The organism is Acuticoccus sediminis (assembly GCF_003258595.1).
Classification (GTDB): domain Bacteria; phylum Pseudomonadota; class Alphaproteobacteria; order Rhizobiales; family Amorphaceae; genus Acuticoccus; species Acuticoccus sediminis.
On the sequence record NZ_QHHQ01000003.1, the window covers coordinates 340,922 to 393,948 of the forward strand.

Sequence of the window (53,027 nt, forward strand, 5' to 3'; positions counted from 1 at the left end):
GTGCGGCGCGACCGCCTAAACGGTCTGCGCCGCTCGGCGCCGCCGGCCGATCAGCAGCATCACGATGGGGACGATCCAGAGGGCGATCGTCACCACGCCGAGCCCGCCCGCGATGGGCCGCTCGAAGAAGGCGAGCATCGAGCCGTCCGCCTTGATCAGGGAGGTGATGAAGTTCTGCTCCAGCATCGGCCCCAGCACGAGACCGAGAATCGCAGGCGCGACCGGGAAGCCGTTCTCCTCCATGAAGAAGCCGAGGACGCCGAGGCACAGCGCGACGACGACGCCGTACATGCTGTTGGTGATGGCGAAGGCGCCGACCACGCAGAACATCAGGATGAGCGGCATCAGGATCTGCTGCGGAACGCGCAGCGCCTGCTTGGAGAGCTTGATTGCCATCCATCCGAACGGCAGCAGGATGAGGTTGGCGAGGAAGAAGACGATGAAGACCGCGTGGATCAGCTCGGGCTTGTGGATGAAGATCGTCGGTCCCGGATTCATCCCCTTCACGTAGAGGACGCCGATCACCACCGCGGTGATCGAATCACCCGGGATGCCGAACACCAGCGCCGGGATCCACGCCCCCGACAGCGCGCCGTTGTTCGAGGCGCCGGCCTCCGCGAGCCCCTCCTCGTGCCCGGTGCCGAACTTCTCCGGCGTCCGCGAGAATCGCTTCGACACGGCGTAGGAGATCCAAGCCGCGATGTCGGCGCCTGCACCCGGAAGCGCCCCGATCGCGGTCCCCAGGATGGAGCCGCGCAGCCCCTGCTTCCAGTAGCGCCGGATGTTGGCGCCCTGCCCGCGCAGGACCCCGGTGAGCGCTTCGCTCCCCGGCTTCAGCGGCGGCGCGCGCGACACCACGGCGCGCATCACCTCCGACACGGCGAAGAGGCCGATCATCGCCGGGATGAAGGGAACGCCCGTCAGAAGCTCGTAGTCGCCGAAGGTGAAGCGCGGCTGCCCGGCCGGGTTGTCGATACCGATGGTCGCGATCAGGAGGCCGATGAAGAGCGAGATCAGCCCCTTCATGGGCGAGGCGGGAGAGATGAACACCGCGCACGAGAGGCCGAGGCAGACGAGCCAGAAGTACTCGAACGAGGAGAAGGAGAGCGCGAACTCGGCGAGCGCGGGCGCCGCCAGCACCAGCACCGTTGTGCCGAAGAGGCCGCCCATCGCCGAGAAGACGAGGCTCGTCCCGAGCGCCCTCTCCGCCTGCCCCTTGCGCGTCATCGCGAACGCCTCGTCGGCGTAGGCGGCGGAGGCCGGGGTGCCGGGGATCCGAAGGAGGCAGCCGGGAATGTCGCCCGAGAAGATCGCCATCGCCGTCGCGGTCACGATCGCGGCGATGGCCGGTACCGGGTCCATGAAGAAGGTGACCGGTACCAGGAGCGCGGTCGCCATGGTGGCGGTCAGTCCCGGGATCGAGCCGACGAAGAGACCGAATGCCGCCGACGCAGCGATGACGAGAAGGACGTATGGGTCGAAGACCAGGAGGAACGCGGTGGAAAGGTCGCCCATGTCCTACCACAAACTTGAGAGCAGGCCGCGCGGCAGCGGCACGCGCAGCAGATTGCCGAACGCCCACGCGACGACGTACGTCGCGACGGGCGAGACGAGGAGCGCCACGAACACGTTGGTGCGGAACGTCACCAGCAGCGCGAACATCAGTCCGGTGCCGGCGATGAGGAAGCCGAGCTTGTCCGCCACCATCACGAAGATGACGATGAGGACGACGACCAGGGCGAGGCGCAGCCACGAGCCGGGCGAGCGCCCCCACCCCTCCGCGGCGAGCGTGAAGCCGTTGCCGCGGGTGACACCCGTGATCGCCATCACAGCGCCGAGCCCCATGAGGCAGATGCCGATCGCCACCGGGAACGTTGCCGCCCCGTAGGACTGGTTCGGCAGGTTCGGCAGCGACCACGCGCTCCACGACACGGCGAGGCCGAGAATGACGACGAGCACGCCGATTACTGCGTCACCGACGCGCATCGTCAGGCCCTCCGAGCCAAGGCCCGTCCTACTGGACGAGCCCGGCTTCCTTCATGACCTTGCCGAAGTCCTCGTCGGACTTGCCCATGAAGTCGGTCGCCTCGTCGCCCGACAACCACATCAGGCCGAAGCCGCGGTCCTTCATGAAGGACTGGAACTCGTCGCTCTTGTAGGCGGTCTCGATGGCGCTCTCGAGCTTGGCCGCGACGTCCTCCGGCAGCCCCTTCGGCGCCACCAGCGCACGCCACGCGGCGACGGTCCAGTCGGACCCGTCCGCCTCGGCGAGGGTCGGTGTGTCCGGGAAGATCGGCTGACGCTCGGCGCCCATCGTGGCCAGCGGCTTCACCTTCCCGGCCTCGATCAGCGCGCGGCCCTCGGGCAGCGACGCGGTGACGATGTCGACGCCGCCGGCGACCATGTCGGTGAGGCCCGGCGCGGCGCCCTGGCTCGGCACCCAGGTCACCTTGTTGGGGTCGACGCCTTCCGACATCAGCCAGCCCGCGAGGCCGACGTGCCAGATGCCGCCCTGCCCCGTCCCGGACGCCTTGAGGGTCCCGGCCGGCTCGTTCTTGATCGCAGTCAGAAGATCTTCCAGCGACCCGTAGCCGGAATCGGCCGCGACCATCACGCCGCCCGGATCGGCGTTCACCAGCGCCAGGACGTCATAGTCTTTGTAGGTGAGCGGGGTGAGGCCCTGGTGGTGCATCATGGTGATCTCGACGGTCATCACGCCGAGCGTGTACCCGTCCGGACGGGCCGAGGAGATCGCCGTGTGGCCGACGACGCCGGAGCCGCCCGTGCGGTTCACCACGTTGACCGGCTGGCCGAGCTCCTTCTCCAGGAGCGTCGCGAAGATGCGGCCGACCGCGTCCGTGCCGCCACCCGCGCCCCAGGGCACGACGAGCTGGATCGGACGGTCGGGGTATTCGGCGTAGGCCGGGGCGCTCGCAGCGCCGGCGAGCATCATCGCAGAGAAGGCGAGCGCCTTCACAAAACCGCGTCTTTCCACGGTATCCTCCCAAAAATACAGGCGATCATTCGGTGCCGCCGTTCAACGGGAAGACAACCACGACAACGGTCGCGACGCAAGATTGCCGAACCGGCTCAATATATTCGCTGAGACCCTCAGTTACGCATTCGCTTTGGTAGCGACCGAATCGATTCACCCGACGCCGGCGCCGCTCGGACCAGCGCGCACCTCGGCCAGCGCGTTTCCCGGTTCGCAATCGCCGAACAGTCACGACATCACGGCGCCAACATGTGGCGCGACGCGGCGGAGCGTCGGGGAAGACAGCGCGAATTGCCGCGCCCACGAGGAACGGCAACGCAGCGAGAGCCTCCGGAACGAGAATCGGCATGCGCCGGAGGTCCCCGCATCCGCTTCCCGGGCGCGAGGAACGGCTCCATCGACGGTGCGCACAAGGCCGGCCGGGTGTCCGGCCCGCCGGGCCTCGCCCGCGGCGTCACCTCGACCGGGCGTCCTCGCCCCGGCGGAGCGGCGGCGGCTCGTCGTCAGCCCGTGGCCTGCGCCGGCGGCCCGCCCTGCTGTTCGGCTGCGACGAGCGCCTCGGCGAGCCGCGTGGCGGCGACGGTGTCGAGCTTGCCGGTCCCCAGCAGCGGGATCTTCTCGACGTGGAAGATCCGCGCCGGGAGATACCGCTCCGGCAGCGCGACGCGCTGCAGCTCGGCCTGCAGACCCTCGCGCTGCACGTCCGGGCTTTCCGTCAGGAGGACGATGATCTCGCCCTTCTTGCCGCCCGCAACGGCGGTGGCGGCGTGCTGGAACTCCGGCCACACGGCGCCCGCGAGGTTCTCCACCGTCACCAGCGAGGTCATCTCGCCGCCGAGCTTGGCGAATCGCTTCAGCCGGCCGCGCACCGCGAGAAAACCGCTCTCGAAGGCCACGACGTCGCCGGTGTCGTGCCAGCCGTCGGGCGGCGGCACGATCGCACCGCCCTGGCCGATGTAGCCCTTCATGACGTTCGGCCCGCGCACGTGGAGCCGCCACCCGTCGTCGAGGCCCGGCACCGGCTCGAGCCGCGCCTCAAGCGCGGGAACCATGCGCCCCACCGTGCCGTCGCGGATCTCGTCCGGGTGGTTGACCGCGATGACGGGGCTCGTCTCCGTCACCCCGTAGCCCTCCACCACCTCGAAGCCGAAGCGCGAGCGCACCAGCGTGCGCGTCTCGACCCGGACGCGCTCGGCGCCGCAGACGGCGAACTGCAGCGTCGAGAGGCTGCCGTCCGCACCGACGCGGGCGTACTGGCGCAGGAACGTGTCCGTGGTGAGGAGGACGTTGGCCTGCGTCTCGGCGATGCGCTGCGTCACCTCCTTGATGCGCAGCGGTGACGGATGGAGCACGAGCTTCATGCCGAACGACAGCGGCAGGATCATTCCCGGCCCGAGGCCGAGGGAGTGGAACACCGGCATCGGATTGAAGAACACCCTCACCCGGTCGAGCGGCAGGTGCTGGTGGACCTGGCCGCAGTTGGACAGGAGGTTGCGATGGCTGAGCACCACCCCCTTCGGCTGCCCCTCCGAGCCGGACGTGAAGATGATCGCCGCCGTATCGTCGGGCGACGGGCGCGGCAGGAGGCCGAGCGGGTGGGCGACGGCGGCGAAGGCCTTGTCGCGCCAGCCGACGGACTTGCGCATCTCCTCAAGCTTCAGGACCGGGACCACCGTCGCGAGCCCCTCGGCCAGCGCCTCAAGGTCCGCCACGGCCAGGAAGCGGTCCGCGGTGATCACCGCCGCGGCTCCCGACGAGCCGACGGCGTGGCGCAGCACCGCCTCCCCCGCGGTGAAGTTCAGCATCGCCGGGCGCAGGCCCGCCGCCAGCGCGGCATAGTAGGCGATGGCGGCCGCAACGCTGGACGGCAGCATGATCGCGACCGTGTCGGCGTCCGGGGGCAGCGAGCGCTTCAGGACGCGGGAGAAGGCCGCCGCCGCGCGCACCAGATCGCGGTAGGTCATCGGCCGGCGATCGGCGTCCTCCAGCGCGACCGCCCTTGGGCCGGCCTTCGACAGGGTGTCACGCAGCGCGCACAGGACGCTGCGCGAGCCGATTTCCTCGATGGCGGCGAAGTCCTTCGCCGTCCCCTGTGCCGGAACGTGGATCGTCCCGTCGGCGAGGACGTGGCCACCGGGGGGAAGGCTCACGCGCGGAACTCTTTGCGGTCGGTGCCCTGGTAGAGCGCCGCCACCTGCGCCCCCATCGATTCGGCGTGCGCGGCGAGCGCCGCCTCGTCGAGGTCGGCGACCGGCTGCGGCTCGAGCGCGAAGTGACCATACGTGTCCGTCCCGCGCACCAGCATCGCCCGGTCCTCCGCCTTGGTCTGGGCGAGGCGGGTCGGGATGTAGCGCAGCGCGAAGCCGATGCGCCGGTCCGACGTGGTGTTGGCCTTGGACCCGTGCACCAGAAGGACGTGGTGGAGGCTCATCTCGCCGGCCCTGAGGGGCACCGCGACACCCTCGGTCTCGGGCACTTCCACGGCGATCTCCTGCCCGCGCGAGAGGAGGTTGTCCTCCGCGAAGGTGTCCTTGTGGGGTAGCTGCAACTGCTGATGGCTCCTCGGCCAGAAGGTCATGGCGCCCGATTCCACCGGGGCGTCGGCGAGCGCGACCCATGCGGTGACGACGTCTGACCCGTCGAGCCCCCAATATGTCGCGTCCTGGTGCCAGGAGACGTACGCGGTCGTGTGCGGTTCCTTGATGAAGAAGGACGAGCCCCAGAGAAGGATGTCCGGCCCGAGGATCGATTCCACCGCGTCGAGGATCCTCGGATGGTGGGCGATCTCGTTCGCCCAGGTGAAGAGGAGATGGCTCTTGTGACGCATGTTGCCGGCGATGGGGCCGCCGCTCGCCGCCTCGAACGCCTCGAGCCGGGCGCGATAGGCGGCCGCCTCCTCGCGGCTCATGACCGGAACCGGGAAGACGTAGCCGTCCCGCCGGTATTGTTCGACCTCGGCCTCGGTCAGTCCCGTGTGTGCCTTACCCATGGTTTCCCCCAGTGCTCATTTTTGCCACCCATGGTGGCCCTCGGACCGGGCAGGTTCAAGGCGGAGATACGCGCGTTCAGCGCACGCGCGTTCACATGCGCTTGGGCGCTTCCGCCGGAGGCCAGGTGTTGGAGACGGGGAGAGCGCGATGCGCCACGAACTGGGTCGGCGTCAGCAAGGCCGGCAGGGTGCGGCGGCCCGAGCGCCAACGTGGGGGGCGCAAGTTACGCCGGCCCGATGTGCCGGGCCGGCCGACGGTGGGCCGGGAGGGTTGGACGGTGTCGGGGCGCGGCACACGGGCAAGGCCGCCACCCGGCACCGGCCCCGCCGGGCCCCGGCGTCCGTTACTCGGCCGTGTCCGCCGATTCGGCGTTGAGCAGCATGTAGCGCTCCTCGCCGATCTTGCCGAGAAGGTCGAGCTGGGTCTCGAGGAAGTCGATGTGACCCTCTTCGTCCGCGAGGAGCGCGTCGAACAGCTCCTTGGAGACGTAGTCACGCTCCTGGTGGCAGATCTCGCGCGATTCGGCGTAGGTCTTCTGCGCCTCGTACTCGCCGGCGAGGTCCGCCTCGAGGACCTCCTTGACGTTGGTGCCGATGCGCAGGGGCGCGACCGTCTGCAGGTTCGGGTGCCCTTCGAGGAAGATGATGCGGTCGATCAGCTTGTCCGCGTGTTGCATCTCCTCGATCGATTCGGCCCGCTCCTTCTTGGCGAGCTTGGTCAGGCCCCAGTCGTCCAGCAGCCGGTAGTGCAGCCAGTATTGATTGACCGCGCCCAGCTCCAGAAACAGGGCCTGGTTCAATCGCTCGAGGACCCGTTCGCTACCCTTCATCACCACTCCTTGCAGTCGGCGCCATCGGTCCGGTCCGTGGGCCGGGCCGTTCATCCAATTGTCATATTTCAACGCTGGAACAAGTTTAAGTCCAGCCACTCAAAGTTTCTGATTTCAGCGCGGGGGTGCCGCCGGGGACCTCATGCGGTCCCGCCGAGCGGGATCGCCTCGTCGCGGCCGGCGAGCGGCATGAGGACGGCAGCGCCGGTCACCGCATCGGCGAGCATGTCGTCGACGATGCGGCAGACGGTCGGGAAGCAGCAGCAGCACCGGCCGCGCTTGTTGAGGACGCGGTAGATGCAGTGCGGCTCGAGCGCCTGGGTGGGATCGTCCGCCATGATCTGACGGATCACCGCCTGGACCTCGGCGCGCTTGATGACGTTGCAGTGGCACACGATCATGCCGCTCTCCCCATCGATGGACACACCTGGTGGGTTGGGCCACGCCCGTCCCGACTGCCGCACACCGGCGGCCCGGACCGTCCGGCAGCCGACGCTCGCCCGCCGGCGCGGCGGCATCGCACCTCGCGACGGACCCTATCGTTGTCGCTCCCCGACCCGAAGATCAAGCGCCAAATCTAATATCGTCAATATTTCTTCTATCACCGATCCTGAGAAATCTGCTGATCTGCGGTGCTCGGCGATCGTATCTCACCGCGATATTTGTGTCGTCTTTCGTTCATCTTGTCACGAATGTCGGAGGCGTCTGTCGGGTCCCGGACAATTCGGGCCGCTCGCCCCGCACGGTCCGGGGCTTTGCCGCTGGCCCGGCGCTTGCGGTGGAGCGCTCGCCGGATGCCGGCGGGAATGACGCCGGCCGGTCCCTCACCTGTCGCCAAGGAGCCATGCCCATGCTCGCTCTCACTTCGGCCCGTGCCGCCGCCGCAGCCCTGCTCACCTCCGCCCTCCTCTTCGGAGCGCCCGGGCGGGCGGCGGCCGACGAGGTGATCGCCGCGGTCGCCGCCAACTTCACGGACGCGACGCGCGAGATCGCCGCCGCCTTCCAGGAGGCGACGGGGCACACCGTGTCGCCAAGCTTCGCCTCAAGCGGCAAGCTCTTCGCACAGATCAGCCACGGCGCGCCGTTCCAGGTGTTCCTGTCGGCCGACACCGAGAAGCCGGAACGCGCCGTGGCCGACGGCCTCGCCGTTGCCGGCACGCGCTTCCCCTATGCGAGCGGCCGGCTCGTCCTGTGGAGCGCGGCGTCCGGTGCCTTCGATGACGGCGCGGCCTACCTCGCTGCGGGTAACTTCGCGCACGTCGCGATCGCGAATCCGAAGACGGCGCCCTACGGCGCGGCGGCGCTCGAGGTGCTGGAGAAGCTCGGCGTCGCCACTGCGGTCGCCGCCAAGTTGGTGACGGGCGACAACATCACCCAGGCCTTCCAGTTCATCGCGACCGGGAACGCCGAGGCGGGTTTCGTCGCCGCGTCGCAGGTGATCGCGTGGGACGGCGCCAAGGGGACCTTGTGGGAGATCCCGGCCGAGCTCTACTCGCCGATCCTGCAGGAGGCGGTGCTCCTGAAGCCGGGCGAGGCCAGCGAAGCGGCACGCGCCTTCCTCGCCTTCCTTTCGAGCGATGCCGCACGTGAGATCATCGCCCGGCACGGCTACGGCCTCCCGTCGGGGCCGGAGGACGTCGCGCTCCTGACGGCCCACGAGTAGCGCCGTGGCGTTCGACTGGACCCCGGTGTTCCTGAGCGCGAAGCTCGCCGGGGTGACGACGGTGCTCCTGCTTCTCGTCGGCACGCCGATCGCCTGGGCGCTGTCGCGGATGCGGCACTGGGCGAAGGGGCCGTTGACGGCGATCGTCGCCCTGCCCCTCGTGCTGCCGCCGACGGTGCTGGGCTTCTACCTCCTCATCGTTCTCAGCCCCACCGGACCGGTGGGGCAGGCGATGCGGGCGGCGGGTCTCGGCACCTTGCCGTTCACCTTCGCCGGCCTCGTCGTGGCGTCGGTGCTCTACTCGCTGCCGTTCGCCGTGCAGCCGCTTCAGAATGCGTTCGAGGCGATCGGCGAGCGGCCGATGGAGGCGGCCGCCACGCTGCGGGCGGGCCCGTTCGACCGCTTCCTCACGGTGGCGGTGCCGCTCGCACGGGCGGGCTTTCTCACCGCCGCGGTGCTGACATTCGCCCACACGGTCGGCGAGTTCGGCGTGGTGCTGATGATCGGCGGCAACATCGCCGGGGAGACCAAGGTCATGTCGGTCGCGATCTACGATCATGTCGAGACGATGGACTATGCCGGCGCGCACCGCTTGTCGGCCGGGATGCTTGCCTTCGCATTCGCTGTCCTCATCGCACTCCACGCCCTCAACCGCCGCGACGTCGATCGCGGCCGCTGACCTCACCCGCCCCCCTCAGGAGCGCCGCAGATGACCATCGAAGCCATGTTCCGCCGTACGCTCGGCGCCTTCGATCTCGACGTCTCGCTCGCCCTGCCGGGGACGGGGGTGACGGCGCTGTTCGGCCACTCGGGGTCGGGCAAGACGACGACGCTGCGATGCGTCGCCGGACTGGAACGGGCCGCGGGGCGCCTGTGCGTCAACGGGGCGGTGTGGCAGGACGGACGGCGGTTCGTGCCGGTCCATCGCCGCCCGCTCGCGTACGTCTTCCAGGAGGCGAGCCTCTTCCCTCACCTCTCGGTCCGCGCCAACCTCGCCTATGGCGAAAGGCGCGTCCCCGGGTGCGACCGGCGCATCTGGTTCGAGCAGGCGGTGACGTGGCTGGGGCTCGGGCATCTCCTCGACCGCGCACCCGGCAAGCTCTCGGGCGGAGAGCGTCAGCGGGTCGCGATCGCACGGGCATTGTTGACGAGCCCGCGCCTCCTCCTGATGGACGAACCGCTGTCGGCGCTCGACCACCAGAGCCGCCGGGACATCCTTCCCTACCTCGAGCACCTGCGGGACACGCTGTCGATCCCGATCCTCTACGTCACGCACGCGCCGGACGAGGTGGCGCGGCTCGCGAGCCATCTGGTGGTGCTCGACAACGGCCGCGTGGCCGCCAGCGGCCCGCTGACCGCGACGATGGCCGCGGTCGGTCTGAAGACCCCGGAATCGGACTCCGGAGTGGCGTTCGAGGCGACGGTAGTCGAGCGGGAGGCGCGGTGGGCGCTGATGCGGGCCGCCTTTCCGGGCGGCAGCATGTGGGTGCGGGACGACGGGCGGCCGCTCGGTGCGCGCATCCGGCTGCGGGTGCTGGCGCGCGACGTCTCGCTGGCGCTGGAGCGGGCGGTCGACGGCAGCATCCTCAATGTGCTCCCGGCGCGAGTGCTGGATTGCGCCCCGGGCGATCATCCGTCGGTGGTGATGGCGCGGATCGCCCTCGGCGGATCGCCCGAGCGCCTGCGCGGCGGCGGCAACGCGGACCGGGGCACGACGCTGCCGGCGATGGACGGGGAGACACCGCTGGTGTCGCGCCTCACTGCCCGCTCGATGGAGACGCTGGCGCTCGGCCCCGGCACTCCCGTCTGGGCGCAGATCAAGTCCGCCGCAGTGATCGGCTGACCGGCCGGCGTCTCGCATCTTGCCGGGATGGGCTGCTGGCTGCGTCAGCACACGGCCGGGCCCGGATCAGGCCCCGCGTGGCGGTCCGAGCCCGTCGCGGTACTGGACTCAGTGCCCGGCGCGGCGGGCGTCGTGGGGGTTGCCCGGCAGGTTGCGCATCCAGTCGGCGAGCTTTGCCATGTTGGTATAGATCTCGATGCGCGCGACGTCGTCGGCGATCGCGACCGAGAGAGCGGTGCGCATGCACGACAGCCACGCGTCGCGCTCCGCCTCGCCGATGGGAAAGCCGACGTGGCGGGAGCGCAGGCGCGGGTGGCCCTTTTCGGGGGAGTAGAGCCTGGGGCCGCCCGTCCACTCGGTGAGGTAGCGCTTCAGGATCGCCTTGATCGGCCCGAGGTCGTCCGGGTGCATGGCGCGGATCGTCGCCGCCTCCGGCACGGTGTCCATCTGGGCGTAGAAGGTGTCGACCAGATGGTCGATCGCGTTCGCACCGCCCAGTCTCTCGTAGAGGGTAAGCTCCGCCAGAGTGACGTCGTCCGCTACGCTCATGTCTCGATCGCCTCTTCACGCATCGCCGGCACCTTGTCCGCGTCGAGGCGGAAGACCCCCCGCCCGCCGGCCAGGGCACGATATGTGTCACCGGCATGGAGGGAAAGCCAGTCGAACCAGCCCTGCGGTGACAGGGCGGCCGGCCGTTCCGAGATCTCGGTCACGGATCCGTCCGGCGCGAAACGTACGTGGACGATGGTCCTGCCGGAAACTGCATCGGGGACGGTATCGATCGTGTTGTCGGCCATTGCGCCCTCCCTCAGAAGCCTGATGCGAAGCCGAGGATCTCGATGCGGATGTCCTCGGTGCCTAGGACCGTCGCCTGACAGGCGAGGCGCGACTTGGAGCCGACGCCGACGATCGTGTCGAGCTTCTCGTTCTCCTCGCGGGTCACTCTGGAGACGCCCTTGCGGCCCTCCTGGACGAAGATGTGGCACGAGCCGCACTTGGCGTTGCCGTTGCACTTGTGCGGAAACTCCGGATCGTTCTCGAGAAGTGCCGCGAGGATCGATATGCCCTCGGCGGCTTCGATGGTCTTGCCGGACGGCATGATGGTGATGGTCGTCATGGTTGGGCTCCTGCGGGTCAGTAGATGGCGGCGCCCGCGCCGACGTTGACCGAGGAGTCCTTCATCGTCTCCACGATGAAGGCGATCTCCGCGGCGTCGAGGTGGGCGTGGAAGGGAAGCGCGATGGCCCGGTCGGCGACCTTCTCGGTGACGTAGAGGTCGCCGCGGTTCCAGCCGAGGTCGCGGTAGTGGCGCTGGAGGTGGAGCGGGCTCGAATAGGCCGCCGCCTCGACCTCCTCGGTGGCGAGGTCCTCGATGATCGCGTCGCGGCCCGACTTCGGGAAGCGCGTGCCGAGGTGCACCAGATAGAGGAACCAGTGCACCTCCGTGACATCGGGGGCGATGTAGGGCGGCTTGATGCCCTCGAAGGAGCGCATCACGCCGAGGTAGTCGTCCTCCACGCGCTTGCGGGCCGTGAGGATCTCCGGCAGTCGCCGCAACTGCGCGAGGCCGAGGGCGGCGGTGAGGTCGCTCATCATGGCATGGAGCGGCGGAGTGGCGCCGGCAACGACGGAGGTGCGCTCGCCGAGGCTTCGGGCGCGGTGGCGGCGGAGCGTCACGGCGATGTCGACGTCGTCGGTGACGACCATGCCGCCTTCGCCGCAGGTGACCGCGGCGGGCTGGGCGAAGTCGAACACCGACGCGGCGCCGAACGTGCCGACGAGGCGACCCTTGTAGCGCGAGCCGATCGCCTCGGTGGAATCCTCGATCAGCGCGAGACCGTGCGCGGCGGCGAGACCGGCGAGGTCATCCCACGCCGCCGGATGGCCGTTGGTGTTGCCGGCCACGATGGCGCGGGTCTTCCCGGTAATCTTCGGCTCGACCTTGTTCGGGGCGAGCGTGCCGGACCAGTAGTCGATGTCGGCGAAGACGGGCGTCGCGCCGACGAGTCGGACCGCGTGGACCGCCTCGCGCCAGGAGAATGACGAGGCGATCACCTCGTCGCCGGGACCGATCCCGCAGGCGTCGAGGACCAGCCGCAGGCCGATGGTGCCGCTCGGCACGGCGATGGCGTAACGGCGGCCGAGCATCTCCGCGAAAGCGGTCTCGAAGGCGTCCACCACGGACCCGGCGGAAATGCGCGGCGAACGGATGACCGCCTCGACCGCTTCGAGCTCGGCGGCGGTGACATCCGGGTCGGAGAGGAGGATGCGGCCCTCCGCCTCGACGAGGGGGGCCGCCTCGTCCGGCTCGACGAGCGTCAGGTGGGCGGCACGGCCATCGCCCGCGCCGCTCATGCCGGCACCCGGCGCAGGGCGAGGGCGAGGCCGTGGGCCTCGGCCGGATCGGCGGTGATGCGCACGCAGTGATCGGTCATGTCGACCAGGTGGAGGTCGAACGCCCCGACCGTCAGGAACGGGTCTTCCACGAGGTCGGAGGCATCGCAGCGGGTGAGCATGATGTGCGGATAGCGGCCGCGCAGAGTGGCGTAGCCGGTCTCGCGCGCGTCGGGCGCCGACAGGATGGCGGCGATCCCGCGCATCTCGTCCTCTGTGATGGCCATCGTCGTTCTCCTTCGTGCCGTCTCGGCGGTCGGGTTCGGCGCGACCGACGCGCCGGGTGCGGCTTCCGCCCGCCCGCCCGCGCGGTCGCGGGCCGGGGCTATTGCCAGAAGCTTCGTTCGTCGTCCTCGGCGAGCTCGATCAGGATCTCGACGAGGCGCGGGTAGATGCCGTGGAGGTCCCACTCGCCGAACGCGTGGTCCTTGCGGTAGAGACGCCAGCGGTCCGTCTCCGGGTCGTGGACGAGAAGGGCGATGTCGATGACGCCGCCGTCGGGATCAATGGTGCGCGAGCAGCATGGCGCCTCGATCCGGTAGCCGTTGACGACCGGCACGATGGCGGGCTCGACATAGCGGTACCGCCGCCGTCCCTGGAGGCCGCGAAGGATGCGGCGCTCGTCGAACGGGTTCGGGTGCGCCGGGAGGATGTCGAACGCGGGAAGAGCCTGTCCCATCCTCGCCCCCTCAGTGGACCGGTGCGATCTCGTCCTCGGTGCAGCCGACGACACGGGTGCTGTCGAACTCCACGAGGTAGATCGGCGTGTTGGTGTCGGTGTGCATGCCGACGCGGACGATCTCGCCCTTCTCGCCCGCCCGCACGAGGAGGGCATCGGCGGCGAGCTCGGGATAGGAGCCGTCGTTGTAGAGGTCGGCGAGGCACGCGATGCGCTGCCCCCAGTCGTACTTCGGGGTGCGCGGCTCGAGCGGGAGCGGCGGGCGGGACGGGCTGGCGTCGGTCATCGGGCGACCTCCACCGGGCGCACTTCGCCGGGGAAGAGGATGTCGTCCTCCTCCTCGTCCTCGAAGGCCGCGTCGAGCTCCTTGCGCTTCATGCCGACACGGTTGCCGCTGACGAGGAACTCCACGCCGTAGATGTAGAACTGCTGCAGGAAGGTGCCGATGTGAACGACGTAGCCCTCCTCGCCCTTCTTCACGAGGAGGTCGCCGATCTCCTTGCCGGCGTAGGTGCCGTCGTTGCGCACGTTGCGCCGCGCGCGGACCTTGTCGCCGTAGTTGAACACCGGTGGGCCGGCGAGTTCGACGACGTCGCTGTCGCGGACGATGTTGGTCATGCGCTGATCCTCCTCTGTGCTGGGGCCAGACGGGTGCGGGCGACCTCGGCGACGACATCGTCGGCGTCCTCCGCGAGTCGGGTGAGGATGCCCTCGTGACGGGTTTCGAGACGGCTCGCGACCTCGTGGCGGACGCGCCAGTCGGTATCGCTGGCGAAGCGGGCGAGCAGGTCGCCGTCGAGGCGTGCGGCGACGTCGAGGCGCACCGCGGCGTCCGCGTCGTCCATCATGGATGGGAGCCATGCGTCGGGGACGCGTCGCGCGACGATCCGGCGGACCTCTGGCTCGGGGTCGGTCATCAACGGGCCGAGCCGCGCCGGGGCGATGCGCTTGGCGACGACGAGGCGGACATAATAGTCCTCGTCCCTCATCATCGGCGTCAGGTCGTCACCGTCGAGGAGCGTGGCGATGCGGATCCTCACCTCGCGGTGCGGGTCGGCGCGCAGGAGCAGGATCCTGGCTTGCGGCAGGCGTCGGGCGGCGTTCCAGCGGACGGTCTCCTCCGGATCGTCGAGAAGCCGCGGCAGCCGGAAGACGTCGGCGGACTTGGCCGCGATCGCGCGGACCTCGAAATGCGGATGCGCGAGGTAGTCGTTCGCAAGGTCCGCGTTCCAGGCGAAGAAGCGATCGATGCGCCGGGCGTAGCGGTCGTGGACGCACGCCTTGAGCGGCTGGCAGCGCCCGGCGGAGAGGCGGTCGCGATGGTCACAGGGGGCGCAATCGACGGCGCGGCCGAGATAATCGAAGGCGGCGATCTCATTCATCGTCGTCGTCCTCCCTCCCCGCCCTGGCGGCGACATCGGCGAGGACCTTCGCGCCGATGCGGTCGGCGGGATCGAGTTCGAGGAGCTTGGCGACGGCTTCCTCGGCAACGTCGAGCTCGCCGAGCCGCATGGAAAGGTAGGCATAGCCCTTCAGCGAGAAGAGCAGGAAGCGCGGCAGCACCGCGTCCCACGCCCCGAAGGCGGCGTCGTCCGGCGAGAGAGCCCGCCAGTCGGGACCGAGACCGGTCATGTCGAGCGCGGCGGTGAGGCAGCGTTCGGCCACCTCGCGCGCCTCGCTGCGGCGCCCCTTGTAGAAGAGGTAACGGTAGCGGGCGATCAGCACCGCCGGGTGGTCGGGCGCGATGGCGTCGGCCCGGGCGAGGTGATCCTCCGCGCGGGGGCTGTCGGCATAGGCGAGGCCCGCCGCGGTCAGATGTTCCTGCGCCTCGACCGGCAGGCCGCCGGCGAGGAGGACGGCAGCCGCGAGCGCCTCCTCGGATGCGTCCGCCGCGCCCGGAGACACGGCGGGCACGATCCGGCCGGATCGGTGCATGCGGGTGCTGCTGCCGCCCATCAGCATCTCAGTGGCTCGAGCAGGAGCCGGTCGCCTTCGGGTCGTGGAAGACGAGGCCGGTCTGGAGCGGAGTGTCGGCGAAGTCGATGGTGACCCCGTCGAGCAGGATGCGGCTCTCGGCGTTGAGGAAGAGGCGCAACGACCCCTTCTCCACCACCTGCTCGCCCTCGGCCGGCGCATCGACGACGGCGACGTCCGAGTTGAGTCCCGAACAGCCGCCCGGGGTAACGGCGAGACGGAAGCCGGAACCCGGCTTGCCGTCGGCCATGATCATCATGCGGATGAAACGCTCCGCGGAACGGGTCAGCTCGAAGCTCATCTGGGCCTCACGCGGCTTGGTAGCGGGGGAATTTCGGGTCGACGACGCAGGTGTCGTCGATGGGACAGACCGCGGCGCACTGCGGACTGTCGTAGTGGCCGACGCACTCGGTGCATTTCGCCGGGTCGATGACGAAGGTCGTCCCCTTATCGGAGATCGCCTCGTTGGGGCACTCGGCCTCGCAGGCCGAGCAGCTCGTGCACTGGGAGGAGACGATCTTGAACGCCATCGCGCCCTCCCCTCACGCGACGTTGATGAGAGCGCCCTGGCGGATCGAGGCGTCCCCGTGCCGGGTGTGCTCGACCTCGCCCGAGGCGACGCGCTCGAGGTAGGTGCGGAACCACTTGAGCGCCGATTTCTCGATGAAGCCGTGGGCGTATTCGTCCACCGGCTCGATGCCGGCCGCTGTCAATTCCGCCTTCGGGCAGCCGCCGATCTTGGAGACGAACACCGCGTGGCAGTCGTTGATCGCGCGGATGACGGTCGGCAGCGCATCCTCGTCGCCGTAGCCGCCCTGGCAGTAGAGGTCGACGCGGCGGTGCCCGACGAACTTGGCGCCGGCGGTGGAGAGCTCGTAGATCTGGAACTCCTTGGCGTGGCCGAAGTGCTCGTTGATGAGGCCCGAGCCCTTCGTGGCGACGGCCGCCAGGACGGTGATGTCGCTGGCGGTGCCGGCGAGCGCCTCCAGCTCCTCGGACCGGGCGGCCACCTTGGCGGCGCGCTCCTCCTCGACCTTCTCCTGGTAGGCTTTGCGGCCGGCACTGTCGTACGCGATCTCCATGTCCATGATCTTCTCGGTGGTGAACTCGGCGGACCGGTCCTCGCCCAGAAGGCCGACGGCGTCGGCGCGGCACTGGCGGCAGTGACGCATCATGTTCATCTCGCCCTCGCAGCTGTCCTGCAGGGCCTTCAGCTCCTGGGCCGAGGGGCCGCGCTGGCCGTTGAGACCGAAGACGGTGCCGTGCTCGGGGGCGGAGATCAGCGGCATGATGTTGTGCAGGAAGGCCCCTCGCGACTTCACTGCCTTGTTCACCTCGACGAGGTGCTGGTCGTTGACGCCGGGGATCATGACCGAGTTGATCTTGGCCAGGATGCCGCGCTCGGTCAGCATCTCCAGCCCCAGCATCTGCCGCTCGTGCAGGATCTGCGAGGCTTCGACGCCGGTGTAGCGCCTGTGGTTCCAGAAGATCCACGGGTAGATCTGCGCACCGATCTCGGGGTCGACCATGTTGATGGTGATCGTGACGTGGTCGACCTTGAACTTCTCGATCGTGTCGACGTGGTCCGGGAGAGCCAGGCCGTTCGTCGACAGGCAGAGCTTGATGTCCGGGGCGACCTCGGAGATGAGCTCGAAGGTCTTGAACGTCTTCGCCGGGTTGGCGAGCGGGTCGCCGGGGCCGGCGATGCCGAGGACGGTCATCTGCGGGATGGTGCTCGCCACGGCCAGTACCTTCCTGGAGGCCGCCTCGGGCGTCAGCTTCTCGGAGACGACCCCCGGCCGGCTCTCGTTGGCGCAGTCGTACTTCCGGTTGCAGTAGTTGCACTGGATGTTGCAGGCGGGCGCGACGGCGACGTGCATGCGCGCATAATGGTGGTGCGCCTCTTCACTGTAGCAGGGGTGGTTCTTGACCTTTTCCCAGATCTCGGTGGGAAGGTCGCCCTGCCCGGCGCCGGAGCCGCAGCTCGCCTTGCCGCTGCCGCCTTCGGTGCCGCAGCCCTTGTGCTCGGCGATCTGCTGCATGATGCCGTCGATATCGACCGCACCCTCATGGGCGGGATGGTTCACGGGAGAGTCCATCATCCGTACCTCGCTCTTCGACGGTCCGATGTCTTGCGAAACCGTTGGAGCAGACGGTGTGCCAGCGAGAAACATTCCAAAGAGCAGCAGAAATTCGGAGATTTACTCGACGAATTCTTAAATGCGACGGCACGCCATGGACCGGATGCGACAGGGACTGTCGTGTTGGAAACAAACCCGACGTGCCGGGTGCGACATCGGCACAGGCCCCGTGCGACACGACTGTCGCGCCGTCGACAACGCGACATCGCCGACATGCGACACGTCCCGTCAAGCCGGCGTCAGGTGTCCGGCAAACGCGAAACGGCGGCGCACCCGTGGGTACGCCGCCGTCGAGGCGCCGTGGCGCGTCGCGCTCAGGCCGGCTGGAGCAGGGCCGACGCGAGTGTCAAGAGGGGAGCTGCGACGGGAACGATCCCCTCCGCCGCGAGGAAGCGCCTCTCGTTTCGCGTCAGCGCCGTGCCAGGGTCGAACACGGCGACGTGCGGGCCGGAGGAGCGCTTGGCGATCTGCCGCGCGTAGGTCCGCAGGAGCTGGTCGTGGAAGCGGCAGCCGAGGAAGAGGAACGACCGCCCGGCCCGCCGTTCGGCGACGATGTCGGGGATCGGCGTCTGGATGTCGATTTCCGTCAGGGTCTCGACATAGTCGGCGTCGGAGATCAGGTAGTTGTGCGCCGGCCGGGTGCCGCCGTGCGGCGTGTAGAGGACCGTGCGCCACGCCGCGGGCGCTGCGACCTCGTCGCCGGCGGCGTCGTAGAAGCGGTACCACTCGGTCTCGCCGATGGCCGCCCGCGTGATCCCCTGCACCTCGCCGAAGTCGGCGCCCGCCTCGGCGAGCGCCCGCCGCATCGCCGCGTCGTACCAGGTGGACACGATCATCGGCGCGCCCATCCGGGCGAGCGCGGCGTGGAGCGGCCCCGGCACCACGGGTGGCGCGAATGCCTCGTCCATCAGCGCGGTGACGGTGTTGCGGTGACGGCGGCTCTCGATGAACTGCGCCGCCGCCCAGACGTTGCCGCGTGCCCGGGCCGGCAGGGCCACTTTGGCACCGAGAAATTCCGCCAGCGCCTCGGGCGAGGCCGGTACCGGCGCGTCCGCCCCCAGCGCGCCGGGGCCGAGATAGGGCACGATCTCGCCCTGCGCGATGCGCGGCGCCAGCGCCGCCAGCGTGGCGCCCGCGTCCGCGAAGTCGACGTCCGCCTCGTCGGGAAGGAGGCCGGTCATGGCGTCGCCTCCCCGGCCCGCTTCTTCGCCTCGACGGTGATGGGGAGCCGCGGCGCCTCCTCCATCGCCGGCAGGTCCAGCACCCAGCCGTTGGCGATGCGGATCCAGCCGCCCCACAGCCCCTCGTGCTCGGTCTCCACGATGGGCTCCTCGAGGTCCTTCTTCGGCACGTAGATCGACAGGCCCATCTCGGGCGAGCGGCGGATCATCACCTTCATGACGCTGCTCCTCAGGCCGGGACGCAGGTGTCGGGAACCGGGCACACCTCGGCGCACTTCGGACTATCGTAGTGTCCCTCGCACTCGGTGCAGAGCTTCGGATCGATGATGTAGGTGTCCGACTTGAACTTGATCGCGGCGTTCGGGCACTCGAACTCGCACATGCCGCACACGGTACACTGCGATTTGATGATCTTCAGGGACATGATCGTGCTCCTTCATGGGTTGCGGCGCATGAGGGGCGCCGACGAAGACGGGGCGGCGCGTCAGCCGAACTTGTAGAGGACGCCGAAGCCGCCGCGCGGATAGTTCCACTCGATCTCGCCGGTCTTGGCGGTGACGACGCGGCAGGTGCCGCATTCCATGCAGCCGTCGGCGGTGATCTCGACCTGCCCCTTCTCGTTCTCGGCGTAGCAGCCGGCCGGACAGGCGTGGACGAGGCTCCTGAGGGCCCTGGACGGCGTGTCATGGGGGCGGACGGTGATGTGCGGGCGCCCGGCGTCGACGAGATAGCGGTTCTGGAACAGCTTCTCCTCGACCTTCACGCGGCTCGCCGGTGTCTTCGGATCCATCGTGGTCATCGCCACGCCCTCGCCAGCTTGACCGCGTCGCCGACGAGGCCGAGCATCGAGCGGCCGCCGCGGAATTGGTTGAAGATCGCCTTCTGCTTGGTGCGCTTGTCGACGCCGTCGACGCGGAACCACGTCTGCATCGCGCCGGAGAACAGCTTTGGATAAAGATCGAAGACCTGGCGGTTGCGGTGCAGGAAACCCGGAATGCCGCGGTACTTCTTGAGATCCTTCATCACGAAGGTGCCGTCGAGCCGCGTTCGGTAGTCGGCAAGATTGGCCTTCGTCATCGGCTCGCGCCTGCGGTGCAGCGCGACCACCGTCTGCGCCGCGATCCGGCCCGTCGTCATCGCGAGGTTGGAGCCCTCGCGGTGGACGGCGTTGACGAACTGACCGGCGTCGCCCACCACCAGCCAGCCGTCGCCATAGAGCTCCGGCATGGCGTGGTAGCCACCCTCGGGGATGAGGTGCGCGGCGTACTCCTTGCACTCCGAGCCTTCGAGCAGCGGCTTGATCGAGGGGTGATTCTTGAACGCCTCGAGGAGGCCGTAGGGCGTCACCTCGCTCTCGGCGAAGTCGGAGACGATGCAGCCGATGCCGACCGAGACCGACTCCTCGTTGGTGTAGAGAAAGCCCGTCCCCGTCATGCCGGCGGTGATCGTCCCCATCGCCTCGATGACGACCCCCTCGTCGCCCTTGATGTTGAAGCGGGACTCGATCACCTCCCGCGGCAGGAAGTGCATTTCCTTGACCGCAAGCGCGACGGTGTCCGGCGGGACGATGTCGCGAAGGCCCGAGCGCTGGCCGACGAGACCGTTGACGCCCTCGGCGAGGATCACGACGTCTGCCATCACGGTTGCGCCGTGACGGTCCGTGCGGACGCCGATGACCTTGCCGCGGACGTCGCGCACCAGCTCGGTGACGGTGGTCTCGCACAGGACGGTGGCACCCGCTTCCTTCACCTTGGAGGAGAACCACTTGTCGAACTGGGCGCGGATGATCGTGTAGCGGTTCGGCTTGTCTTCGTTGAAGTCCTCGGAGCGGTAGTGCATCCCGACGTGGGAGCTGTCGTCCATCGTCCAGAGCCGCTGCTCGACGATGTGGCGTTCCAGCGGGGCGTCGTCCCGGAAGTCCGGGATCAGCTCCTCCAGCGCGTTGGCGTAGAGGATCGCGCCCTGCACGTTCTTCGAGCCCGGGTACTCGCCGCGCTCGAGCTGGAGGACCTTCAGACCCGCCTGGGCGAGGGTGTAGGTCGCCGCGTTCCCGGACGGGCCGGCGCCGACGACGATGGCATCAAACCGTTCTTCGCTCATCCTGGCGCTCCTCAGCTCGCGAGCCGGTTGACGGAGAGGTGACGCGCGAACGCGTCGGTGAGCGCCGGCAGGATCTTCACCGCGTCGCCGACGATGGCGAGGTGGGCGAACTCCATGATCGGCGCGTTCGGGTCGGTGTTGATGGCGACGATGGTGTCGGCCCCCTCGACGCCGACGCGGTGCTGGATCGCACCGGAGATGCCGGCGGCGATGTAGAGGCGGGGACGGATCGTCTTGCCGGTCTGGCCGATCTGGCGGTCCGCGGTGATCCAGCCCTTCTGCACCAGCGGTCGCGAACCGCCGTATTCGCCGCCCAGCACCGCCGCGAGCGCCTTCACGAGCTGCATGTTCTCCGCCGAGCGAAGGCCGAGGCCGCCGGCGACGACTATGTCGGCGTAAGGGAGCGCGGCCCTGCCGGAATCGCCGTCGGCGATGAAGTCGAGCACCTTTGTGACGATCTCGGCCTCGGCGAGACCGAGATCGTGGGAGACGATGCGGCCGCGACGGCCCGGCTCGCGCTCCGGCATCGCCATGACGCGGGGGCGCACGGTCGCCATCTGCGGGCGGTAGTTCAGCGTGAAGATCGTGCACAGCAGCGAGCCGCCGAAGGTCGGGCGGGTGGCCGCGAGCGAACCCTCGTCGTCGATGGCGAGCTCGGTGCAATCGGCGGTGAGGCCGGTGAGCAGCGTCGTCGCCACGGAGCCCGCGAGGTCGCGGCCGAGGTTGGTGGCGCCCAGCAGCAGGATCTCGGGCTTGTACGTGTTGACGAGGTCCGTCAACGCCCGGGTGTAAGGGTCGTTGCGGTAGTGGGTGAGGATCGGATCCACGATGGTGTAGACCACGTCCGCCCCGTGCTCGAACGCCTCGATGGCGGCGGCCGCGACCTCCTCACCGTCGCCGCCCATCACGACGCCGGCGAGCTCCACGCCGCGCTTGTCGGCGAGCTTGCGGCCCTCGCCCAGCAGCTCGAAGGAGACCGGGTGCACCTTGCCGTGCTCCATCTCCATCGCCACCCAGACGTGCCGGTAGGCCTTGAAGTGCTCGGGCAGCTCCTTCCTGGTGCTGGCCCGCCCTGCTCCGGCCGCGGGGGCCGGCTTCGGCGCGTTGCTCATCAGTGTCCCCCTGGCAGGTAGTGGTTGCCGGCCGTCCGCATGAGGTCGGTCTGCAGGTCCGGCTGACGGGTGAAGATCGCCTCCACGAGCGCAGCGGCGTTCGCCTCGGCGGTGCTGCCCTCTTCGGTGTTGACGCGCTTCGCCTTCTCGGCGCGCGCGGTCGGCGCGAAGACCTTCTTGACGATCGTCGGCGAGCCCCTGAGGCCGCATTTGGTAAGGTCCTCGATGCCGGCGTCCGCCGCGCTCCAGCGCACGACCTGGGCGCGGGCGGCACCCAGCGCGTTGTCCAGCGTGCCGCGGCGCATCTCGTTCGCGCCTTCCAGCATCGTGATGAGGACGGGCATCCGGCTCTTCAGCACCTGCAGCCCGCCCTCGGCGCGGCGCTCGACGGCGATCTCGCCCGCCGCCGGGTCGACCTCGACGATGCGCGCCACGTAGGTGAGCTGGTTGAGGTCGCGACGCTTGGCGATGCCCGGGCCGACCTGGGCAGTGTCGCCGTCGATGGTCTGCTTGCCGGTGAAGACGATGGGCGGCTCGCCGAACTCCTCGCCGATCTTCTTCAGCGCCATCGACAGGGCGAAGGAGGTGGCGAGCGTGTCTGAGCCGGCGAAGAAGCGGTCCGTCAGGAGGACGGCGCGGTCGGCTCCGAAGGCGAGCGCCTTGCGCAGCGAGTCCTCGGCCATCGGCGGGCCGAGGGTCAGCACCGTGACCTCGCCCCCGAAGCGGTCACGCAGGCGCAAGGCTTCTTCCAGGGCGAACAGGTCGTACGGATTGATGATCGTCGGCACACCTTGCCGCATGATCGTATTCGTCACCGGATGAACGCGGATCTGTGCGCTATCGGGGACCTGCTTTATGCAAACGACGATATGCATCGTTCTGTTTACCCCTCTTCCGGCTGTTCCCGGCTGGTGGATGTCTTGGTCTCCGCAAGCGCCGTGCCAGCGAGATGTCCCGGGCCCGGCACGCTTTCAGTTCGTTTTGCGCGTCGAAAGCAACGAACACTGGCGGATGACCAACGCGGTGTGTTCGAGATCCGACAACCTGTCAGGGCCCGACGACGAGCGCCGACAGCGGCACGAATGGACGCTCGGGCTCGATCTTCGGCGCCACCGCGTCCTGGTGGACCTTGAAGAGCCGCTCGGCGATCGGCGAGGACGTCACGAACTCGTCGTAGGCGTCCGCCAGACAGGCGCGGCAGCGGCGGCGGATGTCCTCGTCGGAGAGACCGTCGAACGTCCCCTCCGCCTGGGCCGAGGCCAGGTGCTGGCCCATCCGCTTCAGGATGTGGAGCCGCGCGACGTGGACGACGGCGGGCTCGTAGGACACGTCGAGCAGCGCGAAGAACTCTTCGGCCGACGACAGGCGGGACAACTCGTCAAGCACGCTCACGATGCGTCTCCTTGGGGGATTGTGGGGCGGGGATGTCGCAAAGGTCGGAAAGGCGACGGACGGCGTCGGCCTCGCCGCCCTTGAGACGGCGCGATAGGTGCGCCACGCGGCGCTCGAGGAAGTCGACCTGGTCGATCAGCTGCGCGAGCGCATCGCCGACCGGGTCGGGGATGAGGTGGTGCGAGAGGTCGATGCGCCCGTCCGAGTGCTGCCGCACGGGACCGCGCACGATCCGGCCGGGGATGCCGACGACGGTCATGCCCGCTGGCACGTCGTTCACCACGACGGAGTTGGCGCCGATCCGGCACCCGGCGCCGATGCGTACGGGGCCGAGGATCTTGGCGCCGGCGCCGACGAGGACGCCGCTCTCGAGGGTCGGGTGGCGCTTGCCGGGCGACCAGCTCGTGCCGCCCAGCGTCACGCCGTGGTAGAGCGTCACGTCGTCGCCGACCTCGGCCGTCTCGCCGATGACGACGCACGCGCCGTGGTCGACGAAGAAGCGCCGGCCGATGGTGGCACCGGGGTGAATGTCGACATTCGTGACGAGACGTCCGAACCACGACAGGACGCGTGCGGGAAAGCGCAGGCCCCGCCGCCACATGACGCTTGCCGCACGGTGCCACACCACGGCGTGGACACCCGGATAGGTGAGGACGATCTCGACCGTCGACCGGGCGGCGGGGTCGCGCGCCTTCACGCAGGCGATGTCCTCCGCGACAAGGGCCCAGAGCGAGGGACGCGGCTGCTTTTCGGCGTGCGATGCGCTCATGCCGGTAACCCCGCCTCGGCACCGTGCCGCTCCTGCCAGAAAGGCGACGCCTCCTGCAGCGAGCGGACGATGGGCGGCAGGACGGCCAGCACGCGGTCGATCTCGGCATCCGTCGTCTCGCGCGACAGGCAGAGGCGGATGGCGCCCTCCAGCGCCGTCGGCGGGACCGCCATCGCCTTCAGGACGTGGGATGGCTCCATGCTGCCGGAGGCGCAGGCGGAGCCCGACGAGGCGGCGATGCCCTCCTTCTCGAGGTTGAAGAGGATCGCCTCGGAATCGAGCCCGTCGAAGGCGAACGCGAGCGTGCCGGGCAGCCGCGACGCGACATCGCCGAGCACCTCCACCGCAGGCACCGTGGCGAGGATCCCCGCCTCCAGCCTGTCCCGCAGGGACGTGATTCGCGGCAGCTCGGCCGCCATGCGCATCGTGGCGAGCGCCGCGGCGCGGCCGAGCCCGACGATGCCCGGCACATTCTCCGTGCCGGCTCTGCGCCCGCGCTCCTGCCGTCCGCCGCGGATCAACGGCGCGTACGGGACGCCCTTCCTGACATAGAGCGCGCCGACACCCTTCGGCGCGTGGAACTTGTGTCCGGAGAGCGACAACATGTCGACGGTGGCCGACGCGACGTCGATCCGGACGCGACCCGCCGCCTGCACCGCATCGGTATGGAAGAGCGCACCCGCTTCGTGCGCGAGGGCGGCGAGGTCGGCGACGGGGAAGATCGTCCCGGTCTCGTTGTTCGCCCACATGACGGTGGCGAGCGCCGTCCGCGGGCCGAGCGCCGCCTTGTAGGCCGCGATGTCGATCCGGCCGGAGCGGTCGACACCCACGACGGTCACACGGGTCCCCCGTGTCTTTTCGAGGTGGGCAAGGAGGGCCAGGACCGCCGGGTGCTCCACCGCGCTGGTGACGATTTCGTCGCGCCCGGGATCCGCCGCCAGGGCGGAGAGGATCGCGGCGTTGTCGGACTCGGTGCCGCCGGAGGTGAAGACGATCTCCGCGTCGCTCGCGGCCCCGACCAGGGCCTTCACCTCGCCCCGGGCAGCCTTCACCGCGGTGGCGACGCCGGCCCCGAAGGCGTGCGTCGACGAGGCGTTGCCGAAGGTCTCGCCGAAGAAGGGCAGCATGGCGGCGACCACCTCGGGGTCGGTCCGCGTCGTGGCATTGTTGTCGAGGTAGATCGGCGGCATGGCGGCCTCCCCGCTGGAGCGCGGTCCCGACCGGAACAGGCGGACCCCTCGCTCGCTGTTCAGACGTGGCGCATCGCCGGCTCGCTGCGGCGAGCGGCGCTGCGTTAGAGCTTCACGCCGCCCATCACCGGAACGAGGCGGACGAACTCGCCGAGCCGCTCGACCATCTTCGACTGGATGCCCTCGAGCGTCATCGAGGCGAGCTTGCACATGACGCACGCGCCGGTGAGGCGGACATAGATGGTCCTGCCGTCCACCTTCACGAGCACGCAGTCCCCGCCGTCGCGCTGCAGGTTGGGGCGGACCTCGTCGAGCACGGCGTTGATTGCGGCGATGCGCGCCGCCTCGGCATCCGTCGGTGCAGCCGTCGCAGGCGATGTGGCGTTCATGGTCTCCAGCATCACGATCCTCAGCCGAAGGACTTGCCGCAGGAGCAGCTCGACGCAGCGTTCGGGTTCTCGAAGGTGAAGCCCGAGCCCTGCAGCGCGACGACGAAATCGATGGTGGTGCCGGCAAGGAAGGGCTGGCTCTTGCCGTCGATGTAGACGGTGACGCCGTCCGTCTCGATCACCGCGTCGTCCGGCGAGGGTTCGGGCACGAGGCCCATCGAGTACTTGAAGCCGGCGCACCCGCCGGTCTCCACCATGATCCGGAGCCCGCCGACCGGATCGGAGGTGTTGGACATGGCGGTGCGTACCGCATCGAGGGCGCTGCTCGTCAGTGTGATCATCGGTGTCTCTCCTGATCGGCGGTGTCGTCGACCCGCGGAGAGGCTTGCGCAAAGGGTGTGCCATGGCCGAAGCCGCAGAAAGGGCGAGTATTTGTCGAGCAACGTCGACGACGTCGGTGTGTGATGTTCGACAACATGTCGCGTTTCGTCAGGTTCATGACGGGACCGGACCGCGCCGCCAGCCGGTTCGACTTTGCGACAACGGTGTCGGCTTTCCGACAAGCCACGCCACCCGGCCGGGCGGCAACCCCTTTGCAGCGGGGCCGGCAGCGCCCCGACCGGCGCGTCCACCCACGAAAGGCTTGCCATGACGACCATCGACGACACCGCCCTCGCCCGTCTGGAGGCCGAGGGCCGCCTCTTCAACGCCGTTCTGAAGGCGGAGATGCCGCAGCCCGGCCGTTTCGGCTTCCGCGGCGACATCGCGCTCCGGTTCCAGCAGCAGATGGCGGACGAGAAGCGCCCGCCGGACTACTCCATCGAGCAGGTCGTGACCTTCGCCCGCGCGGGCGAGGCGATCATCCCCGCGCTCGCGGGCTACCTCCACTCCTTCGCCTATCTGGAAGACGTGGTGAAGGTGATGGGCGACCTCCTCAGCCCGACGGGCGTCTACCTGATGTTCTGCAACAACATCGACCTGCGCGCGCAGTACCGGGTCGTGATGAACGGGATCCCGTTCTCGGTCCTGCCCTGCGACGAGTCGACGGTGTGGAAGGAGCTGACCGAGCTCCTCGGCATCGAGAAAAGCGAGCTGAAGAAGCTCGACACCGCCGGCAAGACCGACGTCGTCCTCGACGCCCTGCTCGACTTCGGCGACGCCTTCGACGAGATCACCTTCCAGCGCGGCGTGGAGGTGATGGAGCCGGTCCGCAACCGCAACGAAAACCGGCCCGTCTGAGGCTCACCCCGCGGCCGAGGTGGGCGCGCCCGGCGCTCCCTCGGCGTCCTCCCGCGGGTCGCCCTACTCCGCCACCGCGAGGCGGACCCCACCGACGACGACGTCCCCGTCGATCACCTCGACCTTGACCCGCTCCAGTGCGGATCCCGTCGCCGGCCCGCTGGCGCAGGCGCCGTCGGCGAGCGCGAACGTCGAGCCGTGCTTGCCGCAGATCAGCCGCTCGCCGGTCGTGTCGAGGAACTGCCCCTCCTCCCAGTCGAGCCGTGTGCCGGCGTGGGGACAGCGGTTGACGTAGCCGACGACGCGCCTGCCCCACCGCACCAGCACCACCGGATAGGGCACCTCCCCGCCCGTCGCCTCGTCGATCCGCGCCAGCACGAGGCCGACGGCCCGCCGGTTCGGAATGTCGTCGATGCTGCACACGATGTAGGAATTGTCGCACGTCATTGTCGGACCTCGCCGAAATGGAGCCCTGTCACCTTCCCGACATTGCAAGAAACGGACGACGCCGGAGCCATTCTCATGTTGGACACGGTGGCACGAATGTTGACCGTACCGTTGGCGACACAGGAGCACGAGGAACCGAACCCATGAAACTCGCGTCTCAATTCCAGGACTTGTCGTTCGATGACATCAAGCCGCTGCTTAACGGTGGCTCGCTGACCATCTACTCGGTCGCCCGTCCCCGGTCTGCGGACCTGCCTGTGGAGCGGAGCGCGGCACTCGCCACCTTCACGCTCGCCTCCCCCGCGTTCGGGCCCGAGGAGGGACTCGACGAGCCGGTGTTCGTGGCGCTCGCCGTCCCCGCCAGCGGCGGCGGCACGCCGGGCTTCGCCCGCCTCGCGACGGCCGACGGTACGATCGTCGCCGACCTCTCCGCCGGCCCGGGCCAGCGGGAAGTGAAGTTCACCGAGGTGTCGTTCTCCAGGGACGCGCCGGCGGAAATCGCGGCCTTCCACCTGCTCCCGGAGGAGAGTTGGCCGGAGAAGCCGGCGTTCTACCACACCAGCCGCGCGGCGAGGTCCTGATATGGCCGCGCCGATCCACGTGAAGACCACCGCCGACGGCCGCGCCGTGGAGGTGAAGGGCCTCGCCGTGACGCTGGCCGGCCAGGTCGAGGCGTTCGAGCTCATAAAGGTGGCGGACCATCCGAACCGCCGTGCGATTCTCGCGGCCGTCCCCGAGGCGACGCACATGGCCGGCCGCGTCCCGCTCGACGAAGCGCAGGCGGCCACGGTGTTCGCGGCCTTCGCCAGGGCCGAGGCCGAGATCCTGGCGCACCCGACGGCGATCGCGGAGCGCTTCCGCCTGGCGGTCAACCGGCGCGCGATGATCGACGGCATCGAGTGACACCGAAGGCCGGGCACAGGCGGCGGCGCCCGGCCGGCTTTCGAAGCCGGCCGAACCACCTGAAACACCGTGGGTGGGCTGGGCGCGCGCGTCAGATCGCGCGGGACTGCGCGGTCCCGGCGCCGGCCGCGAGGCGGGCCAGCCGCGAGGCGCCGTCCTCGTCGCCGAAACACACCTCGACTTCGTCGCATTCGGCACAGGTCGGTGCGGGGCACAGCGGGATCCCCTCTGCCCCGCATACCGTGCGATAGATGAACTTCTTCCATTTCATGTCGCCACGGTTCCTGGCGGCGAACCCGGCGAAGTGCCGCGTCATCAACGACTTCAGCTCGGAGCGGGCGTTGAGTCCGAGGTCCTGCCAGAGGTGGCGCGGGGCCTTGCAGCGCCGTGCGACCATCGCCGCCAACGGCCGCGAGATCACCGGGTCGCCGCTCATGAAGACCAGCAGGACGTCGCGGACGGACGCCTCCTCGGCATCGCGTTGGTGCGCGGGACCGCCGCGGGCGGCGATCTCGTCCGCGGCGGCGGGAAACACCGCCTCGGCGAGACGGGCGAGGTCCGCGTGGTCGAGGCCCGCCCCCGCCGCGAGCCCCTCCCCGTCCACCAGCGCCACCGCGAGGATCGCAGCCAGGATGTGGACGTCGAAGGGGTCGCGCGCGGGATCGGCGGCCGCGACGAGGCGGTCGTAGAAGGCGATGGCGCTCGCCTCAGACAAGCGCCATCGCCTCCGTTGCATGGCTCTGACAGCCGGTGGGGCAGACCCTGGCGCAGGCGCCGCAGCCGATGCAGGCGCCGGCGTCGTTCATCACCATGACCTGCTTCTCGACTTCGTCCTCGTCATCCTCGTCGACGTCGACGATCTCGCCGTCCTCGTTGACGCCCTTCAGCGTCATCACCTCGCGCCCGCAGACCTTGTAGCAGCGGCCGCAGCCGATGCAGCGCTCGGGGTCGATGGAGACGAGGTAGTCGGGGACATACTCCCGCCCGTCGCGGGTGGCGTACGCGCTCATGCCGCCTTCGCCTCCAGCGCCTTCAGCTCGGCGCGTTTGGCCTCCAGCGTCTCGTAGGTGGCGTGCGTCTCGGAGGCCACGTCCATGATGGTCTGCCAGTTGACCGGAAGGTCCTCGGCGAGGTCGTGGAGGTTCATCTTCATCGTCGTGGCCCGGGAGGAGAGCTTCTTCACTTCGGCCTTGAGGGTCTCGATGTCGGACATGTCGGCACCTTCAGTATTTTGCGACTTCAGGGAATTCTTCGATCATCCCGACGCCCTGGCGGACGTACTTGTCGCCCTCGGCGGCGAGCTTTTCGAGGGTGTCGAAGCCGAAGCGGTGGACGTCGCGGAGTTGCTTGTTCACCACGATGAGCCGGCCGCCGATCAGCACCATGCGGCCGAAGCCCTCGTGGTGCATGTGCATCATCGGCGTGATCATCACGCGCGTCTGCTTCTCGATCATCAGGCAGACGGCGTTGAAGAAGAGCTCCAGACGCCAGACCGTATCGGGGTCCGGGTCGCCGACGATGGGAAGCGCGCGGCGGGCGGCCTTGTCGACGATATAGGGCTCGATGAGATCGAGGTCGGCCTTCCCCTCCCACGTACCGTGGGTGTCCTGGGCGCGCCAGACCTTCACCAGCTCCCTGATGAACGGGAGGTCTGCGGGGTTCGTCTCCCGTACGGCGGCGGCGTCGCTCATGCCGCGTCCTCCTCGTCGTCGAACTCGAAGGTCTTCTCCCGGCCCTTGGCCATGACCTTGCGGAGCCACGGCGGCGGGTTGCCGGCCAGAACCGCGCGCAGCTTCTCCAGCAGCGCCTCGATCTCTTCCGGCTCGCTGACCTTCATCGGGTGGATGTTCTGGGCGACGACGCGCGCCGCGCCCGAGCCGCCGATCGCCGCGACGTAGAGGATCGCGCAGTCCCTGATGGCCTCGAGCTTGGGGGCGAGCTTGTCCTCGTCGCCGTCCTCCTTGAGGTCGCCCTCGAAGGCAACGGTCTCGGCGTGGGTCCAGCCCTCGGCGGTGAGATCGTAGATGGCGATGGTCTTGGCCCACCCGAAGTGGGCGTCGACGCGGCGACCATCCTGCGTCGCGAATGCGACCTTCATGGTGTCCTCCTTCAGTGGTGGGCGCGACCGGCGTTCTCGCCGGCACTACGCCAGGTGTCGGGAGTGGGCTCGTGCCGCTCGTGCTCGGCGATCATCAGGTTGGCGATCCGAAAGATCGTGTCGCGGGTGCCGCGGTAGCCGAGGTGCGTGACGTGGCCGGCGCCGATGCGGTCGAACATCGGGATTCCGGCGCGGTAGAACGGAATGTCGAGGCGCGCCGCCATCTGCCGGCCGTGGCTATGGGTCACGAGGAGGTCGCACGCGCGTTCCGCCGCCATCGTCTCGAGGTCCTCGAGGTCGCCGATGACCACCTCCTCGGTCGGCACCTTCGCGAGCGAGGGCGAGGGCGTGGTCGTGACTGCGGCGGTGACCTCCGCGCCGATTTCCGAGAGCATCGACGAGAGGTCCAGCAGCAGGTCCGGCTCGGCGCCGATGGCAAGACGCACGCCGCCGGTATGGAAGTGCGCGTCGAGCATCGCGTCGACGAGCTGGCCGCGCTGGCGGCGGTACTTCGCCGGCACCTCGCGCCCGGTATGCTCGGCGAGGAAGCCGATCAGCTCGTCCACCGCGCCGAGGCCGCAGACCCGTTCGAAGAGCCGGTACGGGACGCCCGTCTTCGCCTGAAGCGCTTCGGCGGCGGCGCGCATCTGGTTGCCGATGGCGATGGTGATAGCCGCCTCCCCCATCCGTGCCACATCGCCGACGGACGTGCCGCCGATGGTGGTGGGGGTGAAATCGTCGGGGATGTGGCCGTCGAGGGAGCCGGAGATGTCCGGCAGGATCGTCGGCATGAGGCCGAAGTCCTCGAAGATCGTCCTGAGCTCGTCGAGGTCGCCGGGCGACAGGTGCGCGCCGGGCAGGACGTTCACGCAGCGGGGGTGCCGCTCCCCGCGCCAGGGCTCCACCAGCGCCTCGACGGCGCGCGTCACGGTCTTCGCCCAGCCGTCTTCGAAGGCCCCCTTGAAGTCGGGCGTCGAGACGGTGACGAGGGCGAGCCTCGCGTACTCGGGGTGGCGCTCACGGAAGAGCTTGATGAAGCCGTCAAGGTCGTCGCCCTTGGTCTCGGTGACGCCCGTCGAACAGATCCCGATCACCTCGGGGTTCGTGCGCCTGGCGATGTTGAGGATCGCCTCCTCCACGTTTTCATAGCCACCCAGCACCGTCGCGACCTCGCTCATCGCCGTCGTCTGGAGCGGGATCGACTCCTTGAAGTGACGGGTGAAGAGGACGAGGCCGAAGGAGGTGCAACCCTGACTGCCGTGCAGCAGCGGCATCGCGCCCCTCAGGCCCATGACGGCGAGCGCGCCGCCGATGGGCTGGCTCATCTTGAGCGGATTGACGGTGCAGGATTTTTTCGACGCGCGGACCGTCGCCATCGTCCTACTCCACTGCCTGGAGCGCGGGAGTGGGGCTCGCCATCGGCGTGACCGGAACCGCGGTCGGCGCGCTCGCCGCGACGGTCGCCGCGTCCGGCTGGGCGATGGCGCGCTCCTGCCAGGTCGCCTCGACCTCCCATGGCGGACGGCGGCGCACCTCGGCCCACACCGGGTTGAGGAGCGCCTTCTCGATCTCCGTCAGGAGCGTCACCATCCCGACATAGCCCATGTAGGCGTGGTGGCGCTCCTGGTTGATGTCGAGCCAGGGCATGAACGCCTTGAGCGCCACGAATTGGGACCGCGCGCCGGACAGCATGATGTCGGCTCTCGCGTCGCGGAGCATCTTGTACATCTCGCGCGGCGTCATGTTCTCGATCATGTGGGCGTCCTCGCCCATCAGCTTCTTGATCTTCTCCTTGTCCTCCCTGGTCGACTTCTTCACCGAGGTGCCGACCAGCTCCAACCCAGCCTCCTGCAGCGCCGCGACGACGGACCAGGACTTCACGCCGCCGGTGATGAGCAGCACCTTCTTGCCGGCAAAGCGCGGGCGGAACGGCCGGATCGCGGCCCAGGCCTTCGCCTCCTCACGGGCGATGAGCGCCTCGGTGCGGTCCATCAGCTCCGGATCGGCGCCCTGCTGGACGAGAAGGCCGGCGATCTGGCGCAGCGCATCTGACGAGTCCTCGATGCCGTAGAACGAGCCCTCGAAGTACGGGATGCCGTAGCGCTCCTCCATCTTGCGGGCGACGTTGATCATCGCCTTGGAGCACACCATCATCGCCGCCCTGGCACGGTGGGACATGGCGACGTCGCGGTACTTCGCGTCGCCCGAGATGCAGGCGCGGATGCGGATGCCGAGTTCGTCGAGCAGCGGCTTCACCTGCCAAAGCTCGCCCGACAGGTTGTACTCGCCGATGATGTTGATGTCGTAGGGTGAGACGTCGTCCGGCTCGATGGTGCCGATGACATGTTCCAGCAGGGCTTCACCCGCGAGCTTGTTGCCGAGGTTCTTCGCGCCGACGAAGCCCGGCGAGTTCACCGGGATCACGGGCTTGCCAAACTTCTCGGCTGCCGCCCTGCAGACGGCGTTGATGTCGTCGCCGATCATCGCCGGCACGCACGTCTGATAGACGAAGATCGCCTCGGGGTCGTGGCTGTCGAGGATCTGGCGGATGGCCTTGAAGAGCCGCTTCTCACCCCCGAAGACGACGTCGTGCTCGGTGATGTCGGTGGTGAAGCCGGTGCGCCAGAGCTGGCTGCCGGAGGATTTTGCGCCCCGGTTGTCCCACGAGTTGCCCTCGCAGGCGATCGGACCGTGGACGAGATGGGCGACGTCCGTGAACGGCTGCAACGCGATCTTGGCGCCGTCGAAGGCGCATCCGCCGGCGGCGCCGCCGGGCTGCAGCGCCTTGGTGCAGCCCTTCTTGCGGTCCTTGGCAGATTTCGCCTGGTTCTTTCCGCATCCCGGCTCGTTGAAGACGTCCTGGATGGTGGCCGACAATGAAGCCATCTCGCCTCTCCGGTGTTGATCAGGTGGAGACGCCCGGTGGCGCGGAGCCACCGGGCGTGGAGCGGGCGATGAGTCCCCGCTCCACGCTCGCTCTGGACGCGCATTCCGGGCGGTAGACCGGGTCCACGTGTTCCGAATGCGCGGGAGGCATCAGCGGATGATGTCGTAGGAGTAGTCGGTCTTGGACGGGACGTTGGTGTTCTTGTCCATCTCGTCGAAGATCTTGTCGAGGATCGTCACGAGAACGTTCAGGCCGCCCTGATAGCCCCACACCGGGTAGCGGTGCTTGTGGTGCCGGTCGAAGATCGGGAAGCCGAGGCGGATGAGCGGGGTGCCCGTATCGCGCTCCAGGTACTTGCCGTAGGTATTGCCGATGAGGAAGTCGACCGGCTCGGTGAAGAGCAGCGAGCGCATGTGCCACAGGTCCTTGCCCGCGTAGGCCTTGCAGTCCGCCCCGAACGGCGAGGACGCGAAGACCTCCTCCATCCTGGCCGCCCACGCCTTGCCGCCATTGGTGGACAACACGTGGACCGGCTCGGCGCCCAGTTCAAGGAGGAACTTGGAGAGGCCGATCGTGAGGTCCGGGTCGCCGTAGATGGCGAAGCGCTTGCCGTGGATGTGGGCCTGGCTGTCGGCGATCGCGTCGACCAGCCGGCCACGCTCCTTGTCCAGAGCCTCGGGGATCTTCACGCCGGCGAGGCGGGCGACCTCCATGAGGAACTGGTCCGTCCCGGCGACGCCGACCGGATGGTGGAAGGAGGCGACCTCGTGGCCGTGACCCTCGATCATCGGCAGCGTCTTCTCGGTGCAGAAGTGCTGCATGGAGACGGTGGCCCTGGCGTGGATCGCGTTCGCCGCCTCCTCCAGAGTGGTCCCGCCGTCGTACATGCGGAACTCGCCGTCGGTCGGCGTGTCGAAGACGTCGGAGTTGTCGCCCAGCAGCGTGTACTCGACGCCCATCAGGTCGAAGATGCGCTTCACCTCGCGCATGTTGCCGACGCAGTAGCCGTCGAAGCCGCCGATGAAGTTGATCGAGCCGTTCACCTGGCGCTCCAGCTTCGGCGCTGTGCCGGCCTTGCCGTCCCAGAAGTGTTCGACGATGCCCTTCAGCGCATTGTCGTAGCCGGTGACGTGGCTGCCGACGAAGGCCGGCGTGTGGGCGAAGGGAACGTCGAAGTCGGCGGGCAGCGATTCCTTTTCCTTCGCCGTCTTGATGAAGGCGTTGAGGTCGTCACCGATGACCTCCGCCATGCAGGTCGTGGAGACCGCGATCATCTTCGGCTTGTAGAGGCTGTAGGTGTTGGCGAGGCCGTCCACCATGTTGTTGAGGCCGCCGAAGACCGCCGCATCCTCGGTCATCGAGGAGGAGACGCACGAGGTCGGCTCCTTGAAGTGGCGCGACAGGTGGGAGCGGTAGTAGGCCACGCAGCCCTGCGAGCCGTGGACGAAGGGGATCGTGCCCTCGAACCCGGTCGCCACGAACACCGCGCCGAGCGGCTGGCAGGCCTTGGCCGGGTTCACCGTCAATGCCTCGCGGGCGAAGTTCTTGTCCTTGTACTCTTCCGTCTTGGTCCACTCCCTGACCCGCTCGATATCCTCCGCGGGCTTCGGGTTCTCGAACATGCGGCGCTTGTTCTCCAGCATCTGCTGGTATTCCGGACCGCGGAAGAGCTCGAAGTGGTCGAGCACGTTGTCAGCGTTCTGCGTCATGTCAGATCCTCATTCCATGAGATGCCGGGGGACCGGCCCCGCCCTTGTCGCGGGGCCGGACAGGCGCGATTACTCGGCGGCCATCAGCATCGGCTTGGGGGTTTGCTTCCAGGGAGCCTGGGGCAGGTTCCAGACGGGGGCGTTGATCGCCATGTCCATGTCGCGGGCGAAGATCGCGAACCCGTCGTAGCCGTGGTAGGGGCCCGAGTAGTCCCACGAGTGCATCTGGCGGAACGGCACGCCCATCTTCTGGAAGACGTACTTCTCCTTGATGCCTGAGCCGACCAGATCCGGCTGGATCGTCTCGACGAACTTCTCGAACTCGTAGCCGGTCACGTCGTCGTAGATCAGCGTTCCGTCCTTCACGTAGTGCTGGGCGGTGCGTTGATAGTCGTCGTTGTGGCCGAACTCGTACCCGGTGCCGACGACCTCCATGCCGAGGTCCTCGTAGGCGCCGATGACGTGGCGCGGGCGCAGGCCGCCGACGAAGAGCATCACGGTCTTGCCTTCCAGCCGCGGCCGGTACCGGGCGATGACCTGGTCCATCAGCGGCTGGTACTTCGCGATGACGCGCTCGGCGCCCTCCTTGACCTTGTCGTCGAAGAAGCCGGCGATCTTGCGCAGCGACTCGGCGATCTTGGACGGACCGAAGAAGTTGTACTCGCACCAGGGGATGCCGTACTTCTCTTCCATGTGCCGCGAGATGTAGTTCATCGAGCGGTAGCAGTGCAGGACGTTGAGCTTGACGCGCGGCGTCGCCTCCAGCTCGGCGAGCGTGCCGTCGCCGGACCACTGCGCGACGACCCGCAGGCCCATCTCCTCCAGCAGGATGCGCGAGGACCACGCGTCGCCGCCGATGTTGTAGTCGCCGATGATGGCGATGTCGTACGGTCCGGGCTCGATCTTCGGCTCGGCGCTCATGTCCAGCTTGTCGAAGACGAAGTCGCGCACCGCGTCGTTGGCGATGTGGTGGCCGAGCGACTGGGACACGCCGCGGAAGCCTTCGCAGCGGACCGGGACGATCGTCTTGCTGTATTCCTTGGACTTCTGCTTCGAGACGGCCTCGATGTCGTCGCCGATGAGGCCGATCGGGCACTCGGACTGGACGGTGATGCCGTTGTTGAGCGGGAACAGCTCCTCGATCTCGTCCATGATCTTGGCGAGCTTCTTGTCACCGCCGAAGACGATGTCCTTCTCCTGGAAGTCGGAGGTGAACTGCATCGTCACGAAGGTGTCCACGCCAGTGGTGCCGATGTAGTAGTTGCGCCGCGCGGCCCAGGAATACTGGCCGCAGCCGACCGGACCGTGGGAGATGTGGATCATGTCCTTGATCGGACCCCACACCACGCCCTTCGAGCCGGCGTAGGCGCAGCCGCGGATGGTCATCACGCCCGGGATGGACTTCAGGTTCGACTTCACGCCGCAGTCGGACTTGCCGTCGTTGTGCACGTTGAGGTGCTTGGCGCGCCGCTTGGCGGATTTCGCCGGGTAGGCTTTCAGGACGTCGTCGATCAATTCCCGGTTGCGGGCCTTGACCTCGTCGACACTTGCGTCTTTGGGCAAGCTCATTGGAATTCCCTCGTGTTTGCAGATGGTCCGGGCCACCGGGATCCCGGCCCCCGCATGGAGGGCCGGGGCCGTCGGGCGGGCGTTACGCGACGGAGAGTTCGGCCGCGGTCTTGCCGACCTGGGTCTCGTCGACCTGCTTCATGATGCCGTGCTCCATGAGGAGGTCTTCCAGCTCGTCCATGGTGATCGGCGTCGGGATCACGCCGTTGCCGGCGTTCTCGTGGATCTTGCGGGCGAGGGCGCGGTAATGGTCGGCCTGCCTGGATTCCGGGGCGTACTCGACCACGGTCATGCGGCGCAGCTCGGCGTGCTGGACGATGTTGTCGCGCGGCACGAAGTAGATGAGCTCGGTGCCGAGCTTCTTGGCGAGGCTCTCGGCGAGTTCCAGCTCCTTGTCGGTCTGACGCTCGTTGCAGATGAGGCCGCCGAGGCGCACGCCGCCGGAATTGGCGTACTTCAGAATGCCCTTGGAGATGTTGTTGGCGGCATACATCGCCATCATCTCGCCGGACATGACGATGTAGATCTCTTGCGCCTTGTTCTCGCGGATGGGCATCGCGAAGCCGCCGCACACGACGTCCCCGAGCACGTCGTAGGAGACATAGTCGAGATCGTCGTAGGCGCCGTTCTCCTCGAGGAAGTTGATCGAGGTGATGACGCCGCGGCCGGCGCAACCGACGCCCGGCTCGGGGCCGCCGGACTCGACGCACTTGATGTCCTTGTAGCCGATCTTCAGGACGTCCTCGAGTTCGAGGTCCTCCACCGAGCCGGCCTCGGCAGCGAGCGACAGGATGGTATCCTGCGCCTTGGCGTGCAGCATCAGGCGGGTGGAATCGGCCTTCGGATCGCAGCCGACGATCATGATGCGCTGGCCCAGCTCGGCGAGCGCGGCGAGGGTGTTCTGAGAGGTGGTCGACTTGCCGATGCCACCTTTGCCGTAGAACGCAATCTGTCTCAATGACGACATAACGGTCTCCTTCGGACCAATCCGTGTTTGCTTCCGCGCAAGTCGCGCGAGCGTGTTCCTCAAGAAGGAACGGGCGCCGCGTTCACCGGGAAGGAGCACATCGCTCGTCGCGGGCGATTTTGGCCGGGGTCGATCCCGTCCGGCGACGTAGGCGTGTGCTCAGCCCTCACTGGCCGTTCCGCACACCCCATCTTCAACGGATGTGCCAGCCCCGGTCGGGCCTTCCAATGCACTGAATTATCGGCTGAAATTGTCTCTGGCGGGCGAAGGCCGCCGCGCGCCGCCCCCGACAACCATGTTGTGGGACCGACAAAACAATACAGTCATTGTCGGGCAAGGCCGGGGTCTTCGTTGGGCATCCAGACCGGATCGACTGTCAACGACCCGCCGGGCACCAGCGAATATTGGGCCCGCGCGCGGGACGGACGCGGACTGGAACACTCCTTGCGCAACCGAACGTGATCCGGCCCATCCGGCGCCGGCCTCGAGCGATCCGGAGAATGCCCATGCAGATCGGTGTCGAGACCTCCAAGGCCGTCGACCAGCGACGCGTGTTCGTCATCGACGCGGACGACGTCACCCGCACCGTCCTCCAGTTCATGCTGCAGGACGAGATCGAGACCCACGAAGTCGCCTCCCTCGACGAGGCCTTCGTGAAGGGGGTCGACTGGCTGAAGCCGCACCTCATCCTCCTCGGCGCGTCCCTGCTGAGCGGGAACGCCCAAGGCGTCGTTGCCGAGATCTTTCAGCGCTTCGGCGGGGTTCGCCTCGTCATCGTCGCGGACGCCAGCGACGATCCGGCCGTCACCGCGGCGCTGCGTGCAGGCGCGCACGGCACCATCCTCAAGCCCCCTCACCCTCGAGGCGGTGCGCAGGAAGGTGGACACGGTCCTCGGCCGTACCGGCGCCGCACCGCTCGTCACCCTCCCCGGCCTCTAACGACACGACGAAGGATTTCCGACATGACACGACAGGTGTTCCGACACATCGACGTCGCCGATGCGCTGACGCTTCTCGACAGCCCGGGCATTCGGGTCTTCGACATTCGCGACAAGGGTTCGTACGACAAGCGACACGTCGACGGCGCCCGCCACCTGACGATCCTCGACTTCGAAACCGTCATCAAGACGACGGCGCGGGACACGGTCGTCCTCGTGTACTGCTACCACGGCTTCGCCAGCCAGGAGTACGCGGCCGCGTTCTGCGACTTCGGCTTCCAGACCGTCTACAGCCTCGACGGCGGGTTCGAGGCGTGGGCGCAGGCGGTCGACCAGCCCCCGGTGCGCGGCGACGCCGGCTGGCTCGCCCGCGGACAACGCGGTGCCGCCCCGCGCCACGCCGCCGCAGGCTGAGCGACCGCCCCGTCCGCTGCCGGCATGTCCTTGATCCGACACTGACCCGTGTGGGAACCCTGACAATGGCGGTTCCCGCACACCACCCGCGTCCGAGGTCGCGTCCCATTCGGCGCACTTTTCCCGGTCTTTGACGCTGGCACACCCTTTGCGGTGCCCATCCGGCAAGGTTCGTCTCGAAGTTTTCCAGTTCTACGAACACGGACCCGGGCCGGCTTTCTGACATCCGTTCGAATTGTCGCGCTCGGCGACCTGAGAACCGTGTGGCTGGCCGTTGCGTGATCTGCCGGACGTCGGGCGTCGATGGTCCGGCACGTCGAGTATTCAACAACGTCGGGAGTCTGACATGAGCGAACACATGGATGCCCTCGAAGACGCGACCAGTGCCAAGTACAAATACGGCTTCGTCACCGACATCGAGAGCGAGTTCGCCCCCCGCGGGCTCTCCGAGGAGGTCATCCGCTTTATCTCCGCGAAGAAGAGCGAGCCGGAATGGATGCTGGAATGGCGCCTCGACGCCTATCGCCGCTGGCTGACCATGACCGAGCCGCAGTGGGGCAAGCTCGACTACACGCCCGTCGACTTCCAGAACCTCTACTACTACGCCGCCCCCAAATCGGATACCGACGCGCCCAGGAGCCTCGACGAGGTCGACCCCGAGCTTCTGAAGACCTACGAGAAGCTTGGCATCCCCCTCTCCGAGCAGAAGATGCTCGCCGGGGTGGCGGTCGACGCCGTCTTCGACTCGGTCTCCGTCGCCACCACCTTCCGCGCCGCGCTCGAGGAAAAGGGGATCATCTTCTGCCCGATCTCCGAGGCGGTCCGGCAGCACCCTGAGCTGGTGCGCAAGTATCTGGGCAGTGTCGTTCCAACGACCGACAACTTCTATGCCACGCTCAACAGCGCCGTCTTCTCCGACGGGTCGTTCGTCTACATCCCCGAGGGCGTGCGCTGCCCGATGGAGCTGTCGACCTACTTCCGCATCAACGCGATGAACACGGGCCAGTTCGAGCGCACGCTGATCATCGCCGACAAGGGCGCGTACGTGTCCTACCTCGAGGGCTGCACGGCCCCGCAGCGCGACGAGAACCAGCTCCACGCGGCCGTGGTCGAGCTCGTCGCGCTCGAGGACGCCGAGATCAAGTATTCGACCGTCCAGAACTGGTACCCCGGGGACGAGAACGGCCGCGGCGGCATCTACAACTTCGTCACCAAGCGCGCGGACTGCCGGGGCCGGAACGCCAAGGTGTTCTGGACCCAGGTCGAGACCGGCTCGGCGATCACATGGAAGTATCCCTCCTGCATCCTGCGCGGCGAGGGCAGCCAGGGCGAGTTCTACTCGATCGCCATCGCCAACAACGCCCAGCAGGCCGACACCGGCACGAAGATGATCCACCTCGGCAAGAACACCAGGAGCCGGATCGTCTCGAAGGGCATCTCCGCCGGCCGCGCGCAGAACACCTACCGCGGACTCGTCAAGTTTCACCCCAAGGCGGACGGCGCGCGCAACTTCACCCAGTGCGACTCGCTGCTCCTCGGCGACCAGTGCGGCGCGCATACCGTGCCGTACATCGAATCCGGGAATCTCTCCGCCGTCGTCGAGCATGAGGCCACGACCTCGAAGATCTCCGACGACCAGATGTTCTACTGCCTCACCCGCGGCATCGACCCGGAAGAGGCGGTCGCCCTCATCGTCAACGGCTTCTGCAAGGAGGTCCTCCAAACGCTCCCCATGGAGTTCGCGGTGGAGGCCCAGAAGCTCGTCGGCATCAGCCTGGAAGGGAGCGTCGGCTAATGCTTACCATCGAGAATCTTTTCGTATCGGTCGAAGACAAGCCCATCCTCAAGGGCCTCGATCTCACCGTCCCCGCCGGACAGGTGCATGCGATCATGGGACCCAACGGCGCCGGCAAGTCCACCACCTCCTACACCATCGCCGGCCGCGAAGGGTACGACGTGACCGGCGGCCGCATCCTCCTCGACGGGGAGGAGATCACCGGTCTCGCCCCGGACGAGCGTGCCGAGAAGGGCGTCTTCCTCGCCTTCCAGTCGCCCATCGAGATCCCGGGCGTTTCGACCATGAATTTTCTCAAGACGAGCGTGAACGGCATGCGCCGGCGGCGCGGTCAGGACGAATACGACACCGTCTCGTTCCTTCGCCGCGTGCGCGAGGTCGCCCGCGCGCTCAATGTCACCGAGGACATGCTGAAGCGTACCCTCAACACCGGCTTCTCCGGCGGCGAGCGCAAGCGCAACGAAGTGCTCCAGATGACCCTGCTGGAGCCCAAGCTCGCGATCCTCGACGAGACGGACTCCGGCCTCGACATCGACGCGCTGCGCCTCGTCTCCGAGGGAGTCAACGCGCTGCGCGCGCCTGACCGCTCCTTCCTCGTGATCACCCACTACCAGCGCCTCCTCGACTACATCGAGCCGGACGTCGTCCACATCTTCGCCGACGGCAGGATCGTCATGTCCGGCGACAAGACGCTCGCCAGACGCCTCGAGGACTACGGCTACGACACCGTCATCGCCGAGGCGGCGTGATGGGTGAGTTCGTCACGACCCAGAGCCTCCTCGGCGCCGCGCCCATTGACGGCGGCGGCTGGGCCGCGGCCTTCCGCGCCTCCGGCCGTGAGACGTTCCAGCGCCTCGGCATCCCGCACCGGCGCGTCGAGTCCTTCCGGTACTCGGACCTCTACACCACGCTGCAGCGCAAGGCGCCCGAGGCGGAGCCCGCCACCGAGCCGCTCGCCCTCGAGGGCTCAGCCGTCCTCACCGTGCGCGACGGGACGGTCCGGGGCGCCCTCCCCGCTGGAGCCGCCCTCCTCAGCGACGCGATGGCTGAAGCCACCTCGCCTGCGGCGCCCCTCGTCGGCCGCATCAACGCGGCCGAGCAGTCGGGCCATCCGGTCGCCGCCCTCAACGCCGCCAGGGCCGATGAAGGGCTCGTCCTGACCGTCCCGGCGGGTGCCATCGCGCCCCCCCTTCACCTCGACTTCGACTGGACGGACGGCGAGCAGCGCCACCTCCGCCTCGTCGTCGTTGTCGAGGCGGGGGCGTCCTTCACCGTCACGGAGACGCACCGGGGCAACCCCGGACTCGCGACGGTCGTCACCGAGTTCCGCCTCGCCGAGGGCGCCCGCCTCGCGCACCTGCGCATCGACCGCCTCGGCGCTGCCGCGCGCCTCTCCACGGCGCTCTTCGGCGAGGTGGGCGCCGGCGCCGCCTACGAGGCCTTCACGCTGTCAGAGGGCGGAGACTTCTGCCGCGCCGAGGCACTGGTCGCCCTCACCGGCGAGACCGCACACGTCGCCCTCGACGGCGCGCTGCTGACGGGCGGCGCGCGGCACGTGGACGTGACCGCCGTCCTGACCCACGCCGCACCCAGCACGACGAGCCGGCAGTCCTTCCGGGCCGTCCTCGGCGGCAAGGCGAACGCGGCCTACCAGGGCGCGATCAAGGTGAGGCCCGGCGCCCAGAAGACCGATGCCTACCAGATGAGCCGCGCGCTGCTCCTGTCGCCGCGTGCCTTCATCGCCACCAAGCCCGAACTCGAGATCTACGCCGACGACGTGAAGTGCAGTCACGGTGCGGCCACCGGTGCCCTCTCTGAGGACGCACTGTTCTTCCTGCGCACCCGTGGGCTGACCGGGGCCGAGGCCCGCGCGCTCCTGGTGGAGGCGTTCGTCAACGAGGCGCTGGAGGCGATCCCCGACCCGGCGCTGCGCGATCTCGCGACGTCCGCGGCCCTTGAATGGATGCAGACGCACGCCGGAGAGGTGAGCCATGCCTAAGCCCGCCCCCCTCGCCGCCTCCGCGTTCGACGTCGAGGCGATCCGCCGCCAGTTCCCGATCCTGTCCCGAAAGGTCCACGGCAAGCCGCTCGTCTACCTCGACAACGCGGCCTCGGCGCAGAAACCGGCCGCCGTGCTCGATGCGCTGACGAACGCCTACAGCGAGACCTACGCCAACGTTCACCGGGGCGTGCACGCGCTATCGACCGAATCGACGCTCCTCTTCGAGCAGGCCCGCGAGCGGGTCCGCGCGTTCATCAATGCGCCGACCCTCGACGAGGTCGTCTTCACCAAGGGCGGCACGGAGGCGATCAACCTGGTCGCCTCCGGACTCGCCGAGACCATCGGCGACGGCGACGAGATCGTGGTGTCCGAAATGGAGCACCATTCCAACATCGTCCCCTGGCACTTCCTGCGCGAGCGGAACGGAGCGGTCCTGAAGTGGGTGCCCGTCACGGCCGACGGGAGCTTCGACCTCGACGCCTTCGCCCGCCTCCTCACACCGCGAACGAAGATCGTCGCCATCACGCACATGTCGAACGTCCTCGGCACCGTGACCCCGGTCGCCGAGATCGTCCGCCTCGCCCACGCGGCAGGCGCGGTGGTCCTGATCGACGGCTGTCAGGGCTCGGTGCACCAGCGCGTCGACGTCCAGGCGCTCGGCTGCGACTTCTACGTCGGCACCGGCCACAAGCTCTACGGCCCGTCCGGCATCGGCTTCCTCTATGGCCGGATGGAACACCTCGCGGCGATGCGCCCCTACCAGGGCGGCGGCGAGATGATCGACACCGTGACGAAGGACTGGGTCACCTACGGCGCGCCGCCGCACCGCTTCGAGGCCGGCACGCCGCCGATCGTCCCGGCGATCGGTCTCGGTGTCGCGCTCGACTGGCTGGGCCGTCTCGACATGGCCGAGGTCGCCGCGCACGAGCACGCGCTGCTGGAGCATGCCACGGAGGCGCTGGAGGCGATCCCCGGCCTCTCGATCATGGGCAAGGCGCCCGGCAAGGGCGCGCTCGTCTCCTTCGTCGTCGACGGCATCCATGCCAGCGACATGTCCGCCGTCCTCGATCGCTACGGCATCGCGGTGCGGGCGGGCAGCCATTGCGCTCAGCCGCTGATGGACCGCTTCGGCGTCCCCGCGTCGCTGCGCGCGTCCTTCGCTCTCTACAACACCCACGAGGAGGTCGACGCCCTCGCCGAGGGCCTCGCCAAAGCCAAGACGTTTTTCGCCTGACCGCCCCTCACCGACGGAGATTCGTCATGAGCCTGTCCGAAGTATCGTCCATGACCTACGGTTATGTCCCGAAGATCTCGGCGCCGTCTGCCGTCGAAGACCAGATGGTCGCAGCGCTCCGCACCGTGGTCGATCCCGAAATCCCGGTGAACATCTACGACCTCGGCCTCATCTACGAGGCGACCGTCGACGAGAACGCCGTCGCCACCATCGCCATGACGCTGACCGCGCCGTCCTGCCCCGTCGCCGGGCAGCTCGTCGAATGGGTGCAGAAGGCCGTCAACGATGTCCCCGGCATCGACGCCACCGTCGTGCGGCTCGTCTTCGACCCGCCCTGGGACTCCAGCCGCATGTCCGAAGAGGCCTGCCTCGAACTCGGACTGATCTGACCCGCCCCCGCCGCTCTCGCCCAGGAGGCCTTCATGTTGGCATTCTACACCAAGACACCGACCGACCCGTCCGCACGCCAGTCCGCGGTCCGGGATCTTCTGACGGCGGCGGGCCTCAAGGCGACACGGCAACGCATGGGCCTCGCGTGCCTGCTCTTCGGCGGCCCCCACCGGCACTTCACCGCCGAGGAGCTGCACCACGAAGCCCTGTCGGCCCGCATGCCCGTCTCGCTCGCGACGATCTACAACTCGCTGCGCCTCTTCTGCGACGCCGGGCTGGTACGCAGCGTCGTGGTGGATCCGTCGCGCGCCTACTTCGACACCAACGTCTCCGACCACTTCCACTTCTTCAACGAAGAGGACGGGGCGATCTACGACGTTCCGGACGGTGCTCTCGATGCACCCGTCGTGCCGCAACCGCCGGACGGCTACGTCATCGAGCGGGTGGACGTGGTGGTGCGCCTGCGCCGCCGGGACAGCCAGCAATGACGCCCCGCATCCACCTCAACGACACCACGTTGCGCGACGGCGAGCAGGCCCCCGGTGTCGCGTTCACCCTCGCCGAGAGGATCGCGATCGCCGAGGCCCTGGCCGCCGCCGGCGTCCCGGAGATCGAGGCCGGAACGCCCGCGATGGGTCCGGACGAGGTGTCCGCGATCGCCACCATCGCCCGGTCGGTCCCCCAGGTCCGCACCCTCGCCTGGTGCCGCCTGTCGGAGAAGGACCTGGCGCTCGCCGCCCGGGCCGGCGTTCGGGCGGTGAACCTCTCCATTCCGCTCTCCGACCGGCTGCTGGCGACCAAGCTCGGCATCGACCGCGAGGAGGCCCTCGCCCGGATCAAGCGCGTCGTCCCGCGCGCGCTCGACATGGGGATGGATGTCGCGATCGGCGGCGAGGACGCTTCCCGCTCAGACCCCGAGCACATCGTGCGCGTCGCCGAGACGGCAGCGGCGCTCGGCGCCTTCCGCCTGCGCCTCGCCGACACGGTGGGCGTCCTCGACCCCTTTTCCACGGCCGATCTGGTCGGCACGGTCTGCCGGGCCGCGCCGATCGCCATCGAATTCCACGGTCACGACGATCTGGGTCTCGCCACCGCCAACTCGCTGGCGGCGGTCCGCGCCGGGGCGACGCACGTCTCCGTCACCGTGCTCGGCCTCGGCGAACGTGCCGGCAACGCTCCGCTGGAGGAGCTCGCCGTCGCCCTCGACCGGCTCAGCCAGGGTGAGACCGGCATCGACCTCGCCCGGCTCCCCCGCCTCGCCGAGGTGGTGGCGCGCGCCAGTGGACGCCCGGTGCCCGAGGGCAAGGCGATCGTCGGCCGGGACGTCTTCACCCACGAATCCGGCATCCACGTCTCGGCGATCCTGAAGGAGCCGGAGACATACCAGGCCCTCGACCCCGCGCTCGTCGGGCGCGGACACGCGATCGTCATCGGCAAGCACTCAGGTGCGGCCGCGCTCGCCCACGCGCTCGGCGAGGCGGTGCCGGACGCGCTGCTCCCGACCCTGCGCGCCCGCATCATACGGCAGGCCGCCCGAACCAAGCGGCCCATCGCCCCCGGCGATCTCCGCGCCATGGTTCGTGATCTCGAGGACCAGATCGCCGGCTCGCCGCTGCCCATCGCCTCCTGACAAAAAAAGACGCCCGATGATCCCCATCGATCATCGGGCGTTTCCGAGTTTACGCGGAGAGAGCTCGGGAAGCGTCAGAAACGCTTCAATTCAATGTCGTACTTGCGCAGCGCGTAACCGATCTGGCGCGGGGTAATTCCCAGAAGGCGCGCGGCCTTCGCCTGGACCCAGCCGGACTTTTCCATCGCATCGATCAGCCGCTGCTTCTCGGTCAGGCGCGATCCGCCGGTCGCCGGGCAGTTCCCGTCCTGCGCATGCCCGCAGCTCGACGGGCCGAGCACGACGAGTTCGCCGTCAGCGGACACGTCGGGCGCGGTGTCGGCGGGCACCGGGGCACGCGCCGCGACCGAGCCCGGCGTGACCGGCGGCCGCGCCACGATCGGCAGCGGGCCGGACGGCGGCCCGCTCGACCACAGGAGGGTGGACAGGCAGTCGCCGTGCGAGCAGGCGAAGTCCCCGCTCGCGATGGTGCCGCCGGGCGCCAGCGTGGCGGTGCGCATCACGCAGTTCTCGAGCTCGCGCACGTTTCCCGGGAAGCTGCAGTGTTCCAGGATCTGCATCGCCGAGTCCGAGAACTGCATCTCGCGCCGGTTCTCCTTGTTGAACCGGTCGAGGAACGAGTTCGCCAGCCGCCGCACGTCGCCCGGCCGTTCCCGCAGCGGCGGCAGGAAGATCGGCACGACGTTGATGCGGTAGTAGAGGTCGGTCCGAAAGGTCCCCTTCGCGACCGCGTCCTCGAGGTTCTTGTTGGTGGCGCAGATGAGGCGCACGTCGATCTTGATGGTCTTCGTCCCGCCGACGCGCTCGAACTCGCCCTCCTGCAGGACGCGGAGCAGCTTGGCCTGGAAGCTGGCGGAAATCTCGCCGATCTCGTCGAGCAGGAGCGTTCCGGTGTGGGCCGCCTCGAAGCGGCCGAAGCGCTGCTGCTGCGCGCCGGTGAAGGCGCCCTTCTCATGGCCGAAGAGTTCCGATTCGAGCACCGTCTCGGACAGCGCCGCGCAGTTCACCTTGACGAACGGCTTGCCCTTGCGCGCCGAAAGGTCGTGGATCGCGCGGGCGAAGACCTCCTTGCCGGTACCGCTCTCGCCCCGGAGCAGCACCGTCGTGTTGGACTTCGCCACCACCGCGACCGTGTCCATAACACGGCGGATCGCGGGGCTCTCGCCGACGATGCCGCTCACCTCGATCGCCTTGGGCGGCGCGATCTTGTCGGCCATCGCCGTCTCGAGTGCCTTCTCGTAGGTGCGCCGCTCGTCGATGAGGCGCTGCCGGTCGGCGGACAGGAGGCGGTGAAGCCGGACCGTCTGCCCGACAAGGTTCGCCACCATCGTCAGGAAGCGGACGTCCTCGTCGAAACGGAAGCTCGTCGCCCCGTCCCAGACGCGGTCGATGGACAGTGTTCCGACGACCACGCCGCCGGTCTTGATCGGCACGCCGATGAACGAGACGCGGTCGTAGCCGGGTGTGCCGGGAGGCGCCATCGGACCGAACATCGCCGGTTCGGCGGCCATGTCCTGCACCACCAGCGGCGTCGCCGTCGCAACGATGCGGTCGACCACCGCCTGCGGCACCACCTCCAGCGGCTTGCCGTGGGTGCGCCCCGCCCCGCGCGTCGTGGCGACGAGCTCGGCGTCCCCTTCGGCGTTGAGGATCACGAGGACGCTGTCGCGCATCTGCATGAAGGAGGAGAGGACCTTGGCGACGCTCTCCAGGATCGTCTCCAGCGGCAGCGGCGCCCCGAGCAGCTTCGAGATTTCGTAGAGACCGTAGATCGAGATATCCCGCGAGACGTGCGTGGACGTTTTACTCGCGGCCTGGGAGAGTCCGCCGACTACCCTTTCGGGCGATGCCGTCGTCGTTCCTGTCACGCCGATCACCATAGCGGAGACTCCGTCACGCTACTCGACGCGCGCTCTGTCCGGGCGCGTGGAGTCGCCTCGCATGCGAGCAGTCCCAGTGGTGATCTTTCCGATCGACCGCCGCAGACGCGGGTCTCAAGTCATGGCCGCGTCGACGCCCGCTATAATCTTCGCAGGTGTACCCTCGCTAGAATAGAAATAACAACATATCGCCGCCGATGTCGTGCGCGAATGTGCGGCAGCCCCGCGCGAAATCTAGTCAAACCGCCACAGAAATTCCGTGTTTCATGGTCTCGTGCCACGAAACGACCCTTCCCCGAACCCGAGGACAACCCACCCATCCCATTACGTGCAAGGCGACGCAACCCATGCGTGCTTCGCCGGATCGATACAGGCTCCCACGGCTGCCGCCTGGGCGCCTCGAATCGCAGCACGGCGTTCGACGGGCGGACCGTTACGTGAGCGTGGCGAGTTCGCGCAGCCCCTCCCGCAGACGTTCCGCCGCGAAGTCGAGGAAGGTGCGCGTCTTGAGCGGAAGGTCACGGTCGCCGGCATGGATGAGATGCACCGGCACAGCCGGCGGCTCGAAGTCCGGCAGCAGGATCCGGAGCCGCTGCCGCCGCACCTCCTCCGCCGCCTGGTAGAGGAAGACCCGCGTCGCACCGGCACCGCGCGCGGCCGCCTCGACCGCCGCCTCGGCCGTCGTCACCGTCAGCCGCGGCATGACCGGGACGCTGACCATGTCCGCCCGGTCGGCGCGATGGAAGGTCCACGTCGCCGACGGCGACAACCGTTCGAAGTTCACGATCGGGATCCCGGCGAGGTCAGGCGGCTCGCCCGGCGTGCCGTACCGGTCGATCACGTCCGGCGCCGCGCAGACGACCATGCGCATCGTCCCGACCCGGGTCGCGATGAGGCCGCTGTCCGGCAGCGCGCCGATCCGCACGCCGACGTCCACGTGCTCCTCGATGAGGTGGAGGTTCTGGTCCGACAGCAGGAGGCGCACGCTGATGTCGGCGTAGGCCGCCAGGAAGTCCGTGACGACCGGCAGCACGTGCAGGCGGCCGAAGAGCACCGGCGCGGTGACCACGAGCTCGCCGCGCGGCGTCGTGTATTCGCCGGACGCCGCCCGCTCCGCCTCCTCCACCTCCTCAAGGATGCGCCGGGCGGCGGCGACGTACGCCACCCCGGCTTGCGTGAGGACCACGCTGCGGGTGGAGCGCAGCAGGAGACGCGTGCCGAGGTGCTTCTCCAGCTCGGCGACCTTGCGGCTGACCGAGGCCAGCGGCATCCCGGACGCCTTCGCCGCCGCCGTGAAGCCACCCTTCTCGACCACCTGCATCAGGATCGACATCGCCTCGAACCGATCCATCCCGCCTCTCATTCCGTGAGATAGTCTCTCTCGAAATTAGCCGATTATCCTGTGGGGTGAAACGCATCATCTTGCCGTCAACCGAGCCGCACCGGCCGGACAGCAGCAAGGAACAGCCCATGTCCCGACTTTCCATTCCGTCCGTCGACGACGCCCCCGCCGCCTCGAAGCCGATCCTCGAGGCGGTGAAAGGGCAGCTCGGCGTCGTTCCCAACCTCTTCCGCCTCGCCGCCCAGAGCCCCGCCGCGCTGCAGGCGCTCACCGGGCTCAACGGCGCGCTGAGCAAGGCGCTCGACGTCAAGACGCGCGAACGGATCGCCCTCGCGGTGGCGCAGGTGAACGGCTGCGACTACTGCCTGTCCGCCCACACCTACCTCGCCACCAACCTCGCCAAGCTCTCCCCCGACGAGGTCGCGCTGAACCGGAGCGGCCGGTCGGGCGACGTGCAGGCCGACGTCGCCGTGCGCTTCGCCGCGAAAGTGGCTGCCGAGCGCGGACACGTCGGCGAGGCGGACATCGCGGCAGTGAAGCTCGCCGGCTACAGCGAAGCCCAGATCGTGGAGATCGTCGCGCTGGTCGCCGAGAACACCTTCACGAACTACCTCAACGAAGTCGCCAGGACGGACATCGACTTCCCGGTCGTGCGGGCGTCCGAAGCCGCCTGATCGGGCCCGGGCGGTGTCCTTCGCGCACCCGCCCGTCCCGGCATTGCCAAGCCGTCCGACCCGCCGTTCCATCGAACGGCGGGGTTTCCTCCATCTGAAGGCGTACGACCATGCCCTACGGATTTCTCGATATCGCACTGACGCCCAGCGTCCGCGCCGCGCAAAAGTCGATGGGCGCGGACCACCTGTGGGAGGACTTCAAGGGCCACCGCGCCTACGACCGTTTCTCGCAGAACGAAGCCGCCTTCATCGCCGAGCGCGACAGCTTCTACATGGCCAGCGTCTCGGAAAACGGCTGGCCCTATGTCCAGCACCGTGGCGGCCCGCCGGGATTCCTGAAGGTGATCGACGACCGCACGCTCGCCTTCGCCGACTACCGTGGCAACCGACAGTACATCAGCCTCGGCAACGTCAATGCCGACGACCGGGTCTGCCTGTTCCTGATGGACTACCCGCGTCAGGGGCGGCTCAAGATCTACGCCCGCGTCGAGGCGCTGGCGCTGGACGACGACCCGGCCCTCACCACCGCGGTTCTGGACGAGGGGTACCGGGCGAAGGTGGAGCGGATCTTCCGCCTGCGTCTGGAGGCGTTCGACTGGAACTGCGCGCAGCACATCACGCCCCGCTTCACCCAGCCGCAGGTCGAGCAGGCGATGGGCTCGGTCCTCGAGCGCATCGCCGCGCTGGAGAGCGAGAACGCTGCCCTGCGCGCCCGCCTTGCCGACGTCGGGGGGGCGAGCTGAGCGCGGCCCTACGCCGGGACGTCCGCCATCAGGCGTTCTGCGATCCGCCTGGCGTCGGCGGCCGGGTCCTTCTCGTGGCCGATGTGCGCAGTGACGATCGCTCCCTCCTTCAGGAGGAGGAGGCCACGGGCGAGCCCCGCCGGGTCGGGCGCCCCCGCCGCCTTGGCGATCCGCTCCACGCGCTGGAAGAGCAGGCGCTTGTGCTCCGCCGACTGGGCATGGATCGGGTGCGAACGGCTCGGGTACTCCGACGCGGCCTTGATGAACATGCACGAGCTGAAGCCGGGGCTCGCGAACCACTCTCCCAGCGCGTCGAACATGGCGAGGAGCTGGGCCCTCGGCCGTCCGGCCTGCTCCATGCGCCGGAACAGCCAGTTGCGGAATTCCTCGTCCCTGAGGCGCAGCACCGCGAGGATGAGGTCCTCCTTGGTGCGGAAGTGGCGGAACATCGTCGTCTTGGAGATGCCGGTCTCGGCGGCGAGGCGATCCATCCCCGTGGCGTGGAAGCCCTCGCGGTAGAAGATCTTGAGCGACTCCCTGACGAGCTCGTCGCGCTTTTGCGGGCGCATTGCGCCTCCAGACACTGCACTGACCGGTACCTAGTCTAAACCCATCGCCGGGCGATGAAAGCGACAAATCCACTCAGGAAATCGGAGCCTGTCCAAAGGCCTGTCGGAATTGAACGAGGGAGCGCATCGGCCCCCCTCCCCAAACGATACCGATTAGTGCATTTATGACCGACCAAACGAAACAGATCAGTTCACCCGCGTCCCGCACCAGGAGCCCGCCATGAGCCGCCCGCCCTTCCCCCCCTTCACCGCAGAGACCGCCGCCATCAAGGTACGCGCCGCCGAGGACGCCTGGAACAGCCGCGACCCGGCCTGCGTCGCGGCCGCGTACACTTCCGACTCGAACTGGCGGAACCGCTCGGAATTCCTGGTCGGCCGGGACGAGGTGGAGGCGTTCCTGACCCGCAAGTGGCAGGCCGAGCACGACTACCGGCTCATCAAGGAGCTGTGGGCCTTCACTGGCGCGCGCATCGCCGTTCGCTTCGCCTACGAGGCCCACGACGGCAACGGCCGGTGGTTCCGTGCCTACGGTAACGAGAACTGGGAATTCGCCCCCGACGGCCTGATGGCCGTGCGCCGCGCCTCGATCAACGACCTCTCGATCACAGAGGACGAGCGCCTGTTCCGCTGGCCCCTCGGCGTCCGCCCGCAGGACCACCCCGGCCTCTCCGACCTCGGCCTCTGACCACCCGCGTCGGGCGCTCGTCCGGTGCCTGCACTGCGGCCGGTGCGGGAGGAATGCCAAGGGCCTGCGTTCCGACCCTTGTGGGAGGATTGTCCGGTCCGAGATGTCCACCCGGTGCCGGCTCGCCGACCGATAAGGGATTGCTGAGGGATGCATGATTTCCGCCCTGTGCCGGCGGTCTGGCGCGGGAAGCCCGTTCGCAAGCTCCAGTCCGACCGATCCGAAACGACTGTCCGATGCCCGATGTCCGGTCGCCGCCTGCGATGCGACCGGCGCTGGTGGCCGGGCGAGTGCAGGCTGATCCGCCCTCGATGGGCCAATCCCCGCGGAGGTCGGCTCTGCCCCAATTGTTCAGCATGAACCGCATCTCTGCTCGTCGGACCCGGGGAGCAGTGCACCTCAGGACGTGTGGATGAGAGCGGTATCTCGTGTGGCCGTGAAGCTCCGATCCGAGGCCTGGCTCCGCCGGAGTGACCCGGTGGTGCCTGCGTCGGGACATATATTCAGTAGCGGACGATGGCTGCGAGGCGGACGGCGGCGAGGAAGGTGGTCGCCGGTCGGTCGTAGCGAGTTGCGATGCCGTGGAAGTCCCTGAGGCGTCCGACCATGCGTTCGATGGCGTTGCGGTCGCGCTAGTGGCAGGGCGAGAAGCAGCTCTTCCAGCGCCGATTGGACTTCGGCGAGGTGTTGGGAAGGGCGAGGCAGGACTAGACCGCCCGGCCGACAGGGTCGGTGCCGCAGGCCTTATCAGCGTGGACGACCCGACAGTCCGGCATGATCCGGAGGAGGACCTCGGAGGCTCTGCAGCCCGCCATCTGGCTGCCTGAAGGCGGAAAGGCGACCGGTCTGCCGAGTCCGTCAGTCAGGACCTTCGTCGTGCGCCTGCCACACGACTGCCCGATGGCCTCGTCGCGTTCCCCCCCTCGGCCATCGGCCGCACAACGGTGCGCCTTCACCGCGGATGTGTGGTGCAGGATCGCAGTGGGTGGCCCACCCGCTGCAGGGAGGGCACGGAAGACATCGATCCAGACACCCTTTTCGGCCAACAAGCGGTTGCGGAATGCCCTGTGAGTTCCGTGGTCCTCGGGCGCAACCTTCCAGCGGCGGCCCGGCTTCAGGACATGGATGATGCCCCTGCTCACTCGGCGGTCATCGACCCTGGGCCCGCCTCTCGTGCCGCGCGGCAACAGCGGCGCGAGGCTCTCGAACTACGCCTTGCTGAGCCGGAAGTACGATCGGCCCATGACGATTTCCCTACGGAGATCGGGAAA

General features: G+C 68.4%; 64 protein-coding genes and 1 pseudogene (1 of these 65 cut by a window edge). 18 read left to right on the forward strand and 47 right to left on the reverse strand.

All coding sequences use genetic code 11. From position 1 onward, the window contains the following. Nucleotides 1–15: 15 nt before the first annotated feature. The 7 genes from DLJ53_RS15790 to DLJ53_RS15820 all read right to left on the reverse strand — a co-directional run bounded on the left by DLJ53_RS15790 (nt 16) and on the right by DLJ53_RS15820 (nt 7,215). A complete protein-coding gene (locus DLJ53_RS15790; protein ID WP_111346889.1) occupies nt 16–1,515 on the reverse strand; it encodes a tripartite tricarboxylate transporter permease in 1,500 nt (499 codons plus the stop codon). A gap of 3 nt (nt 1,516–1,518) precedes the next feature. After that, a complete protein-coding gene (locus DLJ53_RS15795) occupies nt 1,519–1,986 on the reverse strand; it encodes a tripartite tricarboxylate transporter TctB family protein (RefSeq protein ID WP_111346891.1) in 468 nt (155 codons plus the stop codon). Nucleotides 1,987–2,014: 28 nt separating this feature from the next. Beyond that, complete coding sequence (locus DLJ53_RS15800) at nt 2,015–2,953, reverse strand: tripartite tricarboxylate transporter substrate binding protein (RefSeq protein ID WP_111347819.1); 939 nt, start codon at nt 2,951–2,953, stop codon at nt 2,015–2,017. A gap of 545 nt (nt 2,954–3,498) precedes the next feature. Next, complete coding sequence (locus tag DLJ53_RS15805; RefSeq protein ID WP_111346893.1) at nt 3,499–5,145, reverse strand: AMP-binding protein; 1,647 nt, start codon at nt 5,143–5,145, stop codon at nt 3,499–3,501. Next, nucleotides 5,142–5,984 carry a phytanoyl-CoA dioxygenase family protein gene (locus DLJ53_RS15810; protein WP_111346895.1) on the reverse strand — a complete coding sequence of 281 codons (843 nt, stop codon included), beginning with the start codon at nt 5,982–5,984 and terminating at the stop codon, nt 5,142–5,144. Before DLJ53_RS15810 ends, DLJ53_RS15805 begins: the two co-directional genes overlap by 4 nt. Before the next feature lie 344 nt (nt 5,985–6,328). After that, nucleotides 6,329–6,814 (reverse strand): bacterioferritin, encoded by a 486-nt coding sequence (gene bfr, locus DLJ53_RS15815; RefSeq protein ID WP_111346897.1) that lies wholly within the window; start codon nt 6,812–6,814, stop codon nt 6,329–6,331. Nucleotides 6,815–6,954: 140 nt separating this feature from the next. Then, nucleotides 6,955–7,215, reverse strand: a complete 261-nt coding sequence (locus tag DLJ53_RS15820; protein ID WP_111346899.1) for a (2Fe-2S)-binding protein — start codon at nt 7,213–7,215, stop codon at nt 6,955–6,957. Nucleotides 7,216–7,664: 449 nt separating this feature from the next. Here DLJ53_RS15820 and modA point away from each other — a divergent pair, with 449 nt between their 5' ends. From modA to modC, 3 genes are read left to right on the forward strand one after another with little or no spacing between them, the layout of a single operon-like run. After that, on the forward strand, nt 7,665–8,477 hold the full coding sequence (gene modA, locus DLJ53_RS15825; protein WP_111346901.1) for a molybdate ABC transporter substrate-binding protein: 813 nt from the start codon (nt 7,665–7,667) through the stop codon (nt 8,475–8,477). A 4-nt stretch (nt 8,478–8,481) separates the two neighbouring features. Then, a complete protein-coding gene (modB, locus tag DLJ53_RS15830; RefSeq protein ID WP_111346903.1) occupies nt 8,482–9,156 on the forward strand; it encodes a molybdate ABC transporter permease subunit in 675 nt (224 codons plus the stop codon). 30 nt (nt 9,157–9,186) lie between these two features. Further along, nucleotides 9,187–10,320, forward strand: a complete 1,134-nt coding sequence (gene modC, locus DLJ53_RS15835; RefSeq protein ID WP_111346904.1) for a molybdenum ABC transporter ATP-binding protein — start codon at nt 9,187–9,189, stop codon at nt 10,318–10,320. A 108-nt stretch (nt 10,321–10,428) separates the two neighbouring features. On the opposite strand, the gene DLJ53_RS15840 is transcribed toward modC, so the two are convergent. The 25 genes from DLJ53_RS15840 to DLJ53_RS15960 all read right to left on the reverse strand — a co-directional run bounded on the left by DLJ53_RS15840 (nt 10,429) and on the right by DLJ53_RS15960 (nt 25,982). Beyond that, nucleotides 10,429–10,869: a group II truncated hemoglobin gene (locus tag DLJ53_RS15840; protein ID WP_111346906.1), complete on the reverse strand. Its 441-nt coding sequence runs from the start codon at nt 10,867–10,869 to the stop codon at nt 10,429–10,431. Further along, entirely contained in the window at nt 10,866–11,117 is a 252-nt protein-coding gene (locus DLJ53_RS15845) for a hypothetical protein (protein WP_111346908.1), read from the reverse strand. The genes DLJ53_RS15840 and DLJ53_RS15845 overlap by 4 nt, the downstream gene beginning before the upstream one ends. Before the next feature lie 11 nt (nt 11,118–11,128). After that, nucleotides 11,129–11,437 (reverse strand): 2Fe-2S iron-sulfur cluster-binding protein, encoded by a 309-nt coding sequence (locus tag DLJ53_RS15850; protein WP_111346909.1) that lies wholly within the window; start codon nt 11,435–11,437, stop codon nt 11,129–11,131. 17 nt (nt 11,438–11,454) lie between these two features. After that, nucleotides 11,455–12,675 carry a DegT/DnrJ/EryC1/StrS family aminotransferase gene (locus DLJ53_RS15855; RefSeq protein WP_111346911.1) on the reverse strand — a complete coding sequence of 407 codons (1,221 nt, stop codon included), beginning with the start codon at nt 12,673–12,675 and terminating at the stop codon, nt 11,455–11,457. Next, complete coding sequence (locus tag DLJ53_RS15860; protein WP_111346913.1) at nt 12,672–12,941, reverse strand: hypothetical protein; 270 nt, start codon at nt 12,939–12,941, stop codon at nt 12,672–12,674. Before DLJ53_RS15860 ends, DLJ53_RS15855 begins: the two co-directional genes overlap by 4 nt. A 98-nt stretch (nt 12,942–13,039) precedes the next feature. Continuing rightward, nucleotides 13,040–13,393, reverse strand: coding sequence for a DUF3024 domain-containing protein (locus DLJ53_RS15865; RefSeq protein WP_111346915.1), 354 nt, complete (start codon nt 13,391–13,393; stop codon nt 13,040–13,042). 10 nt (nt 13,394–13,403) lie between these two features. Then, the gene (locus tag DLJ53_RS15870; RefSeq protein ID WP_111346916.1) at nt 13,404–13,679 is read right to left on the reverse strand and encodes a nitrogen fixation protein NifZ; all 276 of its coding nucleotides are present in this window, start codon (nt 13,677–13,679) and stop codon (nt 13,404–13,406) included. Further along, nucleotides 13,676–14,011, reverse strand: a complete 336-nt coding sequence (locus DLJ53_RS15875; protein WP_111346918.1) for a nitrogen fixation protein NifZ — start codon at nt 14,009–14,011, stop codon at nt 13,676–13,678. Before DLJ53_RS15875 ends, DLJ53_RS15870 begins: the two co-directional genes overlap by 4 nt. Beyond that, nucleotides 14,008–14,775: a 4Fe4S-binding leucine-rich repeat protein gene (locus DLJ53_RS15880; protein WP_111346920.1), complete on the reverse strand. Its 768-nt coding sequence runs from the start codon at nt 14,773–14,775 to the stop codon at nt 14,008–14,010. Before DLJ53_RS15880 ends, DLJ53_RS15875 begins: the two co-directional genes overlap by 4 nt. Next, complete coding sequence (locus tag DLJ53_RS15885) at nt 14,768–15,349, reverse strand: tetratricopeptide repeat protein (protein ID WP_202913188.1); 582 nt, start codon at nt 15,347–15,349, stop codon at nt 14,768–14,770. The genes DLJ53_RS15880 and DLJ53_RS15885 overlap by 8 nt, the downstream gene beginning before the upstream one ends. A gap of 7 nt (nt 15,350–15,356) precedes the next feature. Next, on the reverse strand, nt 15,357–15,668 hold the full coding sequence (locus DLJ53_RS15890) for a HesB/IscA family protein (RefSeq protein ID WP_111346922.1): 312 nt from the start codon (nt 15,666–15,668) through the stop codon (nt 15,357–15,359). 7 nt (nt 15,669–15,675) lie between these two features. Next, nucleotides 15,676–15,897 (reverse strand): YfhL family 4Fe-4S dicluster ferredoxin, encoded by a 222-nt coding sequence (locus tag DLJ53_RS15895; RefSeq protein WP_111346923.1) that lies wholly within the window; start codon nt 15,895–15,897, stop codon nt 15,676–15,678. 12 nt (nt 15,898–15,909) lie between these two features. Further along, the gene (gene nifB, locus DLJ53_RS15900) at nt 15,910–17,466 is read right to left on the reverse strand and encodes a nitrogenase cofactor biosynthesis protein NifB (RefSeq protein WP_211100616.1); all 1,557 of its coding nucleotides are present in this window, start codon (nt 17,464–17,466) and stop codon (nt 15,910–15,912) included. 356 nt (nt 17,467–17,822) lie between these two features. Then, nucleotides 17,823–18,689 carry an SIR2 family NAD-dependent protein deacylase gene (locus tag DLJ53_RS15905; protein WP_111346927.1) on the reverse strand — a complete coding sequence of 289 codons (867 nt, stop codon included), beginning with the start codon at nt 18,687–18,689 and terminating at the stop codon, nt 17,823–17,825. Continuing rightward, complete coding sequence (gene nifT, locus DLJ53_RS15910) at nt 18,686–18,907, reverse strand: putative nitrogen fixation protein NifT (protein WP_111346929.1); 222 nt, start codon at nt 18,905–18,907, stop codon at nt 18,686–18,688. Before nifT ends, DLJ53_RS15905 begins: the two co-directional genes overlap by 4 nt. 11 nt (nt 18,908–18,918) lie before the next feature. Continuing rightward, entirely contained in the window at nt 18,919–19,113 is a 195-nt protein-coding gene (locus DLJ53_RS15915; protein ID WP_111346931.1) for a 4Fe-4S binding protein, read from the reverse strand. A 60-nt stretch (nt 19,114–19,173) separates the two neighbouring features. Continuing rightward, complete coding sequence (locus tag DLJ53_RS15920; protein WP_111347823.1) at nt 19,174–19,479, reverse strand: ferredoxin family protein; 306 nt, start codon at nt 19,477–19,479, stop codon at nt 19,174–19,176. A gap of 5 nt (nt 19,480–19,484) precedes the next feature. Beyond that, nucleotides 19,485–20,789: an FAD-dependent oxidoreductase gene (locus tag DLJ53_RS15925; RefSeq protein ID WP_111346933.1), complete on the reverse strand. Its 1,305-nt coding sequence runs from the start codon at nt 20,787–20,789 to the stop codon at nt 19,485–19,487. 11 nt (nt 20,790–20,800) lie between these two features. Further along, nucleotides 20,801–21,901, reverse strand: coding sequence for an electron transfer flavoprotein subunit alpha/FixB family protein (locus DLJ53_RS15930; RefSeq protein ID WP_111346935.1), 1,101 nt, complete (start codon nt 21,899–21,901; stop codon nt 20,801–20,803). Beyond that, a complete protein-coding gene (locus DLJ53_RS15935; protein ID WP_111346937.1) occupies nt 21,901–22,776 on the reverse strand; it encodes an electron transfer flavoprotein subunit beta/FixA family protein in 876 nt (291 codons plus the stop codon). Before DLJ53_RS15935 ends, DLJ53_RS15930 begins: the two co-directional genes overlap by 1 nt. A gap of 172 nt (nt 22,777–22,948) precedes the next feature. Further along, entirely contained in the window at nt 22,949–23,293 is a 345-nt protein-coding gene (nifW, locus tag DLJ53_RS15940) for a nitrogenase stabilizing/protective protein NifW (protein WP_111346939.1), read from the reverse strand. Further along, on the reverse strand, nt 23,280–24,062 hold the full coding sequence (gene cysE, locus DLJ53_RS15945) for a serine O-acetyltransferase (protein WP_111346941.1): 783 nt from the start codon (nt 24,060–24,062) through the stop codon (nt 23,280–23,282). The genes nifW and cysE overlap by 14 nt, the downstream gene beginning before the upstream one ends. After that, complete coding sequence (nifS, locus tag DLJ53_RS15950; RefSeq protein WP_111346943.1) at nt 24,059–25,252, reverse strand: cysteine desulfurase NifS; 1,194 nt, start codon at nt 25,250–25,252, stop codon at nt 24,059–24,061. The genes cysE and nifS overlap by 4 nt, the downstream gene beginning before the upstream one ends. Before the next feature lie 104 nt (nt 25,253–25,356). Next, entirely contained in the window at nt 25,357–25,653 is a 297-nt protein-coding gene (locus DLJ53_RS15955; protein ID WP_111346945.1) for a NifU family protein, read from the reverse strand. An 8-nt stretch (nt 25,654–25,661) separates the two neighbouring features. Continuing rightward, nucleotides 25,662–25,982, reverse strand: coding sequence for a HesB/IscA family protein (locus tag DLJ53_RS15960; protein WP_111346947.1), 321 nt, complete (start codon nt 25,980–25,982; stop codon nt 25,662–25,664). A gap of 307 nt (nt 25,983–26,289) precedes the next feature. On the opposite strand from DLJ53_RS15960, the gene DLJ53_RS15965 reads away from it, so the two are divergent. Continuing rightward, the gene (locus DLJ53_RS15965) at nt 26,290–26,880 is read left to right on the forward strand and encodes a hypothetical protein (RefSeq protein ID WP_111346949.1); all 591 of its coding nucleotides are present in this window, start codon (nt 26,290–26,292) and stop codon (nt 26,878–26,880) included. A 63-nt stretch (nt 26,881–26,943) separates the two neighbouring features. On the opposite strand, the gene DLJ53_RS15970 is transcribed toward DLJ53_RS15965, so the two are convergent. After that, the gene (locus DLJ53_RS15970) at nt 26,944–27,327 is read right to left on the reverse strand and encodes a Rieske (2Fe-2S) protein (RefSeq protein ID WP_111346951.1); all 384 of its coding nucleotides are present in this window, start codon (nt 27,325–27,327) and stop codon (nt 26,944–26,946) included. Between the two features lie 143 nt (nt 27,328–27,470). On the opposite strand from DLJ53_RS15970, the gene DLJ53_RS15975 reads away from it, so the two are divergent. After that, entirely contained in the window at nt 27,471–27,908 is a 438-nt protein-coding gene (locus tag DLJ53_RS15975) for a hypothetical protein (protein ID WP_111346953.1), read from the forward strand. A gap of 1 nt (nt 27,909) precedes the next feature. Continuing rightward, complete coding sequence (locus DLJ53_RS15980) at nt 27,910–28,230, forward strand: hypothetical protein (RefSeq protein ID WP_111346955.1); 321 nt, start codon at nt 27,910–27,912, stop codon at nt 28,228–28,230. Nucleotides 28,231–28,321: 91 nt separating this feature from the next. On the opposite strand, the gene DLJ53_RS15985 is transcribed toward DLJ53_RS15980, so the two are convergent. The 10 genes from DLJ53_RS15985 to nifH form a co-directional block, all read right to left on the reverse strand. Then, a complete protein-coding gene (locus DLJ53_RS15985; RefSeq protein WP_202913189.1) occupies nt 28,322–28,945 on the reverse strand; it encodes a nitrogen fixation protein NifQ in 624 nt (207 codons plus the stop codon). Next, nucleotides 28,938–29,240 (reverse strand): ferredoxin III, nif-specific, encoded by a 303-nt coding sequence (fdxB, locus tag DLJ53_RS15990; RefSeq protein WP_111346959.1) that lies wholly within the window; start codon nt 29,238–29,240, stop codon nt 28,938–28,940. Before fdxB ends, DLJ53_RS15985 begins: the two co-directional genes overlap by 8 nt. After that, nucleotides 29,237–29,443, reverse strand: a complete 207-nt coding sequence (locus DLJ53_RS15995) for a CCE_0567 family metalloprotein (protein WP_111346961.1) — start codon at nt 29,441–29,443, stop codon at nt 29,237–29,239. Before DLJ53_RS15995 ends, fdxB begins: the two co-directional genes overlap by 4 nt. 10 nt (nt 29,444–29,453) lie before the next feature. Further along, nucleotides 29,454–29,921: a NifX-associated nitrogen fixation protein gene (locus DLJ53_RS16000; RefSeq protein ID WP_111346963.1), complete on the reverse strand. Its 468-nt coding sequence runs from the start codon at nt 29,919–29,921 to the stop codon at nt 29,454–29,456. After that, nucleotides 29,918–30,328 (reverse strand): nitrogen fixation protein NifX, encoded by a 411-nt coding sequence (gene nifX / locus DLJ53_RS16005; protein ID WP_111346965.1) that lies wholly within the window; start codon nt 30,326–30,328, stop codon nt 29,918–29,920. Before nifX ends, DLJ53_RS16000 begins: the two co-directional genes overlap by 4 nt. 11 nt (nt 30,329–30,339) lie before the next feature. Further along, the gene (gene nifN, locus DLJ53_RS16010) at nt 30,340–31,704 is read right to left on the reverse strand and encodes a nitrogenase iron-molybdenum cofactor biosynthesis protein NifN (RefSeq protein WP_111346967.1); all 1,365 of its coding nucleotides are present in this window, start codon (nt 31,702–31,704) and stop codon (nt 30,340–30,342) included. Between the two features lie 4 nt (nt 31,705–31,708). Continuing rightward, on the reverse strand, nt 31,709–33,214 hold the full coding sequence (gene nifE / locus DLJ53_RS16015) for a nitrogenase iron-molybdenum cofactor biosynthesis protein NifE (RefSeq protein ID WP_111346969.1): 1,506 nt from the start codon (nt 33,212–33,214) through the stop codon (nt 31,709–31,711). Between the two features lie 150 nt (nt 33,215–33,364). Next, complete coding sequence (gene nifK, locus DLJ53_RS16020) at nt 33,365–34,924, reverse strand: nitrogenase molybdenum-iron protein subunit beta (RefSeq protein ID WP_111346971.1); 1,560 nt, start codon at nt 34,922–34,924, stop codon at nt 33,365–33,367. Between the two features lie 69 nt (nt 34,925–34,993). After that, on the reverse strand, nt 34,994–36,493 hold the full coding sequence (gene nifD / locus DLJ53_RS16025; RefSeq protein WP_111346973.1) for a nitrogenase molybdenum-iron protein alpha chain: 1,500 nt from the start codon (nt 36,491–36,493) through the stop codon (nt 34,994–34,996). 82 nt (nt 36,494–36,575) lie between these two features. Then, nucleotides 36,576–37,460, reverse strand: a complete 885-nt coding sequence (nifH, locus tag DLJ53_RS16030) for a nitrogenase iron protein (protein ID WP_111346975.1) — start codon at nt 37,458–37,460, stop codon at nt 36,576–36,578. Between the two features lie 506 nt (nt 37,461–37,966). Here nifH and DLJ53_RS36560 point away from each other — a divergent pair. From DLJ53_RS36560 to nifV, 8 genes are all read left to right on the forward strand, one after another. Then, on the forward strand, nt 37,967–38,812 hold the full coding sequence (locus tag DLJ53_RS36560) for a rhodanese-like domain-containing protein (protein ID WP_202913190.1): 846 nt from the start codon (nt 37,967–37,969) through the stop codon (nt 38,810–38,812). 346 nt (nt 38,813–39,158) lie between these two features. After that, a complete protein-coding gene (gene sufB, locus DLJ53_RS16045) occupies nt 39,159–40,607 on the forward strand; it encodes a Fe-S cluster assembly protein SufB (RefSeq protein WP_111346978.1) in 1,449 nt (482 codons plus the stop codon). Next, complete coding sequence (gene sufC / locus DLJ53_RS16050; protein ID WP_111346980.1) at nt 40,607–41,356, forward strand: Fe-S cluster assembly ATPase SufC; 750 nt, start codon at nt 40,607–40,609, stop codon at nt 41,354–41,356. Before sufB ends, sufC begins: the two co-directional genes overlap by 1 nt. Next, nucleotides 41,356–42,606 carry a Fe-S cluster assembly protein SufD gene (gene sufD / locus DLJ53_RS16055; protein WP_111347134.1) on the forward strand — a complete coding sequence of 417 codons (1,251 nt, stop codon included), beginning with the start codon at nt 41,356–41,358 and terminating at the stop codon, nt 42,604–42,606. Before sufC ends, sufD begins: the two co-directional genes overlap by 1 nt. Further along, nucleotides 42,599–43,843: a cysteine desulfurase gene (locus DLJ53_RS16060; RefSeq protein ID WP_111347136.1), complete on the forward strand. Its 1,245-nt coding sequence runs from the start codon at nt 42,599–42,601 to the stop codon at nt 43,841–43,843. Before sufD ends, DLJ53_RS16060 begins: the two co-directional genes overlap by 8 nt. A gap of 26 nt (nt 43,844–43,869) precedes the next feature. After that, entirely contained in the window at nt 43,870–44,232 is a 363-nt protein-coding gene (locus tag DLJ53_RS16065) for an iron-sulfur cluster assembly protein (RefSeq protein ID WP_226581590.1), read from the forward strand. Between the two features lie 33 nt (nt 44,233–44,265). Then, a complete protein-coding gene (gene irrA / locus DLJ53_RS16070; protein WP_111347138.1) occupies nt 44,266–44,721 on the forward strand; it encodes an iron response transcriptional regulator IrrA in 456 nt (151 codons plus the stop codon). Then, nucleotides 44,718–45,863 carry a homocitrate synthase gene (gene nifV / locus DLJ53_RS16075; protein WP_111347139.1) on the forward strand — a complete coding sequence of 382 codons (1,146 nt, stop codon included), beginning with the start codon at nt 44,718–44,720 and terminating at the stop codon, nt 45,861–45,863. Before irrA ends, nifV begins: the two co-directional genes overlap by 4 nt. 74 nt (nt 45,864–45,937) lie before the next feature. Here the strand turns inward: nifV and nifA are convergent, their stop codons facing one another. Together nifA and DLJ53_RS16085 are read right to left on the reverse strand one after the other, a co-directional pair. Continuing rightward, nucleotides 45,938–47,743, reverse strand: a complete 1,806-nt coding sequence (gene nifA / locus DLJ53_RS16080; protein ID WP_111347141.1) for a nif-specific transcriptional activator NifA — start codon at nt 47,741–47,743, stop codon at nt 45,938–45,940. 433 nt (nt 47,744–48,176) lie between these two features. Then, a complete protein-coding gene (locus DLJ53_RS16085; protein ID WP_111347142.1) occupies nt 48,177–49,094 on the reverse strand; it encodes a LysR family transcriptional regulator in 918 nt (305 codons plus the stop codon). A 119-nt stretch (nt 49,095–49,213) separates the two neighbouring features. On the opposite strand from DLJ53_RS16085, the gene DLJ53_RS16090 reads away from it, so the two are divergent. Together DLJ53_RS16090 and DLJ53_RS16095 are read left to right on the forward strand one after the other, a co-directional pair. Further along, the gene (locus DLJ53_RS16090) at nt 49,214–49,759 is read left to right on the forward strand and encodes a carboxymuconolactone decarboxylase family protein (protein ID WP_111347144.1); all 546 of its coding nucleotides are present in this window, start codon (nt 49,214–49,216) and stop codon (nt 49,757–49,759) included. A gap of 110 nt (nt 49,760–49,869) precedes the next feature. Beyond that, nucleotides 49,870–50,502: a pyridoxamine 5'-phosphate oxidase family protein gene (locus DLJ53_RS16095; RefSeq protein WP_111347145.1), complete on the forward strand. Its 633-nt coding sequence runs from the start codon at nt 49,870–49,872 to the stop codon at nt 50,500–50,502. A gap of 8 nt (nt 50,503–50,510) precedes the next feature. Here the strand turns inward: DLJ53_RS16095 and DLJ53_RS16100 are convergent, their stop codons facing one another. After that, entirely contained in the window at nt 50,511–51,071 is a 561-nt protein-coding gene (locus DLJ53_RS16100) for a TetR/AcrR family transcriptional regulator (RefSeq protein WP_111347147.1), read from the reverse strand. 220 nt (nt 51,072–51,291) lie between these two features. On the opposite strand from DLJ53_RS16100, the gene DLJ53_RS16105 reads away from it, so the two are divergent. Further along, nucleotides 51,292–51,756: a nuclear transport factor 2 family protein gene (locus tag DLJ53_RS16105; RefSeq protein ID WP_111347148.1), complete on the forward strand. Its 465-nt coding sequence runs from the start codon at nt 51,292–51,294 to the stop codon at nt 51,754–51,756. A 503-nt stretch (nt 51,757–52,259) separates the two neighbouring features. Here the strand turns inward: DLJ53_RS16105 and DLJ53_RS16110 are convergent. After that, nucleotides 52,260–52,946: pseudogene (locus DLJ53_RS16110) on the reverse strand (IS5 family transposase). Here DLJ53_RS16110 and DLJ53_RS16115 point away from each other — a divergent pair. Next, on the forward strand, nt 52,885–53,027 hold the beginning of the coding sequence (locus DLJ53_RS16115) for a phage terminase large subunit family protein (RefSeq protein ID WP_244935085.1). The gene runs 727 nt beyond the window's last position; the window shows 143 of its 870 coding nt (coding positions 1–143); it begins with the start codon at nt 52,885–52,887; its stop codon lies off the right edge, out of view. The pseudogene DLJ53_RS16110 and the gene DLJ53_RS16115 sit on opposite strands and share 62 nt — an antisense overlap.

Excerpts from the sequence above, each read along its gene's own strand:
- DLJ53_RS15965 (WP_111346949.1), top strand. The coding sequence starts at position 26,290 with ATGACGACCATCGACGACACCGCCCTCGCCCGTCTGGAGGCCGAGGGC.
- nifX (WP_111346965.1), bottom strand. The coding sequence starts at position 30,328 with ATGAAGGTCGCATTCGCGACGCAGGATGGTCGCCGCGTCGACGCCCAC.
- DLJ53_RS15820 (WP_111346899.1), bottom strand. The coding sequence starts at position 7,215 with ATGATCGTGTGCCACTGCAACGTCATCAAGCGCGCCGAGGTCCAGGCG.
- DLJ53_RS16085 (WP_111347142.1), bottom strand. The coding sequence starts at position 49,094 with ATGGATCGGTTCGAGGCGATGTCGATCCTGATGCAGGTGGTCGAGAAG.
- DLJ53_RS15885 (WP_202913188.1), bottom strand. The coding sequence starts at position 15,349 with ATGGGCGGCAGCAGCACCCGCATGCACCGATCCGGCCGGATCGTGCCC.
- sufD (WP_111347134.1), top strand. The coding sequence starts at position 41,356 with ATGGGTGAGTTCGTCACGACCCAGAGCCTCCTCGGCGCCGCGCCCATT.
- DLJ53_RS15875 (WP_111346918.1), bottom strand. The coding sequence starts at position 14,011 with ATGACCAACATCGTCCGCGACAGCGACGTCGTCGAACTCGCCGGCCCA.
- DLJ53_RS15995 (WP_111346961.1), bottom strand. The coding sequence starts at position 29,443 with ATGTCCGACATCGAGACCCTCAAGGCCGAAGTGAAGAAGCTCTCCTCC.
- DLJ53_RS15860 (WP_111346913.1), bottom strand. The coding sequence starts at position 12,941 with ATGGCCATCACAGAGGACGAGATGCGCGGGATCGCCGCCATCCTGTCG.
- nifN (WP_111346967.1), bottom strand. The coding sequence starts at position 31,704 with ATGGCGACGGTCCGCGCGTCGAAAAAATCCTGCACCGTCAATCCGCTC.
- DLJ53_RS15870 (WP_111346916.1), bottom strand. The coding sequence starts at position 13,679 with ATGACCGACGCCAGCCCGTCCCGCCCGCCGCTCCCGCTCGAGCCGCGC.
- DLJ53_RS15925 (WP_111346933.1), bottom strand. The coding sequence starts at position 20,789 with ATGAGCGAAGAACGGTTTGATGCCATCGTCGTCGGCGCCGGCCCGTCC.
- nifS (WP_111346943.1), bottom strand. The coding sequence starts at position 25,252 with ATGCCGCCGATCTACCTCGACAACAATGCCACGACGCGGACCGACCCC.
- DLJ53_RS15865 (WP_111346915.1), bottom strand. The coding sequence starts at position 13,393 with ATGGGACAGGCTCTTCCCGCGTTCGACATCCTCCCGGCGCACCCGAAC.
- DLJ53_RS15930 (WP_111346935.1), bottom strand. The coding sequence starts at position 21,901 with ATGAGCAACGCGCCGAAGCCGGCCCCCGCGGCCGGAGCAGGGCGGGCC.
- DLJ53_RS15795 (WP_111346891.1), bottom strand. The coding sequence starts at position 1,986 with ATGCGCGTCGGTGACGCAGTAATCGGCGTGCTCGTCGTCATTCTCGGC.
- DLJ53_RS16065 (WP_226581590.1), top strand. The coding sequence starts at position 43,870 with ATGAGCCTGTCCGAAGTATCGTCCATGACCTACGGTTATGTCCCGAAG.
- DLJ53_RS16095 (WP_111347145.1), top strand. The coding sequence starts at position 49,870 with ATGCCCTACGGATTTCTCGATATCGCACTGACGCCCAGCGTCCGCGCC.
- DLJ53_RS15935 (WP_111346937.1), bottom strand. The coding sequence starts at position 22,776 with ATGCATATCGTCGTTTGCATAAAGCAGGTCCCCGATAGCGCACAGATC.
- nifV (WP_111347139.1), top strand. The coding sequence starts at position 44,718 with ATGACGCCCCGCATCCACCTCAACGACACCACGTTGCGCGACGGCGAG.
- DLJ53_RS15890 (WP_111346922.1), bottom strand. The coding sequence starts at position 15,668 with ATGAGCTTCGAGCTGACCCGTTCCGCGGAGCGTTTCATCCGCATGATG.
- DLJ53_RS15955 (WP_111346945.1), bottom strand. The coding sequence starts at position 25,653 with ATGCTGGAGACCATGAACGCCACATCGCCTGCGACGGCTGCACCGACG.
- nifE (WP_111346969.1), bottom strand. The coding sequence starts at position 33,214 with ATGGCTTCATTGTCGGCCACCATCCAGGACGTCTTCAACGAGCCGGGA.
- DLJ53_RS15970 (WP_111346951.1), bottom strand. The coding sequence starts at position 27,327 with ATGACGTGCGACAATTCCTACATCGTGTGCAGCATCGACGACATTCCG.
- nifD (WP_111346973.1), bottom strand. The coding sequence starts at position 36,493 with ATGAGCTTGCCCAAAGACGCAAGTGTCGACGAGGTCAAGGCCCGCAAC.
- bfr (WP_111346897.1), bottom strand. The coding sequence starts at position 6,814 with ATGAAGGGTAGCGAACGGGTCCTCGAGCGATTGAACCAGGCCCTGTTT.
- DLJ53_RS15915 (WP_111346931.1), bottom strand. The coding sequence starts at position 19,113 with ATGTCCCTGAAGATCATCAAATCGCAGTGTACCGTGTGCGGCATGTGC.
- DLJ53_RS16060 (WP_111347136.1), top strand. The coding sequence starts at position 42,599 with ATGCCTAAGCCCGCCCCCCTCGCCGCCTCCGCGTTCGACGTCGAGGCG.
- fdxB (WP_111346959.1), bottom strand. The coding sequence starts at position 29,240 with ATGAGCGCGTACGCCACCCGCGACGGGCGGGAGTATGTCCCCGACTAC.
- DLJ53_RS16000 (WP_111346963.1), bottom strand. The coding sequence starts at position 29,921 with ATGAGCGACGCCGCCGCCGTACGGGAGACGAACCCCGCAGACCTCCCG.
- nifB (WP_211100616.1), bottom strand. The coding sequence starts at position 17,466 with ATGGACTCTCCCGTGAACCATCCCGCCCATGAGGGTGCGGTCGATATC.
- DLJ53_RS15790 (WP_111346889.1), bottom strand. The coding sequence starts at position 1,515 with ATGGGCGACCTTTCCACCGCGTTCCTCCTGGTCTTCGACCCATACGTC.
- DLJ53_RS36560 (WP_202913190.1), top strand. The coding sequence starts at position 37,967 with ATGCAGATCGGTGTCGAGACCTCCAAGGCCGTCGACCAGCGACGCGTG.
- DLJ53_RS15840 (WP_111346906.1), bottom strand. The coding sequence starts at position 10,869 with ATGAGCGTAGCGGACGACGTCACTCTGGCGGAGCTTACCCTCTACGAG.
- nifT (WP_111346929.1), bottom strand. The coding sequence starts at position 18,907 with ATGAAGGTGATGATCCGCCGCTCGCCCGAGATGGGCCTGTCGATCTAC.
- DLJ53_RS15980 (WP_111346955.1), top strand. The coding sequence starts at position 27,910 with ATGGCCGCGCCGATCCACGTGAAGACCACCGCCGACGGCCGCGCCGTG.
- nifA (WP_111347141.1), bottom strand. The coding sequence starts at position 47,743 with ATGGTGATCGGCGTGACAGGAACGACGACGGCATCGCCCGAAAGGGTA.
- DLJ53_RS15895 (WP_111346923.1), bottom strand. The coding sequence starts at position 15,897 with ATGGCGTTCAAGATCGTCTCCTCCCAGTGCACGAGCTGCTCGGCCTGC.
- DLJ53_RS15810 (WP_111346895.1), bottom strand. The coding sequence starts at position 5,984 with ATGGGTAAGGCACACACGGGACTGACCGAGGCCGAGGTCGAACAATAC.
- nifH (WP_111346975.1), bottom strand. The coding sequence starts at position 37,460 with ATGTCGTCATTGAGACAGATTGCGTTCTACGGCAAAGGTGGCATCGGC.
- nifK (WP_111346971.1), bottom strand. The coding sequence starts at position 34,924 with ATGACGCAGAACGCTGACAACGTGCTCGACCACTTCGAGCTCTTCCGC.
- sufB (WP_111346978.1), top strand. The coding sequence starts at position 39,159 with ATGAGCGAACACATGGATGCCCTCGAAGACGCGACCAGTGCCAAGTAC.
- modC (WP_111346904.1), top strand. The coding sequence starts at position 9,187 with ATGACCATCGAAGCCATGTTCCGCCGTACGCTCGGCGCCTTCGATCTC.
- DLJ53_RS15855 (WP_111346911.1), bottom strand. The coding sequence starts at position 12,675 with ATGAGCGGCGCGGGCGATGGCCGTGCCGCCCACCTGACGCTCGTCGAG.
- modA (WP_111346901.1), top strand. The coding sequence starts at position 7,665 with ATGCTCGCTCTCACTTCGGCCCGTGCCGCCGCCGCAGCCCTGCTCACC.
- sufC (WP_111346980.1), top strand. The coding sequence starts at position 40,607 with ATGCTTACCATCGAGAATCTTTTCGTATCGGTCGAAGACAAGCCCATC.
- DLJ53_RS16090 (WP_111347144.1), top strand. The coding sequence starts at position 49,214 with ATGTCCCGACTTTCCATTCCGTCCGTCGACGACGCCCCCGCCGCCTCG.
- cysE (WP_111346941.1), bottom strand. The coding sequence starts at position 24,062 with ATGAGCGCATCGCACGCCGAAAAGCAGCCGCGTCCCTCGCTCTGGGCC.
- irrA (WP_111347138.1), top strand. The coding sequence starts at position 44,266 with ATGTTGGCATTCTACACCAAGACACCGACCGACCCGTCCGCACGCCAG.
- DLJ53_RS16105 (WP_111347148.1), top strand. The coding sequence starts at position 51,292 with ATGAGCCGCCCGCCCTTCCCCCCCTTCACCGCAGAGACCGCCGCCATC.
- DLJ53_RS15845 (WP_111346908.1), bottom strand. The coding sequence starts at position 11,117 with ATGGCCGACAACACGATCGATACCGTCCCCGATGCAGTTTCCGGCAGG.
- DLJ53_RS15920 (WP_111347823.1), bottom strand. The coding sequence starts at position 19,479 with ATGGATCCGAAGACACCGGCGAGCCGCGTGAAGGTCGAGGAGAAGCTG.
- DLJ53_RS15880 (WP_111346920.1), bottom strand. The coding sequence starts at position 14,775 with ATGAATGAGATCGCCGCCTTCGATTATCTCGGCCGCGCCGTCGATTGC.
- DLJ53_RS15800 (WP_111347819.1), bottom strand. The coding sequence starts at position 2,953 with ATGATGCTCGCCGGCGCTGCGAGCGCCCCGGCCTACGCCGAATACCCC.
- DLJ53_RS15960 (WP_111346947.1), bottom strand. The coding sequence starts at position 25,982 with ATGATCACACTGACGAGCAGCGCCCTCGATGCGGTACGCACCGCCATG.
- DLJ53_RS15975 (WP_111346953.1), top strand. The coding sequence starts at position 27,471 with ATGAAACTCGCGTCTCAATTCCAGGACTTGTCGTTCGATGACATCAAG.
- DLJ53_RS15850 (WP_111346909.1), bottom strand. The coding sequence starts at position 11,437 with ATGACGACCATCACCATCATGCCGTCCGGCAAGACCATCGAAGCCGCC.
- DLJ53_RS15905 (WP_111346927.1), bottom strand. The coding sequence starts at position 18,689 with ATGACCGGCCTCCTTCCCGACGAGGCGGACGTCGACTTCGCGGACGCG.
- DLJ53_RS16100 (WP_111347147.1), bottom strand. The coding sequence starts at position 51,071 with ATGCGCCCGCAAAAGCGCGACGAGCTCGTCAGGGAGTCGCTCAAGATC.